Raw genomic sequence first — 57,671 nt, 5'->3', positions numbered from 1 at the left:
TCCCGTGAGAGACTTGCCAACCTGATGAAGCGCACGCCGTTTCCGGAGTTGAAGGCCGTGAAGGAAGGCAATGTCCATGCCGTCTGGCACCAGTTCTATGGCGCGCCCTACGAATTCTTCCCGATCCAGCAATTCGCCAAGTGGTTTCATCCCGATCTCTTCGCCGATCTCGATCCGGAAAGGAATTTTGAGGAGTTTCACCGCAAATTCCTCCCCATCACCTACAAGCCGGGCTATTTCGCCTCGCTCGACAAAGGTTTGAACCAATGACGTCGCTGAATGAAAGCGCAGTTGGCATGAGTGGGCGCGATCAATATCGCGCTCTTGCCGCGCGCAGGATCATTATCCTTTTCGGACTTTTTATCGCGCTGTGCTTCAGCCTGGCCGCAGACATGGCGCTCGGCCCGGCCCGCTACACGCTATCAGAGGTTCTGGCGACCGTTGCCGACCCGGCGGCGGTCGGTAACCAGCTTCGGGTGGTGATCTGGGACATTCGCATGCCGATCGCGCTGATGGCGGTTACCGTCGGAGCGTCGCTTTCTGTTGCCGGCGCACAAATGCAGACAATTCTGTCCAACCCGCTTGCAAGCCCTTTCACACTCGGCATTTCCGCCGCCGCAAGCTTCGGCGCGGCGTTGGCGCTTGTCGGCGGCGTGGCGATCTTTCCGGGAGCCGTGCAGTATATGGTGCCCATCAACGCCTTCATTATGGCGATGATTGCGGCTCTCTTCATTCATTTCGCCTCAACGATGCGCGGCGTAACGGTGGAAACCATCGTTCTACTCGGCATCGCGCTGGTTTTTACCTTTAATGCGGCGCTGTCCCTGCTCGAATATCTGGCGTCCGAACAGGCGCTCGCTGCCGTCGTGTTTTGGACAATGGGCAGCCTTACGAAAGCGACTTGGGAAAAGGTTTACATCACCGGCGCCATTCTCCTCGTCACCGTGCCGCTGTTCATGCGCAATGCCTGGGCGTTGACGGCGCTGAGGCTCGGCGATGACAAGGCGGCCAGCATGGGCATCAATGTGCGCCGTCTGCGGTTGTCGACCATGCTGACGGTCAGTCTTCTGGCGGCGATCCCTGTTTCTTTTGTCGGCACCATCGGCTTCGTCGGGCTGGTCGGTCCGCATATCGCCCGCATGGTTGTCGGTGAGGACCAACGCTTCTTCCTGCCCGGTTCTATCATCTGCGGGGCTCTGCTTCTGTCGGCTACCTCGGTCATCAGTAAAATCCTCATTCCCGGCGCGATCCTGCCGATCGGCGTCATTACGGCGCTTGTCGGCGTTCCATTCTTCTTCGCGCTCATTTTCGGTAACAGGAGACGCGCATGGTAGCGCTCGCACTGAAAGATGTCGGCGCCGCCTATGGGCGCATCACGGTACTCTCCAAGGTTGGCATCGATACGCTGCAAAGCGGCAGTGTTACGGCCGTGATCGGCCCGAATGCGGCCGGCAAGTCCACGCTGTTCAAGCGCATCGCCAGCCTGATTTCCGGTCCGGGTCTGGTCGAACTGTCGGACACGGCGCGCGGCAACCGCGCCATCTGCTATATGCCGCAGGATACCGGCGCCAACGCCGTGCTGACGGTCTATGAATCCATACTTCTTTCCGCCAAGCAGGGAGGCGGCTGGCGGGTTCACGACGATGAGCTGTTCGAGATCGACGCCATTCTCAAGGCGCTGAAAATCCACGATCTGGCCTTCCGCGGGCTTGGCGAATTGTCCGGGGGCCAGCGACAGCTTGTGTCGCTGGCGCAGGCGCTGGCGCGCAAGCCGGAAGTGCTGCTGATGGACGAGCCGACCTCTGCGCTCGATCTTCACCGGCAGATCGAGGTCCTGGGTTTCGTCACCGATCTGGCGCAGAAGACCGGCATGATCGTGCTGATCGCCCTGCATGACCTCAACCATGCACTTCGTTATTGCGAAAATACGATGGTGATCGCGCGCGGTGAAATGGTGGTGAGCGGCAGCACGGAGGCGGTTATAACCCCGGAGATGCTGCGCGATATCTATCGCATCGATGCGCGTATCGAGCCCTGCTCGCAGGGTAGGCCGATGGTTATCGTCGACGGGGCCATCTGACAGGTCAAAGCCCGGCCGCCCTTGCTGCCGGGTCCGCTCGATGCGGCCTGCACAAATTCTTGATGATAATAGTCATGAAATATCTGTTCGAGCCATGGTTTGAATGCTAGAGCTTTGAACGGCAAAACTGCGCGGCCACTCGGCGGACGGCAGGTTTCGTCGATCCCCTCAAATTTCTCTCGGTTGAGACATGGGCATACGGGAAGATGACAAGCGTTATAACGCTTACGTCGCGCATAGGGTCGACCTGATCAAATACGCCACCGTCATATTGGGGTCGCGGGCGGATGCGGAGGACGTGGTTCAGGAAGCGTTCCTGAAATTCGTTCCCGAGGCCTCCGGTAATCCCGCCAATCTCAAATCCTATCTCTTTCGTATCGTTCGCAATCTTGCCCTCGACAATCGCCGGCGCAGCCGCCAGGACATTCGCGAACGGCCGGACGATACGCCGTTCTGGGGTGTGCCGCAGGACAATGGCACGCCGGAGGAACACGCCCTTTTCTGCGATGAAGTCCGCCAGATGCGGACTGTTTTGGCCGGCCTGCCGGTTCAGGCAAGAGTGGCGTTGGAAATGCACAGATTCGGTGGTTACAATATGGAGGAGATTGCGCGTCACCTTGGCGTATCCGTGGCCAGCGCACACCGTCTGATCAAGGGCAGCATTGCCGCGATCACCAGAGAAATGAAGTAAATAGTCCCGATTGTCCCACCTTGTGAAAAAAATCTCTTCGTTAAACGTCTTTATAACAATGCAGAAGACGACGCTCCTGCTGCGCGCCCCAAAGGAACTGGCCCGGTTCAATGACCATTGATCCAGAGAAAAAAACTGAATTGCCGGCCGGTAAGGCGGAAGAGGCGGCCGACTGGTTGCTGCGTTTGCAGTCCGGCTCGGCGGAATCGCGGCTGAAGGCGGAATTTGAGCAATGGCTGGGGGCAGAGCCGGCAAACCGTCTCGCCTGGGAACGAACATGCAGGACGTGGCGAAACCTCGGACTGGTGGAGCCAGAATTCAAGAGCCTCTGGGAAGATGCCCCGCATCTGCCGGGCAAGGCCGCGATAAAGCCGCAGCGGCGGCGCTGGTCCGGGCGGCGCTATGCCGGCGCGGCCGTGGCGGCGGCCTCGCTCTGTCTTGCGGTGCTGTTCGTTCCGGCATTTTTCGTTCGCTTGCAGGCTGACTATCAGACCACCACTGCTGAAAGCCGCACGATCACCCTCGAAGACGGCAGCAAAGTGCAGCTCGCCGCCGCGAGTGCGCTTTCAGCGGATTTCACGGATGGCCGTCGCAATGTCACGGTGTTGAAGGGGGAAGCTTTTTTCGACGTGGTGCCGGATAAAACGCGTCCCTTCGTCGTGAAGGCAAAAAACCTGACCGTTCAGGTGCTCGGCACGGCTTTCGACGTCGACCTGACGGATGGAGTAACCCAGGTGGCGCTGGCGCACGGTTCCGTGGAGGCGTCCTTCCGTAATGCGCCGCCAACGCGGCTCGTGCCGGGCGAGATGCTGATCGTCGACGCTTCCGGCGCGATCCGCAAAGAGACCGTTTCCGTCGAGGATATTGGCGGCTGGCGCAATGGCGAACTCTATGTGGTCGATGCGACGATAGGCTCGGTCGTGGAGCAGATCCAGCGTTACCATCCGGCGTGGCTTACCATGGCCGACAAGCGACTTGCCGAGCAGAGAGTGACAGGGTTTTACGATCTGCGCGACCCGGATCGCGCGCTGGAAGCCCTGGTGGAACCCTATAAGGGCAAGGTGCATGCGATTGGGGACAGCGCCCGCATCATCACCCGTTTCTGAAACATTCCAAAACAAAAAATCATATTTATTTTCAGTTATTTATAAAATTTCTTCCGAAATCCTGAAAAAAATCGACGAGGCAATCGTCTTTTTGTTGAGTAATCCGGTCAAGATATATCCGGAGCGAAAGACAGGAAGACAAAAGCAATATGCGCCTCCAGACATGCAAGACCGGTTCAGGGGAAAAAGCAGCAAAGCGGGCTCGCAGGGCCGTGCTGCTGGCGACAACGGCGGTCATTGTTTCATTCGCGACGCCCGTTCTGGCCCAGACCGGAGCTGACGCCACCAATTCCCAGCGTCCAGGCGGCGAGCAGGGGGCGACAAGGCCATTCAATATTCCCGCCCAGTCGCTGTCGTCGGTCGTGGGTGCTTTCGGGCGGCAATCCGGCCTTCAGGTCACGCTTGCCACGCCGGCGGCGGGCAATGTGCGCACCAATGCCGTCACCGGCAGTTTCACGGTGCGGGAGGCGCTGTCACGGCTGTTGGCGGGAACGGGCGTCAATTTCCGTATCGCCGGCAATGGCAGAACCGTCGTCATCGGCACGGGGCAATCGACCGTCGATCTTTCCGCGGCGGAGGGTACGACGGTTCTGGAAACCATTACCCTGACCGGCAAGACCGGGCGCAACTCCATTGCCGGTTCCGGTTATCAGGGGACGCCCGACTGGGTTTATGAAACGCCCGCCAGCGTCAGCGTGGTCGGCCGCGAGGCGATCCAGTCGGCCGGCGTGCGCAACACGCGCGATGTTTTCAACCGAGTTTCCGGTGTTTATGCCGGCGAGGGCAATGGCAGCTTCCCAACCGTTTCGCCGAATGTGCGCGGTTTGCAGGAAAGCGGCCGCGTGGTTGTCTCAATCGACGGGGCCCGGCAGAATGCGCAGCGTGGTGCGACCTTCGGCGGCACCGCAAGCTATACTGCGAGTGCCGGGCAGGGCTATGTGGATGTCGCTTTCATCCGTGCCGTCGAGATCGAAAAAATAACCAATGCGCGGTCGGGTAATGCGGGCTCCCTGGGCGGTAAGGTCGAGTTCCGAACCGTCAGCGCCGACGATCTGATTGCCGAGGGTGAAAACAAGGGCGGGGAAGTGAATGTTTCCCGCGGCACCAATGGTTATGATTTTCAGGGTTCGGTTCTCGGCGCTGCTCGCTCGCCGGATGGTCCTCTCTCCTTCGTCGCCGGTTACAGCCGCACGATCATGGATGAATACAAGATCGGAACGAAGGGCGAGGCCCGCAGCACCGCGCTGACGATGAAGGATTTGCTTGGCCGCGACGGCTGGTCCACCTTCTTCAAGGGCGAAGGCGAATTTGGCGACGTGAAGGCTTCGCTCTCCTGGATGCATCAGGAGAATGACTTCGTTCAGGGCGCATCTGAGGTGATCGACCGGGAAAGCGTGCGAAACGACAGCGTCGTCGCGAAGCTGGACTGGGACCCGGAGAGTGAACTCATCGATTTCAAGTCGTCGCTGTGGCTGAACGATAATATGACGCATGAACTGCGCGCGGCGCGCAATAAACTTGATGGAAGCGTCGGGTATGCAGCGGAAACCAACCTCGATATGGGCCTGCGCAGTTTCGGCGGGAGCCTGGAAAATACCAGTCGCTTTGATACGGCGGCGGGCGCGCTCAGCCTGAACTACGGAGCGGAAGCCTTCCGGGACATCGCCACGTCCGTTGCGACAAGTGCCAAAATCGCCGAAAATCCTTCTTTCGCCAGCAGCTACACGTCATTCAGCCCTGCAGGGCGACGCGATGTCGCCAGCCTGTTCCTGAATGGTGAGCTTGAGCCGGCCGATTGGATCACGCTGAGTGGCGGCGTGCGTTACGACTGGTCGCGTCTCAAGGGATCGGCGACTTATTACAGTACTCGTAACTATCAGATCGATACTTCTATCCCTTGCGATCCGGTCAGCAGCCACTACACGCCTCTCGATTATTTTAATCAGATATTCCGTCCCGCTAACCCAGCCTGGCCCTACGCGCTTTATCTGGCGCGGGCTTGGCCCAACATCGCGGCAGGCTGTATGCCTGGCACCGGAATAACGGGGCGGCCGATACCGGTCATCGAGTACCCTGAGCACAATGTCGATATTGATCGCACCTACAGCGCCTGGCTGCCCTCGGCCACCATCGAGCTGAAACCCGTCGACTGGTTCCGCCCCTATGTGAGCTATTCCCAGAGCCTGCGTCCGCCGACAATTCTCGAGGCTTTTTTCGCCGGTGCGCGTCCGGGCGACAGCCCCGGATACGAATACGCTCCCAATCAGGCCCTGCGCGCCGAAAAGGCGACGACCTATGAAATCGGCGCGAATGTGAGCTTCGACGGCGTGCTGCTGGACGACGATTCCATTCGCATCAAAATGGCCGCCTTTCGTCGCGAGGTGAAGGACTATATCGCGCTCGGTTATCTCGTCACCGATCAGGTTCTCGACCACACCTATACCAGCTTCGTCAATCTGGACGGCACGACCTATATGCGCGGGCTTGAATTCGAGGGCAATTACGACGCCCGCAGTTTCTGGCTCGGCGGCTCGGCGACGCTTCTGAAGACGGAATGGCCTGAAAAGACGCAGGTTTTTTCCAACGGCACAACCACCACGACGGGCGAAATCGTCGCTTGGCCGGGCGATGTCGCGCCCAAGGTGAAGCTGACGCTCGATGGCGGCATGCGTTTCTTCGATGAGAAATTCTCGCTGGGCGCAAGGCTCAACCATGTCACGCCGACACAGTCGCGCACACTGGATACGGAAGGCAATCTGCGGGAGGTGACCGATCCCTATACCACGGTGGACCTCTATGGGTCCTATGCCTTCAACGACAAGGCCACGCTTCGCTTCGCTGTCAACAACCTGACGGACCGCAAATACATCCCGGCGGCAAGCGCCTACACGGCCCCGGGCCGCACCTTTATCGCGACGATGAACGTGAAGTTCTGAACCGTGGAAGAAATTCTCCGGGTTGGGGTTGCAGCCCGTCCCGGAGATGAAACGCCTTCGCTACAGGACGAAGGTACCTCTATTGGCCAGCAAAGGAGTACACCTATGGCTACCACAATTCAACTGACGCAGTCTTCCTCCGATCTGATCGGCTACCTTAACGGTTGGACGAGCGGTTTCGGTTCGACCTATGGTGCGTTCTACGACGCTCAGACCAGCTCTCTTGCCACCACCACCATCGATCCGAACACGACCTATGAGGCGTGGGGCGATGGCAGTTCCGGCGGCAAGGGCATCGTCATGAGCGGCGCTTTGCAGTACTCCCAGGGCAACCTGACGGGTTCGGTCGACAGCATCGTTCTGGGCGCCGGCTACAGCCAGTCCACCAGCGGCATCGCCGTCAGCCAGCAGGAACTGCTGATCGATCCCGACAGCGCCTATTCGCTTGCCGGCGCTCGCGATCTTCTCGATCTCGCCGTCTACCAGCTTGCCCGCTTCGGTTCGCTGGCCGGCTTCTATGATTACTTTGCAGCCACCGGCACGGTGATCGAGGACACGGCTGCCTCCAACACCCTGACCGGCTTTGCCGGGGCAGACACCTTCGTATTCTCCGGCGGCAACGATGTCGTGCAGGCCGGCCCGACCGGAACCTACGGCTATCAGGACGGTACCGATACGCTCGATGTTTCCGCCTGGGGCGCAACTTCGGGGGACGATTTGTTGTGGTATAACGATAACGGAAATGCCGTTATCCTTTCTGCCACAGACACGTCCGTCTCCGTCACACTGAATGGTGTCGATGCAAACGTGCTCGACGCATCGGACTTCATTTTCGCCAGCGCATCGGCGCTTGCCGCGTAAAGGAAAATCAGGCTGTGGGCTTTCAAAACCACCAGCAGACGCCGCCGCAGTCCCTCACTGCGGCGGTTGTTTCGCCCCTTAAAAACACGTTTCTCGGCGTTGCGCTCGTCAGCGGCGTGGTCAATATACTCGCGCTCACTTCGCCGCTCTTCATGCTCCAGGTTTATGACCGGGTTCTGGCAAGCGGCAGCCTGCCGACGCTGGTCGGGCTCGCCATTCTCGCGCTTGGCCTTTACGGCTTCCAGTGCCTGCTCGATATCATCCGCGCTCGCGTTCTGATCCGTATCGGTGAAGATTTCGACTTGCGTTATTCCGGTAAGGTGCATGATGCGGTGGTGCGCCTGCCGCTTGTCAACCGCATGCCGGGCGACGGTCTGCAGCCGCTGCGCGATCTCGATAATGTGCGCGGTTTTCTCTCCGGCACGGGGCCGACGGCCTTTTTCGATCTGCCGTGGATGCCGCTTTATCTCGGCATATGTTTTCTGTTTCATTTCTGGATCGGTGTGACGGCGCTTGCCGGCGCGATATTGCTTGTCTCCCTCACAATCCTGACCAACATCTTTTCGCAGAAGCCGATCCGCGACACCATGGTCGAGAATATGGCCCGCAACCGGCAACTGGAGGCTTCGCGCCGCAATGCCGAAGTCGTGCGGGCCATGGGGCTTGGCGGTAGGCTCGGAAAACGCTGGCAGAATTCCAACGAGGCCTATCTCGCCGCCAATCGCAAGGCGGGCGATGTGGCCGGCGGCCTTGGCAACATCGCGAAGTCTTTGCGGGTCGTGCTGCAATCGGCAATTCTGGCGGTCGGCGCGTGGCTCGTCATCAATCAGGAAGCTTCGGGCGGCGCGATGATCGCCAGTTCGATCATGATGGGCCGGGCGCTGGCACCCGTCGATCTTGCCATTTCCAACTGGAAGTCCTTCGTGGCCGCCCGGCAGAGCTGGGCGCGGCTGAGGGAGCTTTTTGCACAGATGCCGGCCAATGCCGCCGCCATGGCCCTGCCGAGGCCTGAAAAGGATTTGCGGGTCGAAAACGTCACCATCGTTCCGCCGGGAGAAAGAAAACCAACCGTCACCGGACTTGGCTTCATCGTGACCGCTGGAAACGCGCTCGGCGTTATCGGCCCCTCCGGCTCGGGCAAATCCACCCTGTCGCGCATTCTCACCGGCGCTTGGATGCCTGCGGCCGGCAAGGTACGGCTGGACGGTGCAAGTTTCGAGCAGTGGGACCGTGAGGCGCTGGGCCGCCATATCGGTTATCTGCCGCAGGGCGTCGAGTTATTCGATGGCACGATCGGCGAGAATATCTCCCGTTTCGAGGATAATCCCGATCCTGAGGCCATCATCGCGGCGGCCAGGGCTGCGGGTGCGCATGAACTGATCCTGCGTTTCGAAAAGGGTTATGACAGCGATATCGGCGAGGCGGGTTCGGCGCTTTCCGCCGGGCAGCGCCAGCGCATCGGCCTTGCCCGCGCGCTATATGGCGATCCCTTCATCGTGGTGCTGGACGAACCCAACGCCAATCTCGATGCGGAAGGCGAAGCCGCCGTGGTCAAGGCAATTTCCTCGGTCAAGGCGCGGGGCGGCATTGCCGTCGTCGTCGCCCACCGGCCGAGCGCCATCGGTGCTGTCGATTTCATTCTGATGATGGAAGAGGGGCGGATGAAGGCCTTCGGCCCGCGTGACGAGGTGCTTTCGAAGGTACTGCGCGTTCCGCAAGCGCAGGCGGCCAAGGGATTTACCGCATCCGCCCAGACCATCTCGCCGCTGCGCGTCGTCGCCAATACCCAGCCTCACGCGCTGGTGCTGGAAGACGTCCGTGAAGAGAACAGCCAGGAAGGAGATGCAGATGTCAAACATTGACCGGCGCAGCCATGTGTCCCGCTCCATCCGCAAGCATCTCGTTGCCGGCCTTGCTGCGGGCGTAGCGCTGCTGGCCGGTGTCGGCGGATGGGCTGCTACGACCAATCTTGCCGGCGCGGTTGTCGCCTCCGGTCATCTGGTGGTGGATTCCTACACGAAGAAGGTGCAGCATCCGAGCGGCGGTGTCGTCGGCGAAATTCTGGTGAACGAAGGCGATAGAGTGAAGGCCGGCGATGTGGTCATGCGCCTTGATGCGACCCAGACCCGCGCCAATCTCGCCATCGTGACCAAGCGTCTGGATGAGCTGAATGCGCGCATGGCAAGGCTGGAGGCCGAGCGCGACGATCTGCCGGAACTCGTCTTTCCGCAGGCGTTGATGGCGCGAAAAGACGATGCCGATGTCGCCTCCGCCATGCGCAGCGAGACCAAGCTGTTCGAATTCCGCAAATCCTATCGCCAAGGGCGCAAAGCACAGCTTTCCGAGCGTATCACCCAGTTCGAACATGAGATCGAAGGGCTGAAGGCGCAGGAAGTCGCCTATGATAACGGCCTTGCCGTGCTGGAGGCTGAAATCACCTCGCAGAAATCCCTGCTTGAACAGGGTGTCGTGTCCGTGCAGCGGCTGAACAGCCTGCAGACGCAGGCCGCGACATTCGGCGGTGAGCGCGGCGAGAAAATCGCCTATCAGGCGCAGACGGCGGGGCGCATCACCGAAACCAGGCTGCAAATCCTGCAGATCGATCAGGAATTGCGCACCGAGGTCGGGCGGGAACTGCGCGAGATACAGGCCCAGATGGGCGAATTCGTCGAGCGCAAGGTTGCGGCCGAAGACCAACTGAAACGCATCGACATTGTCGCGCCGCAATCAGGCATGGTGCATGAAATGGCCGTGCACACCGTGGGGGGCGTGGTGACGCCGGCGGATCCGATCATGCTCATCGTGCCTGACGGAGACGAGCTGGCGCTGGAGGTGCAGATCGTGCCCAAGGATATCGATCAGCTTCAATTGGGGCAAAAGGCGATGCTGCGCATGACCGCATTCAACCAGCGCGTCACGCCGGAACTGGAAGGCCATGTCAGCCGCATCGCGGCGGATATCACCACCGATCAGCGCAGCGGTCTCTCCTATTATCTGGCGCGGATTTCCGTACCGGTCTCCGAGCGGCGGAAGCTGAACAATGCGCCGCTGGTGCCGGGCATGCCGGCCGAGGCCTTCATTCAGACCAGCGAAAGAACGGCGCTGTCCTATATCGCCAAACCGCTGACCGACCAGATCAGCCGCGCCTTCCGGGAGGAATAGGGTTCGGAACCCGGCTTCCGGATGTTACCTACCTTCGCCAAAGCGGAAGCCGGCAAACCCTTTCGTCTGAGTGGGGATCGCCCAGACGCCACCTGAAAATGGCGCTTTGTGCAGTCGGTCCTCGGACATGTTGTGGCGGTGGGATGTCAGGAAAAGAGTACTGAAATCCGTTCCCCCGAAGCAGAACATCGTGGGGTGGGGCACTGGGGCTACTATCACGTCCGCCAACGCGCCGTCGGGCGTGAAAACGTTGAGCAGGCCGGCCGACACGCCTGCGCTGTAATAGTTGCCGCTGCTATCGAGGCAGCCGCCATCGGGCCTTCCAGTCTCTTCCGTCATCTGGGCCACCAGCACGCCCTCATCGAAGCTGCCGTTCCGGCTGTCGAAATTTCGCCGACGTATCCATTTCTGGACGGAATCGCTCTGCCACATGATCGATCCGTCCTCGGAGAAGGCGAGCCCGTTCGGGCATGTCAGCCCCGTCTGAATACGCTCGGCGTTCTTTTCGGTGATCCGCCAGAGTTCGCCATAGGGCTCCATGTCCGGGAGCGGGACATTGTGCATGGTTCCCACCCAGAAAGCGCCGTCGGGGCCGATCCGCCCGTCGTTCAGCCGGCAGGGGATGCCTTTGGGCGCAGGAATGGAATGGAGGAGGCGCGTTTCGCCGCTATCAGGATTGAGAATGATAACATCCATGCCGCAGGCGATGACGAGATCGCCGTTCTGACAAAGTCCAAGGCTCGATACGGTGTGGGGGAACGACCATTCGCGATAACGCCCGGGCTCGAGCGCTGCGGACCGCACCGTCCCGCCGAGAATATCGCACCAGAAAAGCACCTGTCGCCGCTCGTCCCAAACAGGAGATTCCGCAAGTGTGCTCATCGTGTCGCAAAGAAGTTCCGCCTGCGACATGGCAAGCGTGTGTCCGGGGTTTGCCGTATTCATGATGCTCGAACCGTTGAAAAAATGCCGCGGAATTATTCGAAGTAGTCCTGATGGTTCTCGAAAACTTGTGAGAGAATGCCTAGGACGCGTCTCAGGTGCTTTTGCAGACAATCCGTCGCGCGGGCATCGTCACCCGCCCTGATTGCGTCGTATACCGCCTCATGTTCGGAAAGCAGCCGCGCCATATGCGCCTCATCGGTGATGGCCAGGGCGCGCAAACGATCCAGCCCCGCCTTCTCGCGGATCAACAGAGATTCCAGCCTTTCGAGGCCCGTTGCGGCGGCAAGCGCGCTGTGAAACTGGTCGTCATGGATGCGGAAAGCTTTTCTGTCGCCGTTGCGCATCGCCGCCCGCTGGCCATTCAGCGCATGCTCGATCTCCTGCTCGGCCTCCGGCGCCAGGCCAATCTGGCAAAGCCTGCGCACTGCGGCCACTTCAAGCGCCTCGCGGATGAATTGCGCGCTACGGATGTTCTTTTCCGATAGTCGCGAGACATAGGTTCCACGGCTTGGCAGCGTGACTATCAGGCCGTCGTCGCGCAGGCGGCTCAGCGCCTCGCGTACCGGCGTTCGGCTCGAATTGAACGACTGTCCGATCTCGTTTTCAGAGACGGCTTGCCCGGGAAAAAGCTCCCGCGAGAGGATGGCTGATTTCAGCGCGGAGTAAATCTGGTCCACGACCGGACGGTTGAGGTCCAGCCGCTCCATCGTCGGCACGCCTGTTACAGGAATTTTCGGCATGTACCCTCCACTGTTCTCATAACCGGTATACCGGAACACAAGTCTGTTGACAACCGGCATACCGGTATGCAAATGATCGCGCATTGGGAAGGAGGCTCCCGAAATGCAAAATATCAAGACCTGTGTCATCGTTGGCGCCGGAATGGTGGCGAAGACGCATGTGCTTGCCTGCGCGGCAAGCCCGGAAAAAATTCGCCTGAAGGGCATCGTCGATGGTGGTTCCGGCCGCGCCAAGGCGCTGGCTGCCGAGGCGTCGAAACATACCGGATACGCGGTGGCGGTTTATTCCTCCGTCGACGAAGCGGCGCGCGATGCGGATGTCGATTTCGCCATTATCGCCACGCCGCCCAATGCCCGCATCGATATTGTCGGAAAACTGGCGCAGGCTGGCAAACACATCCTGATGGAGAAGCCGGTCGCTCGCAATACGCGGGAAGCCGAGGGTCTCGTCGCCCTGTGTCGTGACGCGGGTGTCGCGCTCGGCATCATCTTCCAGCACCGCATGCGGGCCGCATCGCAAAAAGCGCGCGAGCTTGTGGATGGCGGAACGCTCGGGATGCTCGGCCTCTGCGAAATCTCGGTGCCCTGGTGGCGCGCGCAATCCTATTACGACGAACCGGGTCGCGGCACGCTGGCGCGCGATGGCGGCGGCGTACTGATCTCCCAGGCAATCCATACGATTGATCTGGCCTTGAGCCTGACGGGGCCGGTCGCCCGTGTTCAGGCGATGGCTGCAACGACGCGTTTCCACCGCATGGAAACCGAAGATTACGTGTCTGCGGGCCTGCGTTTCAGGAATGGCGCTGTCGGCTCGCTGGTGGCAAGCACCGCAAGCTTCCCCGGGGCTGCGGAATCGATCCTCCTGCATTTCGACAATGCCAGCCTGCGGCTCGCCTCCGGCCTGCTGCATGTCGACTGGCGCGATGGCCGGCAGGAAACCTTTGGCGGCGCGGCCGCTGGCACGGGCGGCGGCGCCGACCCCATGGCTTTCACGCATGAATGGCATCAGGGCGTTTTCGATGATTTCGCAGACGCCATCTCTTCAGGACGCCCGCCGGTCGTCACCGGCGAAGCGGCTCTTTTGTCTCACAGATTGATCGACGCGATCATCAACTCGGCCGACACCGGCAAGGAAGTGGAACTGCAGGATGAGTAAAGCAATCAAGTTCGTCGCTCTTGGTATTGAGCATCGGCATATTTTCGGCATGGCCCAGAACCTGCTGGATGCCGGCGCCGAATTTGCCGGCTGGTGGACAGAAGGCGAGCCCGATGTCGTGGAGGGCTTCGTCAAGCGCTTCCCGAATGTGCCGCGCGCAGCATCGAAAGAGGCGCTGCTGGCTGACGGCACTGTCGATCTCGTCGTGATCGCCGACATTCCCTCCAAGCGCGCCGATCTCGCTATCGCCGCCATGGAAGCCGGCAAGGACGTCATGTCGGACAAGCCCGGTTGCACCACCTTCGAACAGCTCGACCGCCTTCGTCAGACTGTGGCAAAGACCAAGCGCATCTGGACCGTCGATTTCTCGGAGCGTTTTGAAGTGCCGAGCGTGACCAAGGCGGCTGAACTCGTTGCCCAGGGCGCTATCGGCCGCGTCATCCAGACTGTCGGCCTCGGCCCGCATCGTCTGAACCGCCAGATCCGCCCGACATGGTTCTTCGAGCGTGAAGCCTATGGTGGTATCCTCACCGATATTGCCAGCCACCAGATCGATCAGTTCATGTTCTTCACGGGTTCGACCGAGGTTGAGATCGTGTCCGCCACCGTTGCCAATTATGCCAACCCCGGCGATCCGGGTCTTCAGGATTTCGGCGAAGTCGTGCTGCGCGGCGACAAGGGCCACGGCTATATCCGCGTCGACTGGTACACGCCCGATGCGCTGCCGACCTGGGGTGACGGCCGCCTGACCATCCTCGGTACCGAAGGTTACATCGAACTGCGTAAATATGTGGATGTCGGCAATACCGAAGGCACGGACCGCCTCGTTCTCGTCAACGGCGACCGCTGCGAGTATATTGATGCTTCCGGCGCCGGTCTGCCCTATTTCGCCCGCATCTGCGACGATATCCGCAACCGCACGGAAACGGCGATGACGCAGGAACACGTCTTCAAGGTCTGCGACCTCTCGCTTCAGGCGCAGGCCAAGGCTGAGGGAGCCTCGAAATGATCGGTGTTGCCATCATCGGCGCCGGCATCGGCGCCCAGCATCTGAGCGGTTATCGGGCGCTGCCCAAGCGCTTCGTCGTCAAGGCGATCTGCGATCTCGATCTGGAGCGCGCGCGCTCCGTCGCCGGCGATGACACCTCCATTCGTCTGACCACCGATCTCGATGAGGTTCTGGCCGATGAGAGCATTCAGCTCATCGACGTCTGCCTGCCGCCACACCTGCATTTTCCTGTCACTCTGAAGGCGCATGCGGCGGGCAAGGATGTGGTCTGCGAAAAGCCGCTGGTTCGCTCTCTGGAAGAGGCCAATGCGCTGATCGAGTCCGTCAAGAAGACCGGACGCGGTGTATTTCCCGTCTTCCAGTACCGTTTTGGACATGCCATGCGGCAGTTGCGGGCGCTGATCGATGCCGGTCTTGCGGGCAAAGCCTTTGTCGCAAGCTCGGAAGTTCACTGGAACCGTGGCGCCAGCTATTACGACATCCCGTGGCGCGGCACCTGGAAGGGTGAGTGCGGCGGCGCGATCCTCGGTCACGCCATCCACGCCCACGATCTTCTCTGCCACGTCCTCGGCCCGGTCGAGGAAGTTTTCGCCATGGCCGACACGCGCGTCAACACCATCGAAACCGAAGATTGCGCAGCACTCAGTTTCCGCATGAAAAGCGGTGCGCTGGCAACCAGCTCCGTCACGCTCGGTGCAGCAGAAGATACGTCCCGTCTGCGTTTCTGCTTCGAAGGCTTCACCGCCGAGAGTGGCACGCTTCCCTATCGCCCGGCCGAAGACACATGGCGTTTCATCGCCCGTGCACCCACCACGCAGGACCAGATTGATGCCGTTCTGGCAAAGGTTGCCGACGGCGAAAACGGCTTTGCCGGTTTTGTCGAAGCCATTGCCGACGCGATGGAAGGACGCGGCGGCAAGGAAGTGACGGTCAATGACGGCCTGCAGTCCATAGAACTCGTTACCGCCATCTATCGCTCGGTACGGGAAAGAAAGCCGGTCCACCTGTCCGACGCCGCCGAAGGCGAATGGATCAAAGGATGGGCTCCGCGCGCATCCGCCAACGCATAATCATCTAAGGGAGGAAAAGAGATGATCGGTAAATACAGCATGGCATTGGCGCTCGCCATTGGCGCGGCGTCCTTTGCAGGCGCCGCCCAGGCGGCCGAGGAAGTGCGCTTCACCTGCGCTTATGACGGCAATGGCTGCGAAATCCTGAAGGACATTCTCGCCCGTTACGAAAAGCAGCATCCGGATGTGAAGATCGTTACTGACATTGTGCCCTACAAGGCGTTGCTGGAAGGCCTGCCCGTCCAGCTCGCCGGTGGCAGCGGTCCTGACTTCGCGACGGTAACCGATCTTGGCGGTCTCAACCGCTATTATCTCGATCTCACGCCCTATGTGGACGCGAAATATTGGGAAGACAATTTCTCCAACGTGCTGAAATGGTACCGCAGCGGCCCTGACGACAAGGGCATCTACGGCATGCATACCCAGCTCACCATCACCGGCGCTTTCATCAACCGTACCCTGTTCGATCAGGCTAACGTCGCCGTACCCGGCAAGGATGCAACGCTGGACGATTGGGCGAAGGCTGCCAATGCCGTCGCCAAGGCAACCGGCACACCTTACCCGATGGCGATTGACCGTTCCGGCCATCGCATCGCCGGCCCGGCCATTTCCTATGGCGCGAAGATTTTCGATGCTGACGGCAAGCCGATCCTCGTCGACGAAGGCTTTACGACTTTCGTGAAGAAGTTCGTGGAGTGGAACAAGGACGGCACCATGGCGCGTGACGTCTGGGCCGGGCAGGGCGGCAACACCTATCGCGACGCCGCGCAGGAATTCATCAACGGCCAGCTGGTCTATTATTATTCCGGCAGCTGGCAGACCGCGCGCTTCGACAGCCAGGTGGGCGATGCCTTCGACTGGGAAGTCGTGCCGCAGCCCTGCGGTGGCGCCGCCTGCACGGGCATGCCGGGCGGTACCGGCATCGTCGGCTTCAAGCAGACCAAGAACCCGAAGATCGTCGCCGATATCCTGAACTTCCTTGCTCAGGACGAGAATTATCTCGACTTCACCGTTCGCACCCGCAACGTTCCGGCCCACAAGGCCGTGGCCGACAAGGGCGTGACCTATACCGGTGCGACGCCTGCGACGCAGAAGGCCATGAATGCCTGGCTGGACCAGATTCCCGGCCTCAGCCCGATTGCCTATGCCTATCAGGGCTACAAGAACAATCGCGCCATGTTCAACATCTCCGTCCAGCGCATTACGCAGGCCATCGTCGGTGAGAGCACCGTCGATGAGGCCATGGCCCGTGCGAAGACGGACCTCGAGGAAGCGTTGAAACAGGCGAAGTGATCCATCGCCTTCCGGCGCGGCGCATGCCGCGCCGCGCCGGATCGAAGGAGGACCCTCATGTATAAATTTCTTGCGCCCGTCATGGGCATCGTCGAACTGCCCTTTGCCTTCCTGCAGAAGGTTCTTGGCCACCGGCGGATTGCGTGGGTGTTTCTGACACCCAACCTGATCCTGTTTGCGGTCTTCGCCTTCCTGCCGATCCTGTTGAACATGGCCTATTCCGTGACCGGCAGCGAACACATATTGCTTTCCGAGCGCCCTTCGGTGGGCGGCGAAAACTTTTCGGTCCTTCTTTCCTGTCAGAATTATCTTGATCCCAATTCCTGTGCGCGCGACCTGTTCTGGCGCTCCGTCTGGAACACGCTGTTCTTCGTCGTGCTGCAGGTGGGTTTCATGGTTGGATTCTCGCTGATCACGGCCATCGTGCTTAATCGCGATATCCGCGCCCGTGGCTTTTTTCGCGCGGTCTTCTTTTTCCCGGTTCTCTTGTCACCCGTCGTGGTCGCGCTGATCTGGAAGTGGATTCTCCAGCGTTTCGGCGTTCTCAATGCCGCGATGGAGGGGCTCGGCCTCGGTTCGGTGGACTGGCTGCTCGAGGCCAACCTTGCCTTCGGCTGGTCGGTCTTCCTGTCGGTCTGGGCGCATATGGGCTTTTACACGCTCATTCTCCTCGCCGGCCTGCAGGCGATCCCGCGTGACGTCTACGAGGCGGCGCAGCTGGACAAGGCAAGCCCATGGCGCATCTTCCGGCGCATTACCCTGCCGCTGCTTGCGCCCACCATGCTTGTCGTTCTCGTCCTGTCGGTCATCAAGGGCGTGCAGACTTTCGATGAAGTCTTTGCCTTTACCGGCGGTGGTCCGGGTTCGGCGACGACCTTCATCATTCAATTCATCTATCAGACCGGCTTTGCCGGGACGCCCCGGAATTTCGGACTTGCGGCCGCCGCTTCGCTGCTGCTCGCCGTGGTGCTCGTGGTGCTGACCGCCCTGCAATTCCGGGCAAACAGGAGCAAGGTCGATGGCTAGGATTGGCGCATTTCTGACCCGTACCCGCGGCCGCAACGGGAAGCTGCACTGGACCGACTGGCTGTCCTACGCCTATCTCGGCGTGGCCGTGCTGATGATGTTCGGCCCCGTCGTCTGGCTGGTGCTCTCCTCGTTCAAGACGGAGGCCGACCTTCAACGCTTCCCGCCGCGCCTTCTGCCCTATAGCCAGGAAACCGTGGCGGTTGATGGGCAGGCAGCGCCGCTGCCGGCCTATGTCGACAAGGATGGCCGCAAGCTCGGCATGATCCGCCGCATCGGCCTCGTGGCCCAGGTGGTTGACCCGGCCAAGCCGACCGAAGTCCTGAAGATGCCGTTCAACGAGCTGAAACCGGCTGAAAAGGTGGCGCTGGCGACGGAAAACTACACCGAGCTTTTCCAGCGCTTCAATTTCCCGCTCTATTTCTGGAACTCGACCTTCATCACGGTGACGTCGACGCTCATCATGCTGATCGTCAATTCCATGGCCGCGTTTGCGCTCTCGAAATATCAGTTCAAGGGCAGGGGCGTGGTGCTAGCGCTGGTTGTCGGCACATTGATGATCCCGCAGACGGTCGTGCTGGTGCCGCTGTTTCTCATCACCAGCCAGCTTGGCATGATCAACAGTCTCTGGGGCGTCATCATTCCCGGTGCCGCGACACCCACGGGCGTTTTCCTGCTGCGGCAATACATGCTGACGATACCCGATGAAATCCTCGATGCGGCGCGCATGGACAAGGCGAGCGAGTGGAAAATCTACTGGCGTATCATCCTGCCGTTATCGGCTCCGGCGCTTGCCGTTCTGGCGATCCTTGCGATCATGTGGCGCTGGAACGACTTCCTCTGGCCTCTCATCGTGCTGACCCGCAACGACAACTTCACCCTGCAGCTGGCGCTCAACTCCTTCCAGGGGGAGATGACGACGGAATGGAGCAACCTTCTGGCAATGACCGTGCTGACGCTTGCGCCCATCGCGCTGGTCTTCATGTTCCTGCAAAAATATATCGCCACCGGCATTGCGTCCACGGGCGGCAAATAATCCTCAGGGAGGAAATACGACAATGGCAAGTATTCAGCTTCGTCAGGTCAAAAAGACATATGGCGCCCTCGATGTCATCAAGGGTATCGATCTCGATATCAAACATGGCGAGTTCTGCGTCTTCGTCGGCCCATCCGGCTGCGGCAAATCCACCCTGCTGCGCATGATCTCGGGTCTCGAGGAATTGACAGGCGGCGATATCGTCATCGGCGGCGACGTGGTCAACACGGTGCCGGCGGCGGACCGTGGCCTTGCCATGGTGTTCCAGTCATACGCGCTTTATCCGCATATGACGGTGCGCGAAAACCTGTCTTTCGGCCTTGAGAATATCGGCACCCCCAAAAAGGAAGTCGCCGAGAAGATCGCTCAGGTAGCGAAGATGCTGCAGATCGACCAGCTGCTGGAGCGTCGCCCCAAGGACCTGTCGGGCGGCCAGCGCCAGCGCGTCGCCATCGGACGCGCCGTGGTGCGCGAGCCGCGCGTGTTCCTCTTCGACGAGCCGCTTTCCAACCTCGATGCGGAACTGCGCGTCGATATGCGCGGCGAAATTTCCAGCCTGCACCGGCGTCTCGGCAACACCATGATCTACGTGACGCATGATCAGGTGGAGGCCATGACCATGGCCGACAAGATTGCTGTTCTGCGTGCCGGCAAGCTTGAACAGTTCGGCGTGCCGCTCGATCTCTACAACCGCCCGGCCAATATTTTCGTGGCAGGCTTCATCGGCTCGCCGAAGATGAATTTCTTTGCGGGCGAAGTGACTTCGGACGCAACGCCTGCTCTCAAAATCGCGACGGGCGAGACTATCCCGCTGCCGCAGACCGGCTTTGCCTATAAGCCCGGTCAGAAGGTGACGCTCGGCGTCCGCCCGAACCATGTGGAGCCGGGCGAAGGCGGTGCGTTGACGATGTCAGTACGCACCGCAGAGCAGCTGGGCGGCGAGTCCTATCTCTACGGTAATCTGGGTGACGGCACCCCGGTGACGCTGCATCTTTCCGGCCAGACCTCGACATCGGCGGGCGAAGTCATCCGCCTCTGCGCACCGCTTCAACACGTCCACCTTTTCGATACGACGAGCGGGCTGACGCTCCGGCAGGACTGACAGCCTTTGGCGCAACCCGCAACGCAGGACCATTGACATGACAGATAAAAAACTCCGTTCCGACCGCTGGTTCGCACCCGACGACCTGCGCAGCTTCGGCCACCGCTCGCGCATGATGCAGCTCGGTTATGCGGAGGAGGATTTTGTCGGCAAACCCGTCATCGGTATCCTCAACACCTGGTCGGAGCTCAATACCTGTCATTCGCATTTCCCTGAACGGGTGAAGGATGTGAAACGCGGCGTGTTGCAGGCGGGCGGTTTCCCGGTCGAAATGCCGTCGCTCTCGGTGGACGAGAGCTTCACCAAGCCGACATCGATGCTTTACCGCAACATGCTGGCGATGGAGACGGAGGAGATGATCCGCTCGCATCCGCTCGACGGCGTGGTGCTGATGGGCGGTTGCGACAAGACGACGCCCGGCCTCGTCATGGGTGCGATTTCGGCCGGCGTGCCGATGATTTATCTGCCGGCCGGCCCGATGCTGAGCGGAAATTATGCCGGCAAGGTTCTGGGCTCGGGTTCCGACGCCTGGAAATATTGGGACGAGCGGCGCGCGGGTAATGTCACGGACGAGGAATGGCGTGGCGTGCAGGGCGGCATCGCCCGCTCTGCTGGTGTCTGCATGACCATGGGCACGGCCTCGACCATGACGGCCATTGCCGACGCACTTGGCATTACGCTGCCCGGCGCCTCCTCCATTCCGGCAGTCGATTCCGAACATCAGCGCATGTCCGCAGCCTGCGGCCGCCGCATCGTTGAGATGGTGTCGGAAGACCTGACACCGAACCATATCCTGACGGCGGCAGCGTTTCGTAATGCCGCCATTGTTGCGATGGCGACCGGTTGTTCCACCAATGCCGTCGTGCACCTCATCGCCATGGCGCGGCGCGCCGGTGTGCCGATGACGCTGGACGAACTGGACGAGCTTGGCCGCGTGACGCCGCTCATCGCCAATGTCCGCCCCTCCGGCAAGGACTATCTGATGCAGGACTTCTTTTACGCCGGTGGCCTGAGGGCGCTGATGAAACAGCTGGAAAGCCGTCTCGACTGTTCAGCGCTGACCGTGACCGGCCGCAGCATGGGCGAAAATCTTGAAGGCGCGAAGGTTTATAATGACGACGTCATCCGCTCGCTCGACAATCCCGTCTATGCGGAAGGCTCGCTCGCGGTCCTGCGTGGCAATCTCTGCCCCGACGGCGCCGTCATCAAGCCTACCGCCTGCGATCCCAAACTGCATGTCCATCAAGGTCCGGCGCTGGTGTTTGACAGCTACCCGGAAATGAAAGCCGCCATCGACGATGAAAATCTCGATGTGACGCCCGATCATGTGCTGGTGCTGCGCAATGCCGGACCGCTTGGCGGCCCCGGCTTTCCGGAATGGGGCATGTTGCCCATTCCCAAGGCGCTCATCAAAAAAGGCCATCGCGATATGCTGCGCATTTCCGATGCACGCATGTCCGGCACGTCCTACGGTGCATGCGTACTGCATGTCGCGCCGGAAAGCTTCGTCGGCGGTCCCTTGGCGCTTCTGAAAACCGGCGATATCGTGCGCCTCGACCTGCCCCAGCGTCGTCTCGATATGCTGGTTAGCGAAGAAGAGATCGCCCAGCGCCGGGCGGCATGGCAAGCGCCTGCGCCGCGTTATGAGCGTGGTTATGGCTATCTTTTCTCCAAGCACGTCACCCAAGCTGATCAGGGCTGCGACTTCGACTTCCTGCAAACGGATTTCGGCCGCACCGCCGGCGAGCCCGATATTTTCTAAGAGGCGCCATCATGTTGAAGCGATTGCTCATCACCGGTGCCGGCGGCAAGCTGGGAAGCATGCTGCGCGGGCGGCTTGGCCACGTTACCGAAACTATTCGCCTGTCTGATGTCGTCGATTTGGGTACGCCAGCTCCTCACGAGGAACTCGTTCGCTGCGCGCTCGAAGACGAGCAGGCGGTGCACGATCTCGTCAAGGGCTGCGACGGCGTCGTCCATCTCGGCGGCGTTTCCGTCGAGAGGGCTTTCGATCCGATAGAGGCGGCCAATCTGCGTGGTGTCTACAATCTCTATGAGGCGGCACGGTTGAACGGCATGCCGCGCATTCTGTTCGCCTCCAGCAACCATACGATCGGTTATTACCCGCAGGGTCAACAGCTTAGCCCGGAGACGCCTTTTCTGCCCGATGGCCTCTATGGGGTTTCGAAGATTTTCGGCGAGGCGATGGCAAGCCTCTACCATTCCAAATTCGGCCAGGAGACGGCCATTGTCCGCATCGGCTCCTGCGAAGAAAAACCGTCCAACTGGCGGATGTTATCGACGTGGCTGAGCTACGGTGACTTCGTCTCGCTGATCGAGGCCACATTCCGCGTGCCGACGCTCGGCTGCCCGGTCATCTGGGGCGTTTCGGCCAATGACGACAGCTGGTGGGACAATTCCCATGTCGATTTTCTCGGCTGGCAGCGGCGCGACAATGCCGCTGATTACCGGGGGGAAATCGAGCGCGACGTACCGCGCCCCGACCCGGAGGCTGCGATCGCAAAATATCAGGGCGGCATTTTTATCGATGAGCCCATTCACAGGACTTGAAACGCATTTATCCGCCATTGCGAGGAGACAGAGATGAACAATGAAACGCGCGAAAAACTGATGACGATTTCCGTCGCTACCCTGGCGACGGCGCTTTACAAGCGCGGCCTGCGAAACCAGGTCATTCAGGGCGTGCGCCCTCTGGGCTACAAGGGTAAAAACATGGTGGGCCCAGCCTTCACCCTGCGCTACATGCCGGCCCGCGAGGATCGCAACCAACTGGTGGAATTCCGCAACCCCGCCCATCCGCAGCGCGTCGCCATCGAAACCTGCCCGCCCGGCCATGTGCTTGTCATGGACAGCCGCAAGGACGCTTCTGCCGCCTCGGCGGGCGATATTCTGGTCACGCGCCTGATGGTTCGCGGTGGTGCAGGCATCGTTTCCGATGGCGGTTTCCGGGATGCGGCCACCATTGCCGAGCTGGATATTCCAGCCTACCACACCCGGCCCTCCAGCCCGACCAACCTCACCAAACACGAGGCTATCGAGATCAACGGCCCGATCGGCTGCGGCGATGCGCCGGTTTTCCCGGGTGACATCATCGTCGGCGACGCCGATTGCGTTATCGTCATCCCGGCGGGCATTGCCGACGAGGTGGCGACCGAGGCGGTGGAAATGACCGCATACGAGGATTTCGTCGTGGAGCAGGTCAAGGCCGGCCAGACGATCATCGGGCTTTACCCCTGCACCAAGGAAGAGCACCAGACGGCATTTGCCGAATGGCGCAAGAAGAACAACCGCTGAACCTTACAGCCAGCCCAGTGCTTTCGCCGCGCGGATTGCCTCCGCGCGGCCTTTGCAATCCAGCTTGCGGAACAGGTTGCCGAGGTGAAATTTCACCGTCACTTCCGAGATGTTGAGCGTCTGGGCAATCTTCTTGTTCGACATGCCGCTGGCCAGCAGTTGCAGCATCTGCGCTTCCCGTTGCGAAAGCCCGCCATGCAGCGCGCGCGCCTGCGGTGAGTTCATTGAGGCGGCGAAAATCGATAGTGCGCTGCGGACATCGGAAGAGGTCTCGATGAAACTGCGGATGCGGCGATTGTTCAGAAGCGGCGACAGGAAGATGCGTTCCTCCGACAGGACGCCGCTGCATCCAAGGCGGGTCGCCGATTCAAGGGCGGTGAGGATATGGGCGCGGGCAGCGGCGTTGTCGCGACGCTGGTGCGCGGCGTAGCTCTGCCAGATTCTCAGCGCGACCTTCTCGCGGTTGGTCACCTTGGGATTGGCGATCATCGCGTCGATCTGGCGGGACAGATAGGCGCGCGGCGTGAAAAGATGCACCGCATCCCGCAGCCAGGCCATGACATAGGAGATTTCATCGCGCCGCGTCAGGCGGGAAAGATCCTCGTGCGCGCTCTCCACCCAGTTGCGGCCCATGGGCATGCGGATTGCCGAAAGGGTTGCCGCCGCGTCCGCCCAGCGGTTGGCGTTCTGATAGGCGATGGCCGTCCTGATTTCCATCATCGCATGGAATTGCAACCCTTCCGAAAGGTGGATCCACAAGCCATCGAGAAAGCCCGGGCGAACGGTCATCGGAAAATGGTCGATCAGTACCTGCGAGGCGTAAAACAGGGCAAATTGCATGAGGCTCGGCCAGATTTCGGCAGCGGCGAAGTGATCGAATTCATGTTCAACGAAATGCAGGAGGTCGCGGGGCTTTCCGGCCTCATAGGCAAGGCAGGCTTCCGCCAGCCGCAACATCCGGAACTCCTGCACGGCGTCATGCGGCACCTGTTCCAGCCGCGTGCGCGCCTCCTGCGCGGCCCGGCGCGCCAGAAGCACGTCGCCGCTCGTCAGCCGCAGCACGATCTGGTGCAGGTGGATGAAGAACTCCAGCAGCGGCTGCCCACCCATTTTGCGCAGATAGATCAAAGCGCGGGCAGCGGCGGCCTCCGCCTCGCGGAAATTGCGGCGGCGGATTTCGAATTCCAGCAGCGCATTGTAATAGGCCGCCCATTTGCCGTGGTCGTCCATCGGGTAATCGGCCATGAACTCGCCGAGCCGCGTTATCATCGCGTCATTGGGAGTCAGGTCCTCGGCAATCATCAGGTTGAGCCGGAATGTGCGGGCGGCGAAGGAAAACCGTGAACCCCGGGCAAGCACCTTCAACGGATCGAGATAATCCGATCCGAGGCTCTTGCCGAGCAGATGGCGCACACGCTGCAACTCACCCTGTTTCAACAGGGCGCGGGTAACGGCGAAGAGCACGGTTTCATTCGTTGCGATCATATCCTGCGAAAAACGCATAATGATCTCGCGAAACCTGCCGACGCTGCTTCTGTAAATCAGTTCGCGGCCATGGGCGCGTTCCAGAATTTGTGCGGCATGGGTCTCATAACCGCGGTCGAGCAGCATCGCCATGGCCGCAAGCGCCCGTCCTTCCTTTTCGAAAGCCGATGCGACCTCCACCACGGCGCTCCCGGCCTGCAGCGTAGCGAGACGCTCCCGTGCGGCCAGGCCCAGAAGCCTTATCAGGGTGGGATGATTTTCGGAATTTCCGGTCAGGAAGGGCGGCAGCAATTCGGTCCATTCCGCCTCGGGTTCTGCGGAAGGGTTTTCGAGCCAGAGCGAAAGCTCAACCGTCTGGGTGGGCGAAAGATGCGGCAGGTAGTTTTCGCGCAGATAATCGGCACACAGCGGTTCGTTTGGAAGTCGGACCAGTGACAGGAAAGCCGGCCAGCCGGCGTAGTCGTGAAGGGCGAGACGCTTCTGCTCAGGTGGCAGGTCTTCAACCTCCTCCTGCCCAAGAAGCAGCTCATCCGGGCCGATGGTAAGCGAACCGTGATGCAGGATCTGCCGGGCCAGTCCGCTGATCCGTTGATCCGGGCGGCAGGCGATGACCAAAAAACGCACCTTTTCCAGAATGGCGGCGGGCATGCGCACCGCCCGCGCGAAAACCGGCACGTCCCATAGGAGGCAGTCATTTACGGCATCATCGCTTCGCGGCTGGTGCGTGCGGCATATCTGCGTTCCCAACTCCTTTGCCAGCATTTCCAGCAGCACGCTTTTTCCCGCACCCGCCGGAGCGCGCAGGAAGACTACGCCGGCGGTTTCGCTGGCGATGCGGCGGCAGAGGCGGGTGCGGGGCAGGAGCGTCATTGGCAACGGGATAGGGGACTTTATCTTAAAAACCTATACTCATGTTTTAAAAAACTATACCTTTTTTAGATTGTTCAAAAAGGGTTGGTGATGAAAACTTGTGCTCAGACAACCGATGCACAAGGAACGTTCCACCGATGCAGCAACATCCGTTGGTCGCGATTTTGAACAGGCTCGGCACCTTCGTGCTGGTCATGATCGCCCTGTCCATCATGATTTTCGCGCTCGCCCGCGTCGTGCCGGGAGATCCCGCGCGCATGGCGCTCGGCCCTGCGGCGACGCAAGAGCAGGTGGATGCGTTGCGCGGCGAGATGGGCCTCGACAAGCCGCTGGCCGTCCAATATCTCGACTATATCGGTAATGCCCTGCATGGCGATCTCGGTTTCTCGCTGGTGTCGCAACGCCCGGTGACTACCGATCTGGCACAGACCGTTCCTGCGACGGTCGAACTGGTACTGGTCTCGGTCATCTTCATGTTTGCCGTGGCTATCCCGCTCGGGGTCATTACGGCGCATTACCGCGACCGGCCGCTGGACCATATCGGCCGCATCCTGTCGCTCACCGGGGTGACGATCCCGAGCTTTCTTTTCGCCATCACGCTGCAATTGCTGGCCGCCCGTTTTCTTTCCGGCTGGCCGATCATCGGTAGGCTCGACCACGGGCTTGGCTGGCAGGGCGGCCCGACCGGCTTCATCCTGATCGACGGGACGCTGGCCGGGCGTTTCGATGTCGTGCTCGATGCGCTGAAACATCTCGCGCTGCCGGCCTTTGCGCTCTCCATGGCCGGCATCGGCCAGATCACCCGTATCACGCGCTCCTCGATGATCGAGAACCAGCGCAAGGACCATGTTTTGACCCTGCAAAGCTTTGGCGTGCCGGAGCGTGTCATCATCTTCCGTTACTTGCTGAAGCTTTCTTCCATCGCGCCGCTGACGATCATGGGTCTCGAATTTGCGTCGCTGATCGGCAATGCCTTCGTGATCGAGATGGTCTTCGCCTGGGGCGGCTTCGCTTCCTACGGGCTCAACGCCATCCTGCAGAAAGACCTCAACGCAGTGACCGCCGTGGTGCTGGTGGCCGGCCTGTTCTTCATCGTTGCGAACCTGATCGTGGATGTCCTGATCTCGATCATCGACCCGCGCCTGCGCCGCAAGGAGGCTCGCTGATGGCTGACATAAAAATGCTCGAACCCACCGATCGAGGCCTGAGTGCCGGTTACATGATGTGGTATCGCTTCAGCCGCAATCCGGCAGCGGTCATCGGCTCGCTGATCCTTCTGTCGGTACTGGTACTGGCGGTCTTCGCGCCATGGCTTACGCCTTATCCCAAACATATCGGCGCGGTCGTCGATTTCCGCGCCCGCCATATGCCGCCGGACCTGGAGCACTGGTTCGGCACCGACAAGGCCGGCCGCGATATCTTCTCCCGCACCATCTTCGGGCTGCGCGTCTCGCTGCTTCTCGTCATCGGCGTGCTCGGTATTTCGGTGCCAGTCGGAACCGTGCTTGGCCTGATTGCCGGTTATTTCGGCGGCTGGACCGAGAAACTCATCAGCGGCCTGACGAATGTGATGCTGGCCATGCCGCCGCTCGTCATGGCGCTCGCGGTCTCCAACCTCCTGGAACCGACGCTGACGAACGCCATGATCGCGATCACGTTGTTATGGTGGACCTGGCATGCACGGCTGATCTATTCGGTGTCAAAGTCTATCGCTTCGGAAGACTATATCGAGGCGGCACGTCTTGCCGGTGCAGGCCCGCTGCATATTCTTTTTCGCGAAATCCTGCCCAATTGCGTTTCGGTCATATCGGTCAAGACCACGCTCGATGCCGCCTTTGTCATCCTGTTCGGTGCGACGCTGAGCTTCCTCGGCTTCGGCGTCAAGCCGCCGACCCCCGACCTTGGATCGATGGTCGCCGACGGGCGCCAGTTCATGCCGGATTTCTGGTGGGAAGTGCTCTGCCCCGGCGCGGCCGTGCTTTACGTGACGCTGGGTTTCAATCTGCTGGGCGACGGCCTGCGCGACATGTTCGACGTGGAAAGCTAAAGTCATGACTGAACCGCTTCTCAAGGTCGAAAACCTCAACGTCACCTTCACCAATTACGGCCGCACCCGGCAGGTGCTGCGCGATGTCGCCTTTACCGTTGCAGCCGGCGAGCGCGTAGCGCTCATCGGCGAAACCGGATCGGGCAAGTCCGTCACCGCCAAGGCGATCATCGGCACCCTGCCGAAGAATGCCGCGATCACATCAGGTGCGATCGTCATCGATGGCCGGGATGTGCTGTCCATGCCGCGCAGGGAGCGCGAGGCGCTGAAGGGCACGGCGTTTTCGCTGATCATGCAGGACCCGCTTTCGTCCTTCAATCCGGTCTTCAAAATCGGCACGCATCTCGATGATGTCATGCGTTTTGCCGACAAGCGCGACGGTATCAATTCGTCGAAGGCGGAGCGCCGCGACCGCATCGCGGCGGTGCTGCGCCGGGTACAGCTTGCCGATACCGAACGGGTGATGAACGCCTATCCGTCCGAACTTTCGGGCGGCATGCGCCAACGCGTTCTGATCGGGCTTGCCCTGCTGCACCAGCCGAAGCTCTTGATCGCGGATGAGCCCGGCACGGCGCTCGACGTCACCACGCAGGATGAAATTCTCAATCTCATCAACCAGCTGGTTGCCGAAGAAAACATGGCATTGCTGATGATTACCCACAATCTCGGCGTCGTGCGCAAGGTGGCGGACAGGGTCGTGGTCATGCATCACGGCGATATCGTTGAGACCGGACCCTGCACACAAATCCTGCATACGCCTGCCGAGGACTATACGCGCTCGCTTCTGGATGCAGTGCCTCCGCTTTATGGCCCGCGCGTCACCGATCTGGCGCAAAGCACGCGCTCGCCCATCGTGACGATTGAAGGGCTGAACAAGATTTACGGCAGGCGCAACGGTTATCACGCCGTGCGGGATGTGAACCTGACCCTGAACGAGGGCGAGGTTTTCGGCCTGGCGGGTGAATCCGGTTCCGGTAAGACCTCGGTTGCGCGCATGATCATGGGCCTTTCGCGCCCGACCTCCGGCAATCTCGTGATCGACGCTCCAGCACCTGGGCGCGGCAAGCGGCTGACGCAAATCGTCTATCAAAATCCGGGCACCTCGCTCAATCCGAAGCGTACGGTGAAACAGACGCTTGCCCTGCCGCTGAAATCCATCGGCATGAACGGGCCTGCGCGTGAAAACCGCATGCTGGAACTGATGGGGCTGGTGCGGCTGCCGCAATCCTATCTCGGCAAATATCCGCATGAACTGTCCGGCGGCCAGAAGCAGCGTGTTGCAATTGCCCGGGCGCTGGCGGCCGAGCCGAAAATCCTCATCCTCGATGAGCCGACGGCCGCACTCGATGTGTCCGTCCAGAAGACGGTGATCGACCTTCTTTTGCAGCTGCGCGAGGAGCTTGGCCTGACCTATCTGATGATCTCGCACGACCTGTCGCTGATGCGCAATTTCTGCTCGCGCATCGCCATCATGCTGCGGGGCGAGATTGTTGAAGAGGGCGTGACGTCGGCGGTCTTCGCCGAGCCGGCCCATCCATACACCCGCGCCCTGATCGCGGCCATACCCGTCGTCACCGACGAGGAAGAACGTCTCAAACCCACCGTGACCGAGGAAGAGCGCATGCGCTTCCTCGTCAAAACGACCGATTGATGAAAGAGGAGCCTGACGTGTATCGCGTTGGAATTGACGTCGGCGGCACGAATACCGATGCCGTTGTGTTGCAGGATAAAACCGTTCTGGCGGGGGTAAAAGCCTCCACGACAGAGGATGTGACATCCGGTGTCATCGAAGCCCTTGAAAAGGTCATCGAGGCGTCGGGCATAGACAGGGCGCGCATCGGCGCCGTGATGATCGGCACCACGCATTTCACCAATGCGGTGATCGAGCGCCGGCATATGGACGAGGTGGCCGCCATCCGTCTCGGCCTGCCCTCCGGCGCCGGCCTGCCGCCGATGGTCGACTGGCCGGATGACCTCCGGGAAATCGTCGGCAACCACGGCTATCAGGTGCGCGGCGGTTACGAATTCGACGGCCGCGAAATTTCGCCGCTCGACGAGGACGAAATCGTTCGCATCGCCGCGGATATCCGCGCCAAGGGCCTGAAGGCGGCTGCCGTCACCTGCGTTTTCAGCGGCATCAACGATGCGATGGAGTTGCGGGCGAAAGAAATCCTGCAAGAGCGTTGCCCCGGCCTGCCGGTGGTGATGTCCAAGGATATCGGCCGGCATGGCCTGCTTGCACGGGAAAGTGCTGCAATCATGAATGCCAGCCTGCTGTCGCTGGCCGACCGCACGGTTGCGGCTTTCGGCGTGGCGCTGAAGGCTGCGGGCATTACCTGCCCGTTCTATATCACCCAGAACGACGGCACGCTGATGGCGGCTGATGTGGTGCGCGGTTTCCCCGTGCTCACCTTCGCGTCCGGTCCGACGAACTCCATGCGTGGTGCGGCCTTCCTCACCGGTCTCAAGGATGCCGTGGTCGTGGATGTGGGCGGCACCACCTCCGACGTCGGCTCGCTGTCCCACGGTTTCCCGCGTCAGGCCTCGACCACGGTGGATATTGGCGGCGTGCGCACCAATTTCCGTATGCCCGACGTTTTCTCCATCGGTCTCGGCGGCGGTTCGCTCGTGGTCAATGGCGATCACGGCCTGACCGTCGGGCCGAAATCCGTCGGTTACCGCGTCCGTCGCGAGGCGCTCTGCTTCGGTGGCTCGACGCTGACAGCAACCGATATCGCGGTTGCCTCCGGCAAGGCGGATGTTGGAGAGAAAAAGCTGGTCTCCAGCCTCGACAAAAAACTGGTGGATGCGGCGGTCGACAAGATCAACGACATGCTTGAGGCCTGCGTGGAGCGCAGCCGCATCTCATCGTCGCCGGTGCCGGTGATCGCCGTCGGCGGCGGTTCCATCCTGATGCCGGATCGCATCGGTGATCTTGAGGTCATCCGGCCCGAGAATTTCGCGGTGGCGAATGCTGTCGGTGCGGCGATTGCGCAGATCAGCGGCGAGACCGACCGGGTCTTTTCTCTGGTGGACGGGCGCACGCGCGAGAGCGCGCTGGCAGAGGCAGAAGCGGAGGCCCGGGAAAAGGCGATTGCCGCTGGTGCGGTTGCCGAAACGCTTGAGGTCATCGAGCGCGAGGATATGCCGCTTGCCTACCTGCCCGGCAATGCCACCCGTATTCATGTGAAAGTTGTTGGAGAAATGGGAGCCAATCATGGCTGAGACGCGCAAGCTGAAATATGACGAAGCGGCATTGCGGACGCTGACCCGTGAAGATCTCGACGCGCTGGAAATCGGTGCCGGTATTCTCGGCACGGGCGGCGGCGGCAATCCTTATCTCGGTAAGTTGCTGGCGCTGGAAGCCATGAAAGCCGGGTACGAAATGAAGATCCTCGCGACCGACGCAATCGAGCCGGACGCGCTGTGCATGTCCATCGGCGGCATCGGCGCACCTGTTGTCGGAGTAGAGCGCATTCGTGAAGGCCGCGAAGGCCTGCGCTGCCTGCGCGCGATGGAAGAGCTGATCCGCACGCCGGTAGACGCCATCGTCTGCGAGGAAATCGGTGGCTCCAACTCCATGAACCCGCTGGTCACGGCGGCGCTGGGTGGCCTGCCAATCCTCGATTGCGACGGCATGGGCCGGGCATTCCCGGAAATGCAGATGACCACCTTCTCCATTTACGGTCATAGTTCCACGCCATCGGTGATGTGCGATCTGCACGGCAACGCCGTCATCTTCAGCCATGCCGTTTCCGAGGTCTGGCACGAGCGCATGGCGCGCGCCTGCGTCGTCTCGCAGGGTGGCGGCGCGATGCTGGCGACCGCACCGATGCAGGCGCATTATGTGCACCAGTACGGCATTCCGAAAACCTACACCAAGGCGATTGCCATCGGCGAGGCCGTGATCCGTGCCCGCAAGCAGCAGGAAGACCCGATTGCCGCGGTCTGCGCGCTCGAAGGCGGGCGGCGCATCTTCAACGGCAAGATCACCGATCTGAAGCGCCATCTGCGCGGCGGTTTCGCGGTCGGCGATCTCACGCTGTCCGGCTTCGACGATTGCGCCGGCCAGACGGCGGGCGTCGCCATCCAGAACGAATTTCTGCTGTTTTCCCGCGATGGCAAGGTGGAAGTGACGGTCCCCGACCTGATTGTCCTGCTCGATGTCGACACGGGTTACCCGATCACTACCGAAGTGCTGCGCTACGGCCAGCGTGTGGCCGTCATCGCCATCCCCTGCCACGACCTGCTGCGCAGCGCCCGTGCGCTCGAAGTCGTCGGGCCGGCGGCCTTCGGTTACCCCGACATTCCTTTCTCACCGCTGCCCGTTCCGGTCAGCAAGGCTGCCTAACCATAAGCGGGGCCAATGACCCGCAATAAAGAGGAGAACGATAATGAAAATGCCTGTAGTTTCTTCCCGTCTCGCCGCGCTGGCACTCGGCACGGCGCTTGCGTTGCCGCTTATCTCTTCCGCATCCTTTGCGGAAGACAAGGTGTCGGTGGCGGTCAACACCATGCAGATATTCAGCTCGCTCGACCCGGCGAAAGTGACCGATTACACCGGCTACATGGCCATCGTGAACATGTATGACGGTCTGACCACGGTGAACGCCAAGGGCGAAATCGTGCCGCATCTGGCGAAATCCTGGGAGATTTCCGAGGACGGCCTGACTTACACCTTCCACCTGCGCGACGATGCGAAATTCCAGGATGGCACGGCGGTAAAGGCTGCCGATCTTGCCTGGTCGATCCAGCGTCTGCTCGGTATCAACAAGGGGCCGTCGAACCTCATCGTCGGCGTGCTGAAGCCCGAAAACGTCACCGCGCCTGACGATGCCACGCTGGTCATGAAGATCGAGCGCCAGTTCTCGCCCTTCATGGCGGCGACGCCGTTGATGATGGCGATGAACAAGACGCTGATCGAGGCCAATGCCAAGCCCGAAGACAAATGGGGTGAGGCCTATGTCGGCGAACATTCCGCCGGTTCCGGCCCCTACAAGCTGGTCAGCTACAATCGCTCCGCCGATATGGTCATCGCCCGCAATGCCGATTATTTCCTCGGCTGGACCAAGGGCAAGCCGATCGATGAAGTGCGCTTCGTGCAGACCAGCGACGACGCGACCGTCAAGGCACTGGCGGAAAAGGACGAACTCGGCCTGTCCTCACACGGGCTTGGCAACGACACCTATGAATCCATCGGCCGCATGAAGGGTTACAAGCTGATCCAGACCCGCACCGCCGGCGGTTTCGTCATCAAGCTCAACACCAAGGTCTACCCGACCGACGACGTCCACGTTCGCCGCGCCATCGCCTATGCGACCGACTACAAGACGATCCAGGAAGTGATCTATCCGGGCTTCGATATGACGGGTCCGCTTTCCGACGCGTTCAAGGACGCGCATAATGGCGATATCCAGCCCGGCGTTTACGATCTGGAAAAAGCCAAGGAAGAGCTGGCGAAGTCGAAATATGCCGGCCAGAAGATCACGCTCGTCAACAGCTACGTCGCGTCGCTCGCCTTTGAGGCCGAAGTGGCGCTGCTTCTGCAATCCAGCCTCGAGCAGATCGGCATCACGCTCGATATCAAGCCGGAGCCGTGGAACCGCATCGTCGAGCTTTCTTCCAAGCCGGAAACGACGCCGGCATCGACGCAGGTGAATATTTCGCCGACCTATCCGTCGCCGGATGCGATGTTCTACAACCAGTATCACTCCAAGGCATCCGGCACCTGGATGTCGATGGAATGGTTGCAGAATGCGGAAATCGACGGGCTGATCGACAAGGTTCGCGCCACCACCGACGTCAACGAGCAGAACGCCACCTACAAAGAACTGCAGACGAAGATCGTTGATCTTCAGCCTGACGTCTGGGCCGTTGCGCCGAACCGCCGTTATGCGGCGAACAAGTGCCTTCAGGGTTACGAGTTCATTCCCATGCAGAGCTGGGACCTGAACTTCTCCAACTTCCATTGGGACTGCAAGGCGGAGTGATCTTCGTCTCATGAAAACCGGCCCCGCCCAGACGGCGGGGTTGGCCAGACTTGGAACTTCAAAGGGAAGGAGCATCGCCTGCGGCCGGAAAGGCTACGGCATGCCCGAGGATGACGCATGATCCAGGAATTTTCCGAAGACGATATCGAACCTCTCGCCACCGGCGCCTGGATTCTGGGGACGGGGGGCGGCGGTAACCCCTATCTCTCGACGCTCAATCTGCGGCGTCTCTATGCCGAGGGGCGGCGGGTAAAGGTCATGGACCCCATGGCGCTCGCCGACGATGATATGGTCGCCGTCGTCTCCAAGATGGGTGCGCCGCTTGTCGGTCAGGAAAGACTGGGGGACCCCGTGCATCTCGCCCGCGCCGTCGAGGTGATGGAGGATTATCTCGGCAAGCCGTTCCGGGCGATCATGAGCGTGGAGATCGGCGGTTCCAATGCTCTGTCGTCCTTCCTCGCCGCCGCCGTGCTCGACCGGCCGGTCGTTAATGCCGATGCCATGGGACGGGCCTATCCGGAAGCGCAGATGACATCCTTCGCCATCGGCAACCTGCCGATGTTTCCGCTGTCGCTGGTCGATGTGCGCGACAATGAGGTGATCGTGACGCGCGCGGCTTCGTGGAAATGGATGGAGCGCATCTCGCGCAAGGTCTGCACGGAAGTCGGCTCAACCGCCGCCACCTGCAAGGCGCCGCGCACCGGCAAGGAAGTGAAGGAATGGGGCATTCATTACACCGTCACCCAGGCGACAAAACTTGGACGCGCGGTGATGGAGGCGCGTGCGCGTCATGACGATCCGGTTCAGGCGGTTCTCGACCATGAGGGCGGCAAGCAACTGTTCCGCGGCAAGGTTGTTGATGTGGCCCGTGAGACCACGGGTGGTTTCCTGCGCGGCAGCACGACCATTGAAGGCGTCGATGCCGACCGGGGTTCGCGCATGGAGCTGGCCTTCCAGAACGAATGGGCGGTCGCCTTCCGCGATGGCCAGCCAGTCGCCATGACGCCGGACCTGCTTTGCCTTCTCGATACGGTTTCCGGTGGCGCCATCGGTACGGAATCGGTGCGTTACGGTCAGCGTGTCACGGTTGTCGCCCTGCCTGCGCCGGAACTTTTGACGACACCTGCCGGCATCGCCGCCGTCGGTCCGCGCGCCTTCGGTTATGACATTGATTTCAGATCGGTATTCCCATGAAACGCATCGGTATTGACGTTGGCGGCACCAATACGGATGCCGTTCTGATCGATGGCGACACCATCGTCGCTTCCATCAAGGTTCCGACCACGCAGGATGTCCTGTCCGGCGTAAAGTCGGCGCTCGCTCATGTGGCGGGCCACGTAGGCGCTGCGGACCGGCCGATTGATGCGGTGATGATCGGCACCACCCATTTCACCAATGCGGTGGTGGAGCGCGCCCGGCTGGAGCGGGTTGCGGCGATCCGCATCGCGTTGCCCACCGGTTCCTCGCTTCCGCCCATGTGCGACTGGCCTGGGGATTTGCGCGATGCCGTCGATCCGCTGATCTTTATGGTCCATGGCGGCCATGAGTATGACGGCAGTCCGCTGGTGCCCATGGTTCCCGATGAAATCCGCGAAGCGGCGATGAAAATTCGCGATGCGGGCATCACCTCCATCGCCATTTCGGCAACTTTCTCGCCGTTGACGACGGAGTGCGAGGTGCGGGCGGCGGAAATCGTCCGTTCAGTCATTCCCGATGCACGCATCACGCTCTCCCATACGCTTGGCCGTATCGGGCTTCTGGAGCGGGAGAATGTGGCCCTGCTGAACGCAGCGCTGCAAACGCTCGGCAAGACCACAGTTCAGGCATTTTCGGATGCGCTGCGCGAAGCCGGTGTGAAGGCGCCGTTTTATCTGACCCAGAATGACGGCACCGTGGCGCTGGCGGATGTCGCGGCTGCGAACCCCGTGCACAGCTTCGCTTCCGGCCCGACCAATTCGATGCGCGGGGCAGCCTTCCTCACCGGGCTTTCCGATGCCATGGTGGTGGATGTTGGCGGCACCACCTCCGATATCGGCTGCCTTGTCGGCGGTTTTCCACGGGAGGCGAACAATATCGTTCATATCGGTGGGGTGCGCACGCTCTTCCGTATGCCCGATCTTCTGCCGATTGCGCTCGGCGGCGGTACTATCGTCGACCCAGAGACGGGCAAGATCGGTCCGCGCTCGGTCGGTTATCGCATCCTGACGCAAGCCCGCGTTTTCGGCGGTGAGACACTGACGACATCGGATATCGCTGTTGCCGCCGGCCTGATCGAGATGGGTGACCGCGACCGTGTAAAAGACCTTGATCCGGCATTCGTGCAGGCCACACTTCAACGCATCCGTGACATGGTGGCGGACAGCTTCGACCAGATGAAGACCTCGGCCGAGGATGTGCCGCTCATTGCCGTCGGCGGCGGGGCGTTCCTTATCCCCGAGCGGGTTCCTGGAGCGTCGGAAGTGCTGCGCGTGGAAAATGCTGGCGTCGCCAATGCGCTCGGCGCGGCGATGGCGCAGGTTTCCGGCGAAGTCGATCAGGTCTTTTCCGGCCTGAGCCGGGACGAAGCACTTGCGAAAGCCGAGACCGAGGCGCAGAACGCGGCGGTCGCGTCTGGCGCGGAGCGGGCAAGCCTCAAGACGCTTGAGGTGGAGGATATTCCGATCGCCTATCTGCCTGGCGGCGCTCGCAGGGTGCGCGTGCGGGTCATCGGCGATATCGCCTTTCATTGACGGGAAGAGGCCCTGCCGCTGGCGGGGCGACGAGGGAGTGAGCACATGACGAAGATCGCACTGGCCATTCACGGTGGTTGCGGCGTGATGCCGGAAGACAGCATGACGGCCGGGGAGTGGGCTGCCGCGCGCGACGATCTGGCATCGGCGCTACGCGCCGGTTATGGCGTGCTGAAGGCTGGCGGAACCGCGCTTGAAGCGGTTGAGGCGGCGGTCGTCGTCATGGAGGACAGTCCGCATTTCAATGCCGGTCACGGGGCGGCGCTCAACGAAAACGGCATTCATGAACTCGATGCCTCGATCATGGACGGCGCGACGCTGGCGGCGGGCGCGATCAGCGCCTCCCGCGCCATTCGCAACCCGGTAAAGGCGGCCCGCGCGCTGATGGCGGATGAGCGTGCCGTCTATCTGACGGGGGAGGCGGCCGACTGCTTCGCAAAGGAAAAGGGGCTCGCCACCGAGCCTCAATCCTATTTCACCACGCAAAAACGCCTTGAGGCACTGGCAGCGATGAAGCGCCATGCCTCCGCCGGTACCGAAGCGACGGAAAACGAAAAGCACGGAACCGTCGGGGCTGTGGCGCTCGATGCGGCGGGGCATCTCGCCGCCGCCACCTCCACCGGCGGTTACACCAACAAGCCGGAGGGGCGGGTTGGCGACAGCCCGGTGATCGGGGCCGGCACCTATGCGCGTGATGGTGCCTGCGCCGTTTCCGGCACCGGCAAGGGCGAGTTTTTCATCCGTTATGTCGTCGGCCACGAGATTGCGTCCCGCGTCGCCTATCTCGGGCAGGATCTGGAAACCGCCGCCGGCAATCTCGTCCACAAGGATCTGGTGCCTTATGAGATCGGTGCCGGTCTCGTTGCGATCGATGCCGAAGGTGGCATTGCCGCGCCTTACAATACCCCCGGCATGTTCCGCGGCTGGGTGACGCCATCAGGAGAGGCATGCGTGGCCACCCACGACACGGTTTATGAGGTGGAACTGTAACCGGCAACCATACCGGCTAACGGGCCACGCCGAGGATCTGCGCAATGGCGCGGCTGGCCCGAAAATCGTCCGCATCGGCCTGCCGAGCAGCATGTGGGAGAATTTCGCGCCCACCATGCTGATCAATTATGTCAGGGATTTTTCCGGCGTTCGGATAGAGACTTTTTTGAAACGACGACCGCCATCAACAAGTTCGTCGGCGAACGGGTGATCGATCTCGGTTTCCTGCGGATGGAAGGCGAGATCGGTCCGGGCATCGATGTCGAGCGTCTCGCGCCCGGCAAAAGCGTCTGTGTGGTCCGGGAGGATCATCCCCTGGCCGCGCTTGACGAAATCACCGTCAAGGACCTGCCCAAACATTCCGCTCATTCTGATCGGCGGGCAGCGATCCCCTCTTCGATCCGCGTGTGGTTGCCGATTGAAAAAGTTCACACTTAACGGGCTTGTCGGCAGCTTTTTCACCGCCCGCCTGCTCACCACCGCCGTGACCGGCCTGTTCTGGACGCCTTATGATCCTATGAAGCTGGGCTTTGCCTCGCTTTTGCATCGCTCTGTAACAAGGTCACGAAGAAAGCATTGACGTTCAGGCCAAAAATGGAATAAATATATCGGGCAGGCAGAAATTCGGTTTCATTATTCCGTTTTCTGATGTGAGGAGGTTGCGGCGGGCTTTAAGGTCCGCCTCCGGCTGGGAGAGGCGGCGCCGGACGCCATGGAGGAGAAAAACAATGAGGAAATTTATCATCGGCGCAGCCATGTCTGTGCTTCTCGGCACAGCGGCCCACGCGGAGACCATCGGTGTCTCGATGGCGCTGTTCGACGACAACTTCCTGACCGTGCTGCGCAACGGCATGCAGGATTATTCCAAGGAACTGAATGGCGTCTCGCTGCAGGTCGAGGACGCGCAGAACGACGTCGCCAAGCAGCAGAGCCAGATCCAGAATTTCATCGCGTCCAAGGTCGATGCGATTATCGTCAATCCGGTTGATACGGATGCGACAGCGGCCATGTCGAAGCTCGCCGCCGACGCCAAGATTCCGCTGGTTTACGTCAACCGCCAGCCGGTGAACGTTGATAGCCTGCCGGACGGCCAGGCATTCGTTGCCTCCGACGAAACGGTTGCCGGCACGCTTGAAGCGAAAGAAGTTTGCCGCCTTCTCGGTGGCAAGGGCAATGCGGTCATCATGATGGGCGAGCTTTCCAACCAGGCGGCGCGCATGCGCACGCAGTCTGCGAAAGACGTTCTGATGACAGACGAATGCAAGGGCATTTCGGTTGTTGAAGAGCAGACCGCAAACTGGCAGCGTACGCAGGGTTCCGACCTCGTGACCAACTGGCTCTCCAGCGGCATCGAATTTAACGCCGTCATCGCCAACAACGATGAAATGGCGATTGGCGCGATCCAGGCCCTGAAGGCCGCAGGCAAGGATATGAAGAGCTATGTCGTTGCCGGTGTTGACGCCACGCAGGACGCCCTTGCCGCCATGCAGGTGGGCGATCTGGATGTGACGGTGTTCCAGGATGCGGCAGGCCAGGGCAAGGGTGCGCTCGATGCTGCGTTGAAGCTCGCCAAGGGCGACAAGGTGGAGAAGAAGGTCTACATCCCGTTCCAGCTCGTCACGCCTGAAAACGTCAAGGACTACGTGGCCAAGAACTAACGGCCGCCTTCCGGCATCTGCGCCCGTTCAGATTGATATTGGAGGCAGATGCCGGTTTCCGACGCCATCGAAGACAAGTTTCGGTGCGTGAGCGGATTACGATTGAATTTCAGTCAATTCAAAGTGTTGCAGCGCTTTCATGTCGTGGTCGGCATGGCGCTGCAAGCCTCCCCGGAGGCAAGGTGTGCCGTCTGGCAAAGCCTGTTTCCGGTCATTTTTGTCTATTGTGGAGGGTGAGATGGTCGTCAGTCCATCGACAATGGCCGCCGTGCGCGCCAGCGGAGCCGTGCCGAATGCGGAGTATCTTCTCGCGGCGGAAGGCATACGCAAGGAATTTCCCGGCGTCGTGGCGCTCGATGATGTGCAGTTCAAGCTGAAGCGCGGCACCGTGCATGCGCTGATGGGCGAGAATGGCGCCGGAAAATCGACGCTGATGAAAATCCTGGCTGGCATTTATCAGCCGGACAGTGGCGAAATTCGCCTGAAAGGCGCCGGCATACGTCTCGATTCTCCGCTCGATGCGCTGGAAAACGGCATTGCCATGATCCATCAGGAACTGAACCTGATGGCCTATATGACGGTGGCGGAAAACATCTGGATACGACGCGAGCCAAAAAACCGGCTGGGCTTCATCGATCACGGCGAAATGTATCGTCGAACCGAAACGCTGCTTCAAAGGCTCGGCATCGATCTCGACCCGGAGACCCGCGTTGGCGAGCTTTCGGTGGCAAGTCGCCAGATGGTCGAGATCGCCAAGGCTGTTTCGTATGATTCCGATGTTCTCATCATGGACGAGCCGACATCGGCGCTGACGGAGCGCGAGGTCGAGCATCTCTTCCGCATCATCCGCGATCTCCGGGAACGCGGCATCGGTATCGTCTACATCACCCACAAGATGAACGAACTGTTCGAGATCGCCGATGAGTTTTCGGTTTTCCGCGACGGCAAATATATCGGCACCCATGCGTCGACCGAAGTCACGCGCGACGACATCATCCGCATGATGGTGGGTCGCGAAATCACCCAGATGTTCCCTAAGGAAGAGGTTCCGATCGGCGACGTTGTGCTTTCGGTCAAGAATCTCACGCTCGACGGCGTTTTCCATGACATTTCCTTCGAGGTGCGCGCCGGTGAAATTCTCGGCGTCGCCGGTCTCGTCGGATCTGGCCGCTCCAATGTTGCGGAAACGGTGTTCGGTGTAACGCCCGCGTCCAAGGGCACGATTGCAATCGACGGCAAGCCGGTTTCGATCGACAGCCCGACGAAGGCTATCAGTCACCGCATGGCGTTCCTGACGGAGGATCGCAAGGATACGGGATGCCTGCTGATCCTGAACATTCTGGAGAACATGCAGATCGCCGTCCTGCAGGACAAATATGTCGCCAATGGTTTCGTGCAGGAAATCGCGCTTTCGGAAGCCTGCGAGGACATGTGCCGCAAGCTCCGGGTCAAGACGCCGCATCTTTACGAGCGTATCGAAAACCTGTCTGGCGGCAACCAGCAAAAGGTGTTGATCGGCCGATGGATGCTGACCAAACCGCGCATTCTCATTCTGGATGAGCCGACGCGCGGCATCGATGTCGGGGCGAAGGCCGAAATCCACAAGCTGGTTTGCGAGATGGCGCGCCAGGGCGTCGCCGTGATCATGATTTCATCCGAAATGCCGGAGGTTCTGGGTATGAGCGACCGCGTCATGGTCATGCATGAAGGCCGGGTGACGGGCTTTCTTGATAGAAGTGAAGCCACGCAGGTTAAAGTGATGGATCTCGCATCGCGGTGAGGCGCGCCGGGATTTCTCGAGGAGGAATAACTATGAATACGAACGCCGCCGCCAACACAGAGTTGGACGCAAAATCCGGACGCAAGCCGCACCGGCGCATCCCGCCCGAAGCCAATATCTTTTTCGTGCTGATCGGCATCGCGCTGGTCTATGAAATTCTTGGCTGGATTTTCATCGGCCAGAGCTTCCTCATGAACCAGCAGCGCCTGACGATCATGATCCTGCAGGTCTCGGTGATCGGCATCATCGCGGTTGGCGTGACCCAGGTCATCATCACCGGCGGTATCGATCTCTCTTCCGGTTCCGTCGTCGGCCTGACGGCGATGCTCTCCGCCAGCGTGGCGCAATCCTCAACATGGCCGCGGGCGCTTTATCCGGGCTTGACCGATCTGCCTTTCTTCATACCGCTCGCGGTCGGCATATTGGCCGGTACACTGGCGGGTTTCATCAACGGACAGCTCATCGCCCGCACCAAAATCCCGCCTTTCATCGCAACGCTTGGTATGATGGTGACGGCGCGTGGTCTTTCCAAGTGGTATACGAAGGGCCAACCGATCTCCGGTCTGACTGATGGTTTCAATTTCATCGGCACGGGCATCTGGCCGGTCGTGGTGTTCCTCGTCGTCGCCCTTATCTTCCACGTGGCGCTACGTTACACCCGTTACGGCAAATTCACTTACGCTATCGGCGCCAATCAGCAGGCGGCCCGCGTGTCTGGTATTAATATCGAAGCGCATCTGATCAAGGTCTATGCCATTGCTGGCATGCTCGCCGGTCTTGCCGGTGTTGTCACCGCCGCCCGCGCACAGACGGCGCAGGCCGGCATGGGCGTGATGTATGAACTCGACGCCATTGCCGCAGCCGTCATCGGTGGCACATCGCTCGCCGGCGGCGCCGGCCGGATCACCGGAACGGTGATCGGCACCATCATCCTCGGCGTCATGACGTCGGGCTTCACCTTCCTTCGGGTGGACGCCTATTACCAGGAAATCGTCAAGGGCCTGATCATCGTGGCTGCGGTCGTTGCCGACGTCTACCGACAGAAGAAACGCGCAAAGCGCTAAATCCTCCTCCCAGACTTGGGGCAGGCCTTCGGGCTTGCCCTTTTTTATGTTCTTATGAGCCGGGGGGATTAATGGCGGACTATGCCTTGCTGTTGCGATAGTCGTGGACCGCCTTGCCGAAGGCCTCGAACAGCGCCCGGGAGGGCGCATCCGTCTCAGCCCAATATTCCGGATGCCATTGCACGCCGACGGCAAATCCGTTGGCGTCGATGACGGAGACGGCCTCGATGGTGCCGTCCGCGGCTGTCGCCTCCACCTGCAGGCGTGGCGCGGTCTCGGCGATTGCCTGCCGGTGCAGCGAATTGATCTGGATTTCGCCCGACATGCCAAGATGCTGCGCAATGCAGGAGCCTTCGCGCACATGCACCGGCTGGCGGATGGCGAAGGCCACGTCGCGGTCGTCATGCTCCGGTTTTCGGTGATCCCATATGCCGGGCTGTTCCTGAATTTCGGAAGCGAGCGTACCGCCAAGCGCGACGTTCAGCTCCTGAATGCCGCGGCAGATGGCCAGCATCGGGATGCCGCGTTCGATGGCGCGGCGGATGAGCGGCAGGCTGGTTGCGTCGCGGGCCTGATCGAAGGGGCCGTCGCTCTCCTGCGCTTCTTTTCCGTAAAGGGAAGGGTGGACATTGGTGGCGGAGCCGGACACGAGCAGGCCGTCCACCCTGTCGAGAATGGCGTCGACCTCGTTCCCGTCCTCGAAGGCCGGGACGATGAAGGACATGACGCCAGCGACTTTCAGTGCAGCGGAAACATACTGGTTCTGCGCGGCGTGCCAGTCGGCTCCGGTAAAATGCCGGATGTCTGCGGGAACGGCGATAATGGGTTTTGGCATGGTGGCTCCGGGACGAATCTTCGAAATTTGTGCGACTGCCGGCGGGTCAAGTCAAGCATACGTTTTGCGTTCCGGAGGGTCTTTATGCGCCTAAAGTATAAGGCGATGCCGGGATATTTCAGTTGAAAATAAAATGCGAAGAAAAGTTCCCGAAGAATCCCGGAAAGGCCGGTATTTCTGCGATTAATTCTTGGTGCGGGTGCTTGTCAGCCGGGTCGTAACCGTGCTTACTTTGCTGCGATGCCTGAACAGCACCGAGGGGAATTCAAAGCTGCGGGCAGCGTTCATATCTGGGAGGATATAGATGGATCGCCGTTCCTTTGTCAAAAAGGGCGCGCTTGCGGGAGCTGCAACGGCAGCTCTGGCTGCGCCCGCCATTGCACAGCAGAATACCAAGATCACATGGCGCCTGACGTCGTCGTTTCCGAAATCGCTGGACACGATCTATGGTGGCGCGGAAGATATTGCCAAGCATGTTGCAGCCGCAACCGACGGTAATTTCACCATTCAAACCTTCGCCGCCGGCGAAATCGTGCCCGGCCTGCAGGCCGCCGATGCGGTGTCTTCCGGCACGGTGGAAATGTGCCACACCTGCTCATATTATTACGTCGGCAAGGATCCGACCTTCGCCATCGGCACGGCGATACCTTTCGGCCTCAATGCCCGCCTGACCAATTCATGGTTCTATGAAGGCAACGGCAACAAGCTGCTCAACGAGTTTTACGCCAAGCACAATCTCTATGGCATGATTGCGGGCAATACCGGCGCCCAGATGGGCGGCTGGTTCCGCAAGGAAATCAACACCGTCGACGATTTCAAGGGCGTGAAGATGCGCATTGCCGGTCTCGCCGGCAAGGTGGTGGAAAAGCTGGGCGTGGTGCCGCAGCAGATCGCCGGCGGCGACATTTATCCAGCACTGGAAAAAGGCACCATCGACGCGGCGGAATGGGTCGGACCTTATGACGACCACAAGCTCGGTTTCTACAAGGTGGCCAAATATTATTATTACCCGGCCTTCTGGGAAGGCGGTCCGGTCATCCATTCCTTCGTCAATCTGGAAAAATGGAACAACCTGCCGAAGAATTATCAGGCTGCGTTGCAGGATGCCTGCGCTTTCGCCAACACCAGCATGATGGCGAAATACGACGCCAAGAACCCGACCGCCGTGCGACAGCTGGTGGCCGAGGGAGCTGTGCTGCGGCCGTTCAGCCAGGAAATTCTTGAGGCCTGCTACAAGGCGGCGCTGGAAGTTTATGCTGGCATTTCGGCTACCAACCCTGATTTCAAGAAGATTTATGAGGATCAGGTGGCCTTCAAGCGCGAGGGTTATCTCTGGATGCAGCTTGCGGAATATACATTTGACACGTTCATGATGATTCAGCAGCGCAACGGAAAGCTGTGATCTTTCGGTAAAAGGCGGACCGGGCAAAAAGCCCCGGAGATTTCGGTCTCCGGGGCTTTCTGTGTTTGTTGCAATGGTTCCAAGGTGGGGTTTTCAAGGGGGCGCGGCTTCGGACGACGTCCCTATTGATGCCGCGCCGCGCCGTTACGGTCCGATCTTCGGCGGTTGGCTGAGATCGGGCTGGCTATTCTGCGCAGGCTGCTGGGGTTGCGGTCCACCCAGGTTTAGGGGCGGCAGGCCAAAGGAGGGCGGTGAGGTCGGCGCACCGCTTTCCTGACCCGACGGCGCCGCCGCGGGGCCGCCGAGATTGAGCGGCGGCAAGCCCATGGATGGCTGCTGCGGAGATGTGCCGCCGCCGCCAAGCGGTGGCAGGGACAGGCCGCTGCCTCCCGGGCCACCGGGTATCTCGATCTTGACGCTATTGGGATCGACGCTGGTATGGCCGCTCTTGTAGGTCAGCACCAGGCCGGGGAATGCGATGACGACAAGGATCATCACGAACTGGATGACGATATAGGGCAAGACGCCCCTGTAGATCTCCGTCGTTTTTACACCAGGCATTTTTTTGCCTGTCACCTTATCCACCCATGCGGCGTTCGGGGCGATGGAGCGCAGGAAGAACAGCGAGAAACCGAAGGGCGGTGTCAGGAATGAGGTTTGCAGATTGATGCCGAGAATGATGCCGAACCAGACGAGATCGATCCCGAGCTTGTCCGCGACCGGTGCCAGCAACGGGACCATGATAAAGGCGATTTCGAAGAAGTCGAGAAAACAGCCGAGAATGAAAATAATGATCGTGACCACGACCAGAAAGCCGTATTCGCCGCCGGGCAGGGCAAGCAACAGTTCCTCGATCCAGACATTGCCGTTGATACCATAGAACGTAAGGCCGAAGACGCGGGCGCCGATGAGGATCATCATGACGAAGGCAGAAAGCTTCGTCGTCGCATCCAGCGCATTCTTGATTGTCGCAAGCGAAAGCCTGCCCTTGGCAAGTGCGAGGATCAGCGCCCCGGTCGCGCCCATTGCGCCGCCTTCTGTTGGCGTCGCGATGCCAAGGAAGATGGTGCCGAGCACAAGGAAGATCAGCGCCAGCGGCGGCACCAGAACGATAATGACCTGTTCGGCGAGGCGGGAAATGACCTTCCTGCTTGCGATGCTGTTAAAAAGCGCAACCAGATAAACCGTGAAGACGGCGAAGGCGAGTGCAGCGACCAGTCGCCACTCCGGACTGGCCATGCCCGAGAAAAGGAGATGCATTCCTATGAAATAGAGCGCCACCGAAACGGCGATCATCACGAAAAGCGAGGTCACGCCGTTGCCGAGCGTGCGCGCTTCTTTCGGAAGGGCAGGGACGAGCGACGGTTTGAAAATGGAGACTGCGAAAATATAGGTGCAATAGCTCGCGATGATCAAAAGAGCGGGATAAAGAGCGCCGACATACATGTCGCCGACGGAACGGCCGAGCTGGTCCGCCATGACGATCAGGACGAGGGACGGGGGGACAATCTGCGCAAGAGTGCCCGAGGCGGCGATCGTACCCGCGACGAGGGGGCGATTATAACCGTATCGCATCATGATCGGCAGCGAGATGAGCCCCATGGCCATCACGGAAGCCGCCACAACGCCGGTGGTGGCTCCCAGCAGCGCGCCGACGAGAATGACCGCATAGGCGAGGCCGCCGCGGATCGGGCCGAATAATTGTCCTATCGTATCGAGAAGATCTTCCGCCATACGGGATCGCTCAAGGATGATGCCCATGAACGTAAAAAACGGGATCGACAGCAACGTATCATTATACATGATGCCGTAGATTCGTTCGGGATGGGATTGCAGCAGCGGCCAGAAGAGGCGGATTTCAGGGGAAATCCATGAAAGCTCCACGCCAAGCACGAAATAAATGAGGCCGCCGGCGGCAAGCGTGAAGGCGACAGGGTAACCCAGCAGCAGCAGCAGCATCACGCTGCTGAACATCACCAGCGGCAGGTTATGCGCAATCAGATCTATCATGTCAGCTCCCTGCCGTTCCGTTGGTTTCCGTGTCGGTTTCCGAAAGCGCCGTTTCACGCGGATCGGCAATATATCCGGCAATCACCGCATAGCGCTTGATGATCTCCGAAAATGCCTGAACCAGAAGCAGGGAGAAGCCCAGAAGGACGACGAGCTTGGCAGGCCAGATGATCAGGCCGCCGGCATTGGAGGACATTTCTCCGGAGTTGAAGGAATTCCAGAACCACGGCCAGGCGAGATAGGACATCAGGCCGGCGAAGGGGACCAGGAAAACAATGTGAAGGACGAAGTCAACGATGTCACGTGTGCGCTTCGACCATGTGGACGACAATATGTCGATCCTGACATGCTCGTTCTTCAGGAGCGCGTAAGCCGCCGCCAGCATGAAAACAGCGCCATAGAGATACCATTGCACTTCGAGCCATGCATTCGACGATATGTCGAACATCTTGCGCACCACGGCGTTTGTGGCGCTGATCAGCACCGCCGCTAGCAATAACCAGGACACAGATTGACCGATAACCGTGGTGACCGTGTCAACGGCCCGGCTTATTCCCAATAAGAACTTCACTTTCCCCTCCTCAGGACCAGATCCAGGGTCCGGTCCGCAGCTTTTTTATCGGCGTTTTATTTGCCCTGTTGCCTGGCAAGTCCGATTTTTTTCTTGTTTGCAGGTGCTTATTCAACAGCATTTCAAAAAGCAACTCCGAACGGTCGCCCTTCCTCCGGGAATCCCGCACGGGCGGCGCCTGTGACTATTCATCGTGCACTTATTTTGTGTTGCGCGCTATATCATGCTCCTTTTTTGCAGCGCATTAATTTTACTTTTCCAGCCTTGCCGGAAGAGAACAGGCGGGTGACGATGCATTGCACTTCGCCACGACTTCATGTTACCTCTGGCGATGGAGAATCCGGCATGGGCCCGAGATCGTCCACGGGCAGATTTCCCGTATGGCGGGCATGGCGGATGGAGCATAAGGGGAAGCGGAATGAGCGAACACCACACAGGTCCTGTCGAAGTCGGCGCCGAAATGAACTACGCCGAGCATGAAAAGACCTATAACGGTTTTCTGGCCTTGACGAAGTACGGCACGATGATGCTGTGCGTGCTGATGCTGGCCATGGTCGCCGGTTTCTTCACCACTGCCGGCTTCCTTGGCGGCCTGGTCGTCTTCGTGGTGCTGTCGGCTGCGGGTTTCTTTCTGCTGCGCTGAAAAATCCTGTTCATGAGCGGTTCCCTTTCCGGGGGCCGGGCGGATGCCGGATAACCGGAAAGGCCAGGTCATGAAGCGTCTGCTCTATTGTCTGTTTCTGCTGGCGGCGATTGCGCATCCTGCTTTGTCACGCGATCTCTCACCTGCAGAGCAGGAGGGTCTTCGCACACAGATCGAGCGCTTCCAGACGGCTTTGAGCGCGCAGGATTTTGATGTCGTCGGCAAGACTGTACCGCCGAAAATCTTTGAATTCATCGCCCGCGACGCCGGCATTACCGTGGAGCAATTGCGCGGCGCTTTGACCGCGCAGATGCAGATGGCGCTCGCGGCGGTCAAGATAACCGAATTCACCATGGATATGCAGGCGATCAGCCTTGCGCAAACGCCTGATGGAACGCCCTATGCCCTCATTCCGACCAGGACGGTGATGGAAACTGGCGGCCAGACGATCGAGGCGAAATCCCATACACTGGCGTTGATGGACGGTGCAGACTGGTATTTGCTGCGGGTAAGCGACCAGCAGCAGGTCACCATCCTTCGCAAGGTCTATCCGTCCTTCGCCGAGGTGGCGTTTCCGGACGGTTCCATGCAGCCGGTGAAATAGTCCCGTCTTCCTGAACTCAGGAAAAACGCCCCGGCCGGAAAGGATCGATCGAGATTTCCGTATCCTCCCCGCTGGCCAGTTGCGTCACCAGACGGGCTGTGGCTGCCGATTGCGTCAGCCCGAGATGGCCGTGTCCGAAGGCATAGATGACGGACGGCGTGGCGCGCGCCGTACCGATGACGGGAAGACAGTCCGGCATGGACGGCCGGAATCCCATCCATTGTTTCCCGCCTTCCAGTTTGAGGCCGGGCAGGAAACGTCCTGCTTTTTTCAGCATGGCTTCGGCACGGCGGAAATTCGGTTTCAGTTCCAGCCCGCCAAGTTCGACCGCGCCGCCAATGCGGATACCTGTCGATAGCGGGGTGACCACGAAACCATGGTCGTTGAAATAAAGCTGGCGCGTCAGGTTGAAAGCGTTGGGGGAAAGGGTGGTGTTGTAACCACGTTCCGTTTCCAGCGGCACGATGCTGCCAAGCGTCGCGACAAGTTTTCTCGACCAGGCGCCGCAGGCGATAACCACCCTGTCGGCATCGATCTTGTCACCATTTTCCAGCGTCACGATCGTACTTTCGCCGACAGCATCAATGCGTTCGGCCTCGCCCTTGCGCAGGCTGGCGCCGCGGGCGATTACCAGATCGAAAATGGCACGGGTGAAGTCGTAAGGGTCGGAAACCTGCAGACCGTCCGGCGAAAACATGGCATGGCGGAACTGGGGCGCGAGACCCGGTTGAAGTTCCTCGATTTCGGGGCGGCCGACGCGCTGGAAGGTGAAACCGGCGCTTTCCTTTTCGTCCCAGTCCCTGCGGGCGGCATTGAGACTTGCCTCACTGTCGTAAAGATCGAGCGTTCCGGTTTTCGAAACGAGGTGCGAGAGTTCAGGCATCGCCGCGACATGGGCCATTTCCATGGCAGCGAGCCGGTTGAGGTCGGTAAGTGACTTCAGCCCATGGCGAAAGCTGCGCTCGGCGCTCGCCCGCCAGAAGCGCCACAGCCAGGGTGCGATCTTCGCCGCATAGGCCGGCGGCACGCTAAGTGGGCCGAGCGGATCGAACAGCCAGCGCGGCGCTTTTTTCATGATTCCGGGAGCGGGAATGGGGATGATTTCGGGGAAGGCCAGAATGCCGGCATTGCCGGAACTCGCGCCCCGGGCAACCTCGCCGCGCTCAAGAAGCACCACTTCGCGTCCGGCATTCTGCAGATAAAGGGCCGCCATGGAACCGATAATGCCGGTGCCGATCACCAGCACATCGCATTTCAGGGTTTTGGTCATCGGCGCTCCTGCAACACAAATCTTTCAACCCCGCATAACAATGAATGCCGCTGCGATGAAAGGCCGTATCGTGTTGCTGGCGCAGAAATATCAGCACTGTGGCAAATAAGCGGTCCGAAACAGACAAGGGGAATATATTCGCGGTGAAGCATATTGGCAGTTTAATGAGGTTCAAGACCGATAGTTATAGTTCATTATTAATCGCTATTTAACGGTATCCGGCTAGTTTCGCGTACAGTCGGGCCAACCGCTTTTCATCTTATATTTCGAGGGTGAAAGAGGTCTGCATATGGGTTGCTGTTTGAGGGTTCAAAAAGATGTCTTACTTTTCTAAACTTGGTCCGGACGCTTCTGCAGTGCTTGATGCGCTTGGCCGCTCGCAGGCCATCATCGAGTTCGATCTGACCGGCAAGATTTTGAGAGCGAACGATAATTTCTGCAAGACCGTCGGCTATCAGCAGTCTGAAATCGTTGGGCGTGCCCACAGCATGTTCCTGTCTCCCGAAGATTCGGCATCGCCAGAATACAAAAGCTTCTGGGCGAAGCTGTCGCGTGGCGAATACGATCAGGGCCAGTATCGTCGTCGCGCCAAGAATGGCGACGAAATCTGGATCGAGGCTTCCTACAACCCGGTGTTCCGTTTCGGTAAACCCTACAAGGTGGTCAAGATCGCAACCGACATCACCTCGATCAAGCGCAGGAGCGCTGAGGATAACGGGAAACTGGCGGCGCTCTCCCGCGCGCAGGCCATGATCGAATTTACGCCCGATGGAAAAATCCTCAGCGCCAACGAAAATTTCCTCGCGACGCTCGGTTACACCGCGGAAGACATCATCGGCAAACATCATTCGATGTTCTGCGAGCCGACCTATGCCCAGTCCCAGGACTATCGGGATTTCTGGAAAGAACTCGGAAAGGGACATTTCTCGACGGGGCAATTCATGCGCCTTGGCAAGGATGGCAAACGCGTTTTTATTCAGGCCTCCTATAATCCGATCATCGATGATCGGGGTCGTGTCTTTAAGGTCGTGAAATTCGCTTTCGATGTGACGGACCGGATGCATGCGGTCGAGGAACTTGGTGCTGCGCTCGAGCGGCTTTCTCAATGCAATATCCGCATTACGCTGGACAAACCCTTCGTCGGCGAGTTCGAACGACTGCGCCGCGATTTCAATAAATCGATCGCTGAATTCCAGAAGACGCTGGAAAACGTTCTTGGCCAGACCGGAGACCTGACCCGCAGTAGCCAGGAGGTCAGCGAAGCCTCCGTCAATCTCGCCGAACGTTCGCGTGAGCAGGCGGTGGCGCTTGAGGAGACCTCGGCAGCACTCGAAGAAATCACCGCCACGGTGCGTTCGTCGACTGAAAACATGAAAGAGACGCGCAAGCTGGTTCAGAGCGCGCGGACATCCACCGTGGCCTCCACCGAGGTCGTGGAGCGGACAGTCGACGCCATGCAGCGTATCGAGACGGCCTCGCGGGAAATCAGTCAGATCATCGGTGTGATCGACGAAATCGCCTTCCAGACGAACCTGCTGGCGCTGAATGCCGGTGTGGAGGCCGCGCGGGCGGGCGATGCAGGTAAAGGTTTTGCCGTCGTGGCGCAGGAAGTGCGCGAACTGGCGCAGCGTTCCGCCAATGCCGCCAAGGAAATCAAGGCGTTGATCAACAATTCCGGGACCGAGGTTCTGGAAGGCGTCAGGCTGGTGGGCGAAACCGGCGAAGCGCTGAAGCAGATCGACGCGCTGGTCAGGCACATTGACGGCAATGTCGACATGATCGCCAAGGCGGCTGACGAGCAGGCTGCCGGCATCAGCGAGATCAACAAGGCAGTCAACCGGCTGGACCGGATGACGCAGGAAAACGCGGCGATGAGCGCCCGCACCACGGTGATCAGCACCACGTTGGCGCAGGGAGCGGATGCGCTGGCACAGCTCGTCAGCCTCTTCAAGCTGAACCGCCGCACAGTCCAACGCGAAGACGGATCGTCCACCCGCTCGGATACCGCCAATACCATCCGGCGCGACAAGCCATCGGCACGGGCGGCCGCGTAAAGGAGCAGGCTCAGGCCCGCTTCAGCTTGAGAATGAGATCCGGTGGATGCGGATGCCTTTGAACGGGCATCCGCATGGCTTTTTTACCGCAGCGCCGGCCTTGCGATACCGAGATGGTCGCGCAGCGTCGAGCCTTCGTAGTCCTTACGGAACAGGCCGCGCTCCTGCAGGAGTGGAACGACCTCGCGGTTGAATTCCTCCAAACCGCCGGGGAAGAAGGGCGGCATGACGTTAAAGCCATCGGCCGCACCGTTTTCGAACCATTCCTGCATGCGGTCGGCGACATCCTTGGCCGTGCCCATGACGATATGGTGGCCGCGACCGGCGGCGACGCGCAGCGCCAGCTCCCGGATCGTCAGCTTTTCGCGGCGCGCCAGTTCAGTCAGAAGTTCGGCGCGGCTGCGTAGTTGGTCGGAAATCGGCAGGTCCGGCAGCGGGCCGTCGAGATCGTAATCCGTGAGGCTGTGGCCGATGCGTTCCTCAAGCAGCGGCATGGCGCTCTTGATATCGGTCCAACGGTTCAGTTCCTTCAGCTTTTCGCCAGCCTCTTCAAAGCTCCTGCCGATAATCGGCATGAAACCGGGCATGACGGCGACGCTGGCCGGATCGCGGCCGAATTTCGCTACGCGAGCCTTGAGGCTGGTATAGAAGGCCTGTGCTTCGGAAATCGCCTGCTGGGCGGTGAAGACGATATCGGCGGTGCGGGCCGCGAGATCCTGCCCCGGACCGGAAGAGCCGGCCTGGATGAGAACCGGGTGGCCCTGCGGCGAGCGCGGAATATTGAGCGGCCCCTTGACCGTGAAATATTTGCCTTCGTGGTTGAGGATATGGACTTTCTCTGGATCGACGTAGCGGCCCGCCTGCTTGTCCTTGATGAAGGCGTCATCATCCCAGCTGTCCCAAAGGCCGCGTACCACATTCACATATTCTTCCGCCACCGCATAACGCTCGTCATGCTCGGGATGGTCCTTGGAAAAATTCGCCGCCGTGCGAGCGTAAGAGGTGGTGACGATGTTCCACGCCGCACGGCCATGGCTGAGATGATCGATGGAAGCGAAGGCGCGGGCGGTGTGGTACGGCTCGCCATAGGTGGTGGAGGCGGTAGCGGCCAGACCGATCTTGTCAGTCACCATGGCAAGAGCCGCCAGCAACGTCAGCGGCTCGAAGCGCGCGATCATGGAAGGGTGGGCGTCGACGCCGCTGGTGAGGCCGTCGGCGAGGAATACCATGTCGAATTTTGCGGCTTCCGCCATTTTTGTGACGCGGGTGAGCAGATCCAAGTTCTCGCTACCGGCCTCCGCATCGGGGTGACGCCAGCCGGAAACGTGGTGCCCGGCGCCTTGCAGGAAAAGGCCGAGATGCATCTGTCTGTCGCGGGTCGTATTGGTCATGGGGATCATGCCTTCATGTCGGTCGAGTTATATGTCAGTTGTCAGAAGCGCCTCGAGCTTCCGGAGGTCGGCTGCGGTCTTCATGCTCCGCACCAGTGCCGGGATGCTGGCGAATTTTTCATTGCCGCCCGTCGCGTCGGCAAATTTTTCGGTCGGGTCATCGATGCCGGGGAGGCCATCGACACGGCGCGACAGCACCGTGCCGTCCTTCTTCGTCACGTCGATGATCACGAACCGGGTGGTCGGATCGGGCGAGAGGCGGCGGGCGGTTTCGTCATGCCGGCGCGCGATCCTGGCGGAAAGGGCAAGCAGATCGGCGCGCGTCGCGCGCGCGTCGAAATGGCCGATGCCGAGCGCTCCATCCGTCAGCGCGGCGGCAAAGACATATTCGGCGCTGAAGCGTGCATCGATGCCCGTCGCGGGCGTGGTCGAGCCAACGAGGGCGGCATCGCCGCCCGGCGGGAAGGTGATGGTGACCGTTTCGATCTCATCCGGCGTCAGATCGTGGCTGTTGCGCAACGCCAGCGCGCCGACAGCAACGGGATGGCTGGCAGTGCAGCAGGGAAAAGCCTTGAGGGTGAGGCCGGGCGAGACGATCTGCCAGGGTGCGCCCCAGCCGGAGAGAACGCGTTTTGGTTGCTCGGCGCCGAAGGCGAAGGCGGAATAAAAGCCGATCGGATTTTCCAGAAAATCCGGTGCGCCCTGAAAGCCTGATCGTGCCAGCTGGGCGGCGGTAAGGCCGGCGCGCGTGGCAAGCCCGGCATGCAGCGGCTTGGCATCGAAGCCGAATTGCAGGCGAAGCCCGGCCGATTGCGTGGCCGCGAGCCCGAGTGCCACGGCCGTGGTCTGCAGATCGAATTTCAGGAGATGGGCAATCGCCGCCGCAGCGCCGATGGGGCCGAGCGTGGCGGTGGCGTGGAAGCCGTTTTCGTAATGCCTGGTGCCGAGCGAGAGGCCGATCCGCGCCATGGTTTCAAGCCCGACGATATAGGCGGCGATGAAGGCATCCGCTGTTGAGCCTTCTTCGACCGCAACAGCCAGAAGCGCGGGAATGATCGCGACGGTGGGGTGGCCGCGCACGCTGCCATGGACATCATCATAATCAAGCACATGGCCGGCGTGGCCGTTGATAAGGGAGGCCGTAAAGGCGTCCGTGCGAAGATCGTGGCCGATGATTCCGGCTGCGCCCTGTATGCCGGACGTGAAGGTATCGATCAGGATTTTCGTGCTTCGGTCGGAAGCCCCACCCAGCACGCAGGCGAAAAAATCGATCAGCGCCGTGCGGGCGACGGTGACCGCTTCGCCATCGCGTAGCGGATCGGAAGCGGCGATGGCTTCGGCAAGATGAAGCGAGAGTTTTTCTTCTGCGGACATGGCGTCAAATCCCTTCGCCATCGGCCACCCGCGCCACCTGTCCGCCAAGACCCTTGACGAAGGCGTTGATGCGCGGATTGGTCGACTTGTAGAAGATATGCTCCGGCGTGCCCTGATCGACGATCAGGCCGTTTTCGGTGAAGACGATATTATCGCTGATTTCTTCGGCAAAACGCATTTCGTGCGTGACGAGAATGCTGGTCATACCGTCATTGACGAGGTCGCGGATGACGGCGAGCACTTCGCCCACGGTTTCCGGGTCGAGCGCGGAAGTGACCTCATCGAACAACACCAGTTCCGGCCGCATGGCAAGTGCGCGGGCAATGGCCACGCGCTGCTGCTGGCCGCCGGAAAGCTGGCCGGGATAGGCATCGACCTTCTGGGAAAGGCGCACTTTTTCCAGCAATTCGCGGGCATGTCGCTCGGCTTCCGCCTTCGGCGTGCCGAGAATCTTGATTGGTGCAATGGTGATATTTTCCATCACCGTCAGATGCGGAAAGAGATTGAACTGCTGGAAAACGATACCAATGCGCTTGCGCAGCGCAATGCGCTCAGCCTCGGTCTTCAACTGGTCTACGCGGGTGCCGCCGACGGTGATCTTGCCCGATTGCGGAATGAGCAGGCCGTTGATGCAGCGCAGGATGGTGGATTTGCCGGAGCCGGAAGGGCCGATGATAGAGACGGCGTCGCCTTTGTTGACCGTAAGATCGATGCCCTTCAGGACCTGATTGTCGCCGAAGGACAGGTGTATGCCTTCCAGTTCAACCAGAGCTTTTTCGGCGGTTTGTGGTGCAGGTGCGGACATGGCTTGTTCCAATCAGCGGGAGGCGAAGCGCCGTTCCAGGCGCTGCGTGAAACGGGAGACGGGATAGCAGAACAGGAAGAACGCCATCAGAACGGTGAGATAGACCACGACGGTGAAATCGTTGCGCTGCACGGCGGTGCTGGCGTCCGTCGCGGCGTGCAGAAGTTCATGCACGCCGACCAGCGAGGCGAGCGCCGTACCCATGGTGATCGACGCGTAGAGGTTCATCCATGGCGGCAGCGAACGTTTCACGCATTGCGGCAGGATGATCCAGCGCAGCGTCTGGTTGCGCGAAAAACCGAGGCCCTGCGCCGCTTCCCATTGCGCCGTCGGAATGGACTGGATGGCGCCGCGGGTGATTTCGGCGATATGGGCGCTGGCCGGAATGGCGAGACCGACGACGGCCTTGATCCAGTCCGGGAAGGGAATGTAGTTGCCGAAGGCGACAATCTCGAAGGGGAAGATGTAGGTCGCGGCAAAGATCAGCACCAGATGCGGCGCGTTGCGGAAGATTTGCACATAGGTAAGCGCCGGCGCGCGCACGAGACGATAGGGCGCAAGCTCCATGATGCCGAGTAGGACGCCGATGAAGGTGCCGATGGCGATTGCCAGAACGCTGATCAGCACGTTCATGGCGAAACCCTTGGCAAGATAGGGCAGCCATTGCAGCAGCACCTGGCCGAGCGAGGGATCGAGGATCAGCCACAGGATGACCGATATCACCACGCCGAGCAGCAGAATGGTGCCGAAGGGCGGCTTCCTTACCGCCTGTCTTGGAGAAACCACCGCACTCATTGACCAAACCCCGGAACAGCAAGACGCCGCTCCAGCCAGAGACCGGCCCTTGCGACGATGAAATTGATGACGCTGAAAAAGATGAGGATGACGAGCATCAGCTCGACCACATTGTCGCGCTGGGTCCAGATCAGGATTGAGGCATAGGTGATTTCACCCACCGCAATGGCCGAGCCGACCGTGGTGAGCTTTACCAGATTGACGAGGTTGTTGATGATGGAGGGCAGCGCCGTGCGGATCGCCAGCGGAAACTCCACATAGCGTAAAATCTCGAATGAACTGAAACCGATCGCGCGCGCCGCCTCGATGGTGGTGGCCGGCACCGCCTCGATACCACCGCGCAACGCTTCCGCATGGAAAGCGGCAATATGCAGGCCGGTGATGGCGACCACCCAGAAAAAGGGTGTTAGCGGATTGTTCTGCGCGCCGCCCAGCGCATTGGAAATCAGCATGTTAAGCACGAGGAACCCGCACATCAGCTGCACCAGCGTCGGCGTGTTGCGTGTCAGTTCCACATAGGCGCGCACGGGACCGGAAAGCCAGCTCTTGCCCGATGTCAGCATGGCCGCGAAAATGAAGCCGAAGACGAGGCTGAGCGGCAAGGTGACAGAGACGAGGATGAGCGTCATCTTCATGCCGTCAAGCCAGATCTGAACCTCATACCCGCTGTTAAGAAAATCATAGTTGAGGCCGAAATGCGCAGCCAGTTCTATAAAGCGCGCTGTAAGTGAATCCTGCATCGGAAATCCATGCTTTTATTGCTGGCGCCGCCTCGCGAGCGGCGCCGGAATGGCCTGCCGTTTTGTAGAGCGAAAAAGAACGACAGGCGAAACCGGCCGTTCTTGAGGGTTGGCGTAAACGCCATCCGCCATCTGGAGGCGACGGGACAGCCAAGACCGTCTGGCCGTTTATTGCGCGGCCGAAAGCTTCTTCTGCTGCTCTTCCATGTAACCGATGCTCGGCAGACGGTTGGCCTTGGCGAATTCGAGCATCTTGCCGGAAGCGTGCAGGTCCTTGACGATCTTGTCGAGAGCGGCCTGTGTGTCAGCCTCACCCTTGCGCAGCCAGATCACGGAATCGGAAGGGATGAGGTCGGTGGGGATCAGGATGCCGTAATCCTTCCACTCATCGGCGCGGTCCTGAAGCATCAGGCTCAGCGTGCCGTTGACGTGAACGGAGACATCGCAATTGCCGCCCTTGAGCGCCAGCAGCGATTCCGGCTGGCTCGGCAGCGCCTTCACCTGCGCGCCATATTGTTCGATCAGCGGCTGGGTGTAGTTGGAGCCCTGCGAAACGCAGGCGATCTTGCCCTTCAGGTCCGGCCAGTCCTTGATGCCACTGTCCTTGCGGCCGATGGCGGCGCCGCCCTGGCGATCATAGGGGGTAGGCACGTAGCCCAGCGTTTTGGCGCGTTCTTCCGTGTATTGCATGTTGGCGATCAGAATATCGACCTTGCCCTGCTGCAGGAACTGAACGCGGTTGGGCGGGGTCACGGTTTCGGTGACCAGTTCGACACCGAGGCCGGCGGCCAGAGCCTTGGCGACGTCGATGTTGAGACCCTTCTGCTCCTGTGTCTTCGGGTCGATGAAGCCGAAGGGCGCGCCGGAGAGGATGACGCCGACGGTGAGCTTGCCGCGACCCTTGATCCGGTCGAGCGTCGCATCCGCATGGGCTGCTGTGGCCATCGAAGCGATGACGACGGCTCCGGCGATCAATTTTGCGGTAAATCTGGAGAAAGAGAGGGCCATGGGCATTTCCTTTTGATTGTCGTGGGAA

General features: G+C 60.3%; 49 protein-coding genes and 2 pseudogenes (1 of these 51 running past the window's edge). 38 read left to right on the top strand and 13 right to left on the bottom strand.

Annotated elements, in window-relative coordinates:
* The 9 genes from ACQZ48_RS01775 to ACQZ48_RS01735 all read left to right on the top strand — a co-directional run.
* Positions 1-270, top strand: partial view of an ABC transporter substrate-binding protein gene (locus tag ACQZ48_RS01775; protein WP_077985078.1) — the 3' portion only. Its footprint begins 870 nt before the window's first position; the window shows 270 of its 1,140 coding nt (coding positions 871-1,140); its start codon lies beyond the left edge, outside the window; it ends in the stop codon at positions 268-270.
* Positions 267-1,334, top strand: a complete 1,068-nt coding sequence (locus ACQZ48_RS01770) for a FecCD family ABC transporter permease (protein ID WP_077985077.1) — start codon at positions 267-269, stop codon at positions 1,332-1,334. The genes ACQZ48_RS01775 and ACQZ48_RS01770 overlap by 4 nt, the downstream gene beginning before the upstream one ends.
* On the top strand, positions 1,328-2,080 hold the full coding sequence (locus ACQZ48_RS01765) for an ABC transporter ATP-binding protein (protein ID WP_077985076.1): 753 nt from the start codon (positions 1,328-1,330) through the stop codon (positions 2,078-2,080). Before ACQZ48_RS01770 ends, ACQZ48_RS01765 begins: the two co-directional genes overlap by 7 nt.
* 190 nt (positions 2,081-2,270) lie before the next feature.
* Entirely contained in the window at positions 2,271-2,771 is a 501-nt protein-coding gene (locus ACQZ48_RS01760) for an RNA polymerase sigma factor (RefSeq protein ID WP_077985075.1), read from the top strand.
* Positions 2,772-2,881: 110 nt separating this feature from the next.
* A complete protein-coding gene (locus tag ACQZ48_RS01755; protein WP_448728432.1) occupies positions 2,882-3,877 on the top strand; it encodes a FecR family protein in 996 nt (331 codons plus the stop codon).
* 149 nt (positions 3,878-4,026) lie between these two features.
* Complete coding sequence (locus ACQZ48_RS01750; protein ID WP_448728431.1) at positions 4,027-6,813, top strand: TonB-dependent hemoglobin/transferrin/lactoferrin family receptor; 2,787 nt, start codon at positions 4,027-4,029, stop codon at positions 6,811-6,813.
* 105 nt (positions 6,814-6,918) lie between these two features.
* Positions 6,919-7,674, top strand: a complete 756-nt coding sequence (locus tag ACQZ48_RS01745; protein ID WP_448728430.1) for a hypothetical protein — start codon at positions 6,919-6,921, stop codon at positions 7,672-7,674.
* A gap of 14 nt (positions 7,675-7,688) precedes the next feature.
* Positions 7,689-9,536 (top strand): type I secretion system permease/ATPase, encoded by a 1,848-nt coding sequence (locus tag ACQZ48_RS01740; RefSeq protein ID WP_448728429.1) that lies wholly within the window; start codon positions 7,689-7,691, stop codon positions 9,534-9,536.
* Positions 9,523-10,836, top strand: coding sequence for an HlyD family type I secretion periplasmic adaptor subunit (locus ACQZ48_RS01735; RefSeq protein ID WP_217003580.1), 1,314 nt, complete (start codon positions 9,523-9,525; stop codon positions 10,834-10,836). Before ACQZ48_RS01740 ends, ACQZ48_RS01735 begins: the two co-directional genes overlap by 14 nt.
* 24 nt (positions 10,837-10,860) lie before the next feature.
* Here ACQZ48_RS01735 and ACQZ48_RS01730 read toward each other — a convergent pair whose 3' ends face one another.
* Both ACQZ48_RS01730 and ACQZ48_RS01725 read right to left on the bottom strand, forming a co-directional pair.
* A complete protein-coding gene (locus tag ACQZ48_RS01730) occupies positions 10,861-11,781 on the bottom strand; it encodes an SMP-30/gluconolactonase/LRE family protein (protein WP_448728428.1) in 921 nt (306 codons plus the stop codon).
* Between the two features lie 32 nt (positions 11,782-11,813).
* Complete coding sequence (locus ACQZ48_RS01725) at positions 11,814-12,521, bottom strand: GntR family transcriptional regulator (RefSeq protein ID WP_142911966.1); 708 nt, start codon at positions 12,519-12,521, stop codon at positions 11,814-11,816.
* Positions 12,522-12,624: 103 nt separating this feature from the next.
* On the opposite strand from ACQZ48_RS01725, the gene ACQZ48_RS01720 reads away from it, so the two are divergent.
* From ACQZ48_RS01720 to ACQZ48_RS01675, 10 genes are read left to right on the top strand one after another with little or no spacing between them, the layout of a single operon-like run.
* Positions 12,625-13,677, top strand: coding sequence for a Gfo/Idh/MocA family protein (locus ACQZ48_RS01720; RefSeq protein ID WP_173990824.1), 1,053 nt, complete (start codon positions 12,625-12,627; stop codon positions 13,675-13,677).
* On the top strand, positions 13,670-14,686 hold the full coding sequence (locus tag ACQZ48_RS01715; protein ID WP_077985068.1) for a Gfo/Idh/MocA family protein: 1,017 nt from the start codon (positions 13,670-13,672) through the stop codon (positions 14,684-14,686). Before ACQZ48_RS01720 ends, ACQZ48_RS01715 begins: the two co-directional genes overlap by 8 nt.
* On the top strand, positions 14,683-15,756 hold the full coding sequence (locus tag ACQZ48_RS01710; protein WP_448728427.1) for a Gfo/Idh/MocA family protein: 1,074 nt from the start codon (positions 14,683-14,685) through the stop codon (positions 15,754-15,756). Before ACQZ48_RS01715 ends, ACQZ48_RS01710 begins: the two co-directional genes overlap by 4 nt.
* A gap of 21 nt (positions 15,757-15,777) precedes the next feature.
* Complete coding sequence (locus tag ACQZ48_RS01705; RefSeq protein ID WP_077985066.1) at positions 15,778-17,049, top strand: ABC transporter substrate-binding protein; 1,272 nt, start codon at positions 15,778-15,780, stop codon at positions 17,047-17,049.
* 57 nt (positions 17,050-17,106) lie between these two features.
* Positions 17,107-18,075: a carbohydrate ABC transporter permease gene (locus tag ACQZ48_RS01700; RefSeq protein ID WP_077985065.1), complete on the top strand. Its 969-nt coding sequence runs from the start codon at positions 17,107-17,109 to the stop codon at positions 18,073-18,075.
* On the top strand, positions 18,068-19,111 hold the full coding sequence (locus ACQZ48_RS01695; RefSeq protein WP_137411569.1) for a carbohydrate ABC transporter permease: 1,044 nt from the start codon (positions 18,068-18,070) through the stop codon (positions 19,109-19,111). The genes ACQZ48_RS01700 and ACQZ48_RS01695 overlap by 8 nt, the downstream gene beginning before the upstream one ends.
* 22 nt (positions 19,112-19,133) lie before the next feature.
* Positions 19,134-20,213 carry an ABC transporter ATP-binding protein gene (locus ACQZ48_RS01690; protein WP_269826464.1) on the top strand — a complete coding sequence of 360 codons (1,080 nt, stop codon included), beginning with the start codon at positions 19,134-19,136 and terminating at the stop codon, positions 20,211-20,213.
* Between the two features lie 37 nt (positions 20,214-20,250).
* Positions 20,251-21,975 carry an L-arabinonate dehydratase gene (araD, locus tag ACQZ48_RS01685; protein ID WP_448728426.1) on the top strand — a complete coding sequence of 575 codons (1,725 nt, stop codon included), beginning with the start codon at positions 20,251-20,253 and terminating at the stop codon, positions 21,973-21,975.
* An 11-nt stretch (positions 21,976-21,986) separates the two neighbouring features.
* Positions 21,987-22,784, top strand: a complete 798-nt coding sequence (locus ACQZ48_RS01680; protein ID WP_374637518.1) for an NAD-dependent epimerase/dehydratase family protein — start codon at positions 21,987-21,989, stop codon at positions 22,782-22,784.
* Between the two features lie 33 nt (positions 22,785-22,817).
* Positions 22,818-23,528, top strand: coding sequence for a ribonuclease activity regulator RraA (locus ACQZ48_RS01675; RefSeq protein WP_003506768.1), 711 nt, complete (start codon positions 22,818-22,820; stop codon positions 23,526-23,528).
* A 3-nt stretch (positions 23,529-23,531) separates the two neighbouring features.
* On the opposite strand, the gene ACQZ48_RS01670 is transcribed toward ACQZ48_RS01675, so the two are convergent.
* Positions 23,532-25,883: a helix-turn-helix transcriptional regulator gene (locus tag ACQZ48_RS01670; protein ID WP_448728425.1), complete on the bottom strand. Its 2,352-nt coding sequence runs from the start codon at positions 25,881-25,883 to the stop codon at positions 23,532-23,534.
* A gap of 137 nt (positions 25,884-26,020) precedes the next feature.
* On the opposite strand from ACQZ48_RS01670, the gene ACQZ48_RS01665 reads away from it, so the two are divergent.
* From ACQZ48_RS01665 to ACQZ48_RS01595, 15 genes and pseudogenes are all read left to right on the top strand, one after another.
* The gene (locus ACQZ48_RS01665; protein ID WP_077985061.1) at positions 26,021-27,049 is read left to right on the top strand and encodes an ABC transporter permease; all 1,029 of its coding nucleotides are present in this window, start codon (positions 26,021-26,023) and stop codon (positions 27,047-27,049) included.
* Entirely contained in the window at positions 27,049-27,930 is an 882-nt protein-coding gene (locus tag ACQZ48_RS01660; protein ID WP_077985060.1) for an ABC transporter permease, read from the top strand. The genes ACQZ48_RS01665 and ACQZ48_RS01660 overlap by 1 nt, the downstream gene beginning before the upstream one ends.
* Before the next feature lie 4 nt (positions 27,931-27,934).
* Positions 27,935-29,581, top strand: a complete 1,647-nt coding sequence (locus ACQZ48_RS01655; protein WP_448728424.1) for an ATP-binding cassette domain-containing protein — start codon at positions 27,935-27,937, stop codon at positions 29,579-29,581.
* A 17-nt stretch (positions 29,582-29,598) separates the two neighbouring features.
* Positions 29,599-31,155 carry a hydantoinase/oxoprolinase N-terminal domain-containing protein gene (locus ACQZ48_RS01650; RefSeq protein WP_142911960.1) on the top strand — a complete coding sequence of 519 codons (1,557 nt, stop codon included), beginning with the start codon at positions 29,599-29,601 and terminating at the stop codon, positions 31,153-31,155.
* Positions 31,148-32,281: a DUF917 domain-containing protein gene (locus ACQZ48_RS01645; RefSeq protein ID WP_004438394.1), complete on the top strand. Its 1,134-nt coding sequence runs from the start codon at positions 31,148-31,150 to the stop codon at positions 32,279-32,281. The genes ACQZ48_RS01650 and ACQZ48_RS01645 overlap by 8 nt, the downstream gene beginning before the upstream one ends.
* 43 nt (positions 32,282-32,324) lie before the next feature.
* A complete protein-coding gene (locus ACQZ48_RS01640) occupies positions 32,325-33,920 on the top strand; it encodes an ABC transporter substrate-binding protein (RefSeq protein WP_448728423.1) in 1,596 nt (531 codons plus the stop codon).
* A 117-nt stretch (positions 33,921-34,037) separates the two neighbouring features.
* Positions 34,038-35,114: a DUF917 domain-containing protein gene (locus tag ACQZ48_RS01635; RefSeq protein WP_137411575.1), complete on the top strand. Its 1,077-nt coding sequence runs from the start codon at positions 34,038-34,040 to the stop codon at positions 35,112-35,114.
* Entirely contained in the window at positions 35,111-36,649 is a 1,539-nt protein-coding gene (locus ACQZ48_RS01630) for a hydantoinase/oxoprolinase N-terminal domain-containing protein (protein WP_448728422.1), read from the top strand. Before ACQZ48_RS01635 ends, ACQZ48_RS01630 begins: the two co-directional genes overlap by 4 nt.
* 45 nt (positions 36,650-36,694) lie before the next feature.
* A complete protein-coding gene (locus tag ACQZ48_RS01625; protein WP_448728421.1) occupies positions 36,695-37,639 on the top strand; it encodes an isoaspartyl peptidase/L-asparaginase family protein in 945 nt (314 codons plus the stop codon).
* 13 nt (positions 37,640-37,652) lie between these two features.
* A pseudogene (locus tag ACQZ48_RS01620) lies at positions 37,653-38,027 on the top strand (LysR substrate-binding domain-containing protein); the annotation flags it as partial.
* Between the two features lie 30 nt (positions 38,028-38,057).
* Positions 38,058-38,183: pseudogene (locus ACQZ48_RS01615) on the top strand (ABC transporter permease); the annotation flags it as partial.
* A 184-nt stretch (positions 38,184-38,367) separates the two neighbouring features.
* The gene (locus ACQZ48_RS01610; protein ID WP_269834702.1) at positions 38,368-39,297 is read left to right on the top strand and encodes a sugar ABC transporter substrate-binding protein; all 930 of its coding nucleotides are present in this window, start codon (positions 38,368-38,370) and stop codon (positions 39,295-39,297) included.
* Between the two features lie 48 nt (positions 39,298-39,345).
* Positions 39,346-39,534, top strand: coding sequence for a hypothetical protein (locus ACQZ48_RS01605; protein WP_077985053.1), 189 nt, complete (start codon positions 39,346-39,348; stop codon positions 39,532-39,534).
* Position 39,535: 1 nt separating this feature from the next.
* Positions 39,536-41,077 (top strand): sugar ABC transporter ATP-binding protein, encoded by a 1,542-nt coding sequence (locus ACQZ48_RS01600; RefSeq protein ID WP_448728420.1) that lies wholly within the window; start codon positions 39,536-39,538, stop codon positions 41,075-41,077.
* A gap of 32 nt (positions 41,078-41,109) precedes the next feature.
* On the top strand, positions 41,110-42,141 hold the full coding sequence (locus ACQZ48_RS01595; protein ID WP_077985051.1) for an ABC transporter permease: 1,032 nt from the start codon (positions 41,110-41,112) through the stop codon (positions 42,139-42,141).
* 79 nt (positions 42,142-42,220) lie between these two features.
* On the opposite strand, the gene ACQZ48_RS01590 is transcribed toward ACQZ48_RS01595, so the two are convergent.
* Complete coding sequence (locus tag ACQZ48_RS01590) at positions 42,221-42,976, bottom strand: gamma-glutamyl-gamma-aminobutyrate hydrolase family protein (RefSeq protein ID WP_137411579.1); 756 nt, start codon at positions 42,974-42,976, stop codon at positions 42,221-42,223.
* 304 nt (positions 42,977-43,280) lie between these two features.
* Here ACQZ48_RS01590 and ACQZ48_RS01585 point away from each other — a divergent pair, with 304 nt between their 5' ends.
* Positions 43,281-44,378, top strand: coding sequence for a TRAP transporter substrate-binding protein (locus ACQZ48_RS01585; RefSeq protein WP_448728419.1), 1,098 nt, complete (start codon positions 43,281-43,283; stop codon positions 44,376-44,378).
* 144 nt (positions 44,379-44,522) lie between these two features.
* Here the strand turns inward: ACQZ48_RS01585 and ACQZ48_RS01580 are convergent, their stop codons facing one another.
* Together ACQZ48_RS01580 and ACQZ48_RS01575 are read right to left on the bottom strand one after the other, a co-directional pair.
* Positions 44,523-46,388, bottom strand: a complete 1,866-nt coding sequence (locus ACQZ48_RS01580; RefSeq protein ID WP_448728418.1) for a TRAP transporter large permease subunit — start codon at positions 46,386-46,388, stop codon at positions 44,523-44,525.
* Between the two features lies 1 nt (position 46,389).
* On the bottom strand, positions 46,390-46,959 hold the full coding sequence (locus tag ACQZ48_RS01575) for a TRAP transporter small permease subunit (RefSeq protein ID WP_269826471.1): 570 nt from the start codon (positions 46,957-46,959) through the stop codon (positions 46,390-46,392).
* A 418-nt stretch (positions 46,960-47,377) separates the two neighbouring features.
* On the opposite strand from ACQZ48_RS01575, the gene ACQZ48_RS01570 reads away from it, so the two are divergent.
* A complete protein-coding gene (locus tag ACQZ48_RS01570; protein WP_003524572.1) occupies positions 47,378-47,602 on the top strand; it encodes an aa3-type cytochrome c oxidase subunit IV in 225 nt (74 codons plus the stop codon).
* A 70-nt stretch (positions 47,603-47,672) separates the two neighbouring features.
* Positions 47,673-48,206: a hypothetical protein gene (locus ACQZ48_RS01565; protein ID WP_448728417.1), complete on the top strand. Its 534-nt coding sequence runs from the start codon at positions 47,673-47,675 to the stop codon at positions 48,204-48,206.
* A 16-nt stretch (positions 48,207-48,222) separates the two neighbouring features.
* On the opposite strand, the gene ACQZ48_RS01560 is transcribed toward ACQZ48_RS01565, so the two are convergent.
* A complete protein-coding gene (locus tag ACQZ48_RS01560; RefSeq protein ID WP_137411582.1) occupies positions 48,223-49,476 on the bottom strand; it encodes an NAD(P)/FAD-dependent oxidoreductase in 1,254 nt (417 codons plus the stop codon).
* A gap of 317 nt (positions 49,477-49,793) precedes the next feature.
* Between ACQZ48_RS01560 and ACQZ48_RS01555 the strand changes: the two genes are divergently transcribed.
* Positions 49,794-51,530 carry a methyl-accepting chemotaxis protein gene (locus ACQZ48_RS01555; RefSeq protein WP_448728416.1) on the top strand — a complete coding sequence of 579 codons (1,737 nt, stop codon included), beginning with the start codon at positions 49,794-49,796 and terminating at the stop codon, positions 51,528-51,530.
* A gap of 83 nt (positions 51,531-51,613) precedes the next feature.
* On the opposite strand, the gene ACQZ48_RS01550 is transcribed toward ACQZ48_RS01555, so the two are convergent.
* The 6 genes from ACQZ48_RS01550 to ACQZ48_RS01525 form a co-directional block, all read right to left on the bottom strand.
* Entirely contained in the window at positions 51,614-52,930 is a 1,317-nt protein-coding gene (locus ACQZ48_RS01550) for an LLM class flavin-dependent oxidoreductase (protein WP_162520337.1), read from the bottom strand.
* Between the two features lie 18 nt (positions 52,931-52,948).
* The gene (locus ACQZ48_RS01545; RefSeq protein WP_448728415.1) at positions 52,949-54,295 is read right to left on the bottom strand and encodes an MmgE/PrpD family protein; all 1,347 of its coding nucleotides are present in this window, start codon (positions 54,293-54,295) and stop codon (positions 52,949-52,951) included.
* A 4-nt stretch (positions 54,296-54,299) separates the two neighbouring features.
* Positions 54,300-55,100, bottom strand: a complete 801-nt coding sequence (locus tag ACQZ48_RS01540) for an amino acid ABC transporter ATP-binding protein (RefSeq protein WP_443388975.1) — start codon at positions 55,098-55,100, stop codon at positions 54,300-54,302.
* A gap of 12 nt (positions 55,101-55,112) precedes the next feature.
* Complete coding sequence (locus ACQZ48_RS01535) at positions 55,113-55,895, bottom strand: amino acid ABC transporter permease (protein WP_173990792.1); 783 nt, start codon at positions 55,893-55,895, stop codon at positions 55,113-55,115.
* Entirely contained in the window at positions 55,892-56,635 is a 744-nt protein-coding gene (locus ACQZ48_RS01530) for an amino acid ABC transporter permease (RefSeq protein WP_137411585.1), read from the bottom strand. Before ACQZ48_RS01530 ends, ACQZ48_RS01535 begins: the two co-directional genes overlap by 4 nt.
* 168 nt (positions 56,636-56,803) lie before the next feature.
* Positions 56,804-57,643: a transporter substrate-binding domain-containing protein gene (locus ACQZ48_RS01525; RefSeq protein ID WP_080795754.1), complete on the bottom strand. Its 840-nt coding sequence runs from the start codon at positions 57,641-57,643 to the stop codon at positions 56,804-56,806.
* Positions 57,644-57,671 lie beyond the last annotated feature (28 nt).

It is taken from the genome of Agrobacterium sp. 22-209-1, from assembly GCF_053522485.1.
Note: the sequence above shows the minus strand (reverse complement) of the source record. Positions and strands in the feature narration are given on the sequence as shown.

Excerpts from the sequence above, each read along its gene's own strand:
- ACQZ48_RS01640 (WP_448728423.1), top strand. The coding sequence starts at position 32,325 with ATGAAAATGCCTGTAGTTTCTTCCCGTCTCGCCGCGCTGGCACTCGGC.
- ACQZ48_RS01695 (WP_137411569.1), top strand. The coding sequence starts at position 18,068 with ATGGCTAGGATTGGCGCATTTCTGACCCGTACCCGCGGCCGCAACGGG.
- ACQZ48_RS01550 (WP_162520337.1), bottom strand. The coding sequence starts at position 52,930 with ATGATCCCCATGACCAATACGACCCGCGACAGACAGATGCATCTCGGC.
- ACQZ48_RS01555 (WP_448728416.1), top strand. The coding sequence starts at position 49,794 with ATGTCTTACTTTTCTAAACTTGGTCCGGACGCTTCTGCAGTGCTTGAT.
- ACQZ48_RS01670 (WP_448728425.1), bottom strand. The coding sequence starts at position 25,883 with ATGACGCTCCTGCCCCGCACCCGCCTCTGCCGCCGCATCGCCAGCGAA.
- ACQZ48_RS01545 (WP_448728415.1), bottom strand. The coding sequence starts at position 54,295 with ATGTCCGCAGAAGAAAAACTCTCGCTTCATCTTGCCGAAGCCATCGCC.
- ACQZ48_RS01535 (WP_173990792.1), bottom strand. The coding sequence starts at position 55,895 with ATGAGTGCGGTGGTTTCTCCAAGACAGGCGGTAAGGAAGCCGCCCTTC.
- araD (WP_448728426.1), top strand. The coding sequence starts at position 20,251 with ATGACAGATAAAAAACTCCGTTCCGACCGCTGGTTCGCACCCGACGAC.
- ACQZ48_RS01665 (WP_077985061.1), top strand. The coding sequence starts at position 26,021 with ATGCAGCAACATCCGTTGGTCGCGATTTTGAACAGGCTCGGCACCTTC.
- ACQZ48_RS01660 (WP_077985060.1), top strand. The coding sequence starts at position 27,049 with ATGGCTGACATAAAAATGCTCGAACCCACCGATCGAGGCCTGAGTGCC.
- ACQZ48_RS01625 (WP_448728421.1), top strand. The coding sequence starts at position 36,695 with ATGACGAAGATCGCACTGGCCATTCACGGTGGTTGCGGCGTGATGCCG.
- ACQZ48_RS01690 (WP_269826464.1), top strand. The coding sequence starts at position 19,134 with ATGGCAAGTATTCAGCTTCGTCAGGTCAAAAAGACATATGGCGCCCTC.
- ACQZ48_RS01730 (WP_448728428.1), bottom strand. The coding sequence starts at position 11,781 with ATGAATACGGCAAACCCCGGACACACGCTTGCCATGTCGCAGGCGGAA.
- ACQZ48_RS01675 (WP_003506768.1), top strand. The coding sequence starts at position 22,818 with ATGAACAATGAAACGCGCGAAAAACTGATGACGATTTCCGTCGCTACC.
- ACQZ48_RS01570 (WP_003524572.1), top strand. The coding sequence starts at position 47,378 with ATGAGCGAACACCACACAGGTCCTGTCGAAGTCGGCGCCGAAATGAAC.
- ACQZ48_RS01645 (WP_004438394.1), top strand. The coding sequence starts at position 31,148 with ATGGCTGAGACGCGCAAGCTGAAATATGACGAAGCGGCATTGCGGACG.
- ACQZ48_RS01745 (WP_448728430.1), top strand. The coding sequence starts at position 6,919 with ATGGCTACCACAATTCAACTGACGCAGTCTTCCTCCGATCTGATCGGC.
- ACQZ48_RS01720 (WP_173990824.1), top strand. The coding sequence starts at position 12,625 with ATGCAAAATATCAAGACCTGTGTCATCGTTGGCGCCGGAATGGTGGCG.
- ACQZ48_RS01655 (WP_448728424.1), top strand. The coding sequence starts at position 27,935 with ATGACTGAACCGCTTCTCAAGGTCGAAAACCTCAACGTCACCTTCACC.
- ACQZ48_RS01735 (WP_217003580.1), top strand. The coding sequence starts at position 9,523 with ATGTCAAACATTGACCGGCGCAGCCATGTGTCCCGCTCCATCCGCAAG.
- ACQZ48_RS01530 (WP_137411585.1), bottom strand. The coding sequence starts at position 56,635 with ATGCAGGATTCACTTACAGCGCGCTTTATAGAACTGGCTGCGCATTTC.
- ACQZ48_RS01710 (WP_448728427.1), top strand. The coding sequence starts at position 14,683 with ATGATCGGTGTTGCCATCATCGGCGCCGGCATCGGCGCCCAGCATCTG.
- ACQZ48_RS01700 (WP_077985065.1), top strand. The coding sequence starts at position 17,107 with ATGTATAAATTTCTTGCGCCCGTCATGGGCATCGTCGAACTGCCCTTT.
- ACQZ48_RS01635 (WP_137411575.1), top strand. The coding sequence starts at position 34,038 with ATGATCCAGGAATTTTCCGAAGACGATATCGAACCTCTCGCCACCGGC.
- ACQZ48_RS01765 (WP_077985076.1), top strand. The coding sequence starts at position 1,328 with ATGGTAGCGCTCGCACTGAAAGATGTCGGCGCCGCCTATGGGCGCATC.
- ACQZ48_RS01630 (WP_448728422.1), top strand. The coding sequence starts at position 35,111 with ATGAAACGCATCGGTATTGACGTTGGCGGCACCAATACGGATGCCGTT.
- ACQZ48_RS01525 (WP_080795754.1), bottom strand. The coding sequence starts at position 57,643 with ATGGCCCTCTCTTTCTCCAGATTTACCGCAAAATTGATCGCCGGAGCC.
- ACQZ48_RS01715 (WP_077985068.1), top strand. The coding sequence starts at position 13,670 with ATGAGTAAAGCAATCAAGTTCGTCGCTCTTGGTATTGAGCATCGGCAT.
- ACQZ48_RS01580 (WP_448728418.1), bottom strand. The coding sequence starts at position 46,388 with ATGATAGATCTGATTGCGCATAACCTGCCGCTGGTGATGTTCAGCAGC.
- ACQZ48_RS01705 (WP_077985066.1), top strand. The coding sequence starts at position 15,778 with ATGATCGGTAAATACAGCATGGCATTGGCGCTCGCCATTGGCGCGGCG.
- ACQZ48_RS01560 (WP_137411582.1), bottom strand. The coding sequence starts at position 49,476 with ATGACCAAAACCCTGAAATGCGATGTGCTGGTGATCGGCACCGGCATT.
- ACQZ48_RS01605 (WP_077985053.1), top strand. The coding sequence starts at position 39,346 with ATGCCGGTTTCCGACGCCATCGAAGACAAGTTTCGGTGCGTGAGCGGA.
- ACQZ48_RS01760 (WP_077985075.1), top strand. The coding sequence starts at position 2,271 with ATGGGCATACGGGAAGATGACAAGCGTTATAACGCTTACGTCGCGCAT.
- ACQZ48_RS01595 (WP_077985051.1), top strand. The coding sequence starts at position 41,110 with ATGAATACGAACGCCGCCGCCAACACAGAGTTGGACGCAAAATCCGGA.
- ACQZ48_RS01725 (WP_142911966.1), bottom strand. The coding sequence starts at position 12,521 with ATGCCGAAAATTCCTGTAACAGGCGTGCCGACGATGGAGCGGCTGGAC.
- ACQZ48_RS01590 (WP_137411579.1), bottom strand. The coding sequence starts at position 42,976 with ATGCCAAAACCCATTATCGCCGTTCCCGCAGACATCCGGCATTTTACC.
- ACQZ48_RS01600 (WP_448728420.1), top strand. The coding sequence starts at position 39,536 with ATGGTCGTCAGTCCATCGACAATGGCCGCCGTGCGCGCCAGCGGAGCC.
- ACQZ48_RS01755 (WP_448728432.1), top strand. The coding sequence starts at position 2,882 with ATGACCATTGATCCAGAGAAAAAAACTGAATTGCCGGCCGGTAAGGCG.
- ACQZ48_RS01680 (WP_374637518.1), top strand. The coding sequence starts at position 21,987 with ATGTTGAAGCGATTGCTCATCACCGGTGCCGGCGGCAAGCTGGGAAGC.
- ACQZ48_RS01750 (WP_448728431.1), top strand. The coding sequence starts at position 4,027 with ATGCGCCTCCAGACATGCAAGACCGGTTCAGGGGAAAAAGCAGCAAAG.
- ACQZ48_RS01540 (WP_443388975.1), bottom strand. The coding sequence starts at position 55,100 with ATGTCCGCACCTGCACCACAAACCGCCGAAAAAGCTCTGGTTGAACTG.
- ACQZ48_RS01770 (WP_077985077.1), top strand. The coding sequence starts at position 267 with ATGACGTCGCTGAATGAAAGCGCAGTTGGCATGAGTGGGCGCGATCAA.
- ACQZ48_RS01565 (WP_448728417.1), top strand. The coding sequence starts at position 47,673 with ATGAAGCGTCTGCTCTATTGTCTGTTTCTGCTGGCGGCGATTGCGCAT.
- ACQZ48_RS01585 (WP_448728419.1), top strand. The coding sequence starts at position 43,281 with ATGGATCGCCGTTCCTTTGTCAAAAAGGGCGCGCTTGCGGGAGCTGCA.
- ACQZ48_RS01610 (WP_269834702.1), top strand. The coding sequence starts at position 38,368 with ATGAGGAAATTTATCATCGGCGCAGCCATGTCTGTGCTTCTCGGCACA.